The following is a 56157-nucleotide window of genomic DNA, read 5'->3' as shown; positions in this document are numbered from 1 at the left end:
AAGGCGTGAGCAGCAAACCTTGCGCGACGGCAAGGCGTTCGATGGTGGGTTCGCGAGAAATCATGACCTGGATTATTGCTCGCCCCCAGGCTGCGCGGCACTTCGTGTCCGCTTCGCCTTCCCCCTACCGGGGGCAACACCGGCGGCCGGGCGGAGCCCGTTCCGCGGTGTTTTGCGAAGGGAGACGCGCGGCACGCGCAGTGGTTTAACTCTGCATCAGGCGTCTGGCGCGTGCTATTGACATCAGGATGCCTAGCGCGAGGCCCAGCGTCACCATCGCGGTGCCGCCGTAGCTGATGAAGGGTAGCGGCACGCCGACGACGGGGAGGATGCCGCTGACCATGCCCATGTTCACGAAGGCATAGGTGAAGAAGATCATCGTCACCGCGCCGGCCAGGAGGCGGGAGAACAATGTGGGCGCGTCGAGGGCGATCTTCAGGCCGCGGAAGATCAGGAAGATGAAGGAAACGATCAGGAACAGGTTGCCGGCGAGGCCGAATTCTTCGGAATAGGCGGCGAAAATGAAGTCGGTGGTGCGCTCGGGGATGAATTCCAGGTGCGTCTGTGTGCCCTGCATGAAACCCTTGCCGCCGATGCCGCCGGAGCCGATCGCGATCATTCCCTGGATGATGTGGAAACCCTTGCCGAGCGGGTCCTTGGTCGGGTCGAGCAGCGTGCAGACGCGCTGCTTCTGGTAGTCGTGCAGCACGCGCCAGTCGACGCCGTCGGCGCACAGTTGCGACTCGAAACCGACGATCAGCGTCACCGCGACCAGCCCGATCAGCACCGGCGGCACGATCAGCTTCCAGCTCAGTCCGGCGAAGAAGATCACCGACAGCCCCGCAGCGAGCACCAGCAGCGAGGTGCCGAGATCGGGCTGCTTCATGATGAGACCGACCGGAATCACCAGCAGCACTGTCGCCGCAGCGAAATCGAGCGGCCTCAGCTGCCCTTCTCGGCGCTGGAACCACCATGCCAGCATCAGCGGGGTGGCGATCTTCAGGATTTCGCTGGGCTGGATCACCATGCCGACGTTGATCCAGCGCTTGGCGCCCTTCTTGGTGATGCCGAAGACGGCAACCGCGATCAGCAGTGCGACGCCGGTGATGTAAAGCGGCACGGCGAGCGACATGAGGCGCTGCGGCGGTATCTGCGCCACAACGAACATGATGAAGCCGGCGATCAGCATGTTGCGGCCGTGATCTACGAAGCGCGTGCCGTGCGCGAACCCCGACGAATACATCGTCAGCAATCCGGCGCAGACCAGCAGGAACACCGCGAACGCAAGGAATCCGTCGAAGCCCTGGAAAACAGGCGCGATGCGCCGGGCGAAGGAAGGTTGCTGGAAGACGGCCGACATGGACACGGATTATCGTCGGGACATACCATTCCGTCCCATGCCGATCACCCACCTTCTCTACCTGCACGGCTTTCGCTCGTCGCCGCAATCGCTCAAGGCCCGTCTGGTGGCTGCACGCATCGCCGAGCGCCATCCGGAGGTGCAGTGGTGGTGTCCGCAGCTGCCGCCCTCCCCGCGCGAAGCGATGGACATGGTGATGCGCGGCATCGCCGACTGGCCGCGGGAATCGATGGCGACGATAGGCTCGTCGCTCGGAGGCTACTACGCCACCTACGTGACCGGAATGACGCGCTGCCGCACGGTGCTTCTCAACCCGGCGGTCGATCCGGCCCGCGATCTGGCGCGCTACATCGGCGAGCAGACGGCCTGGCACGATCCGCAGGAGCACTTCTATTTCAAACCGCAGTTCATCGGCGAACTGCGGGCGCTGGAGACCGGCCCGCTGACACTGCCGGAGCGGGTCTTTGCGATCGTCGCGAAGGGCGACGAAGTGCTCGACTGGCGGGAGATGTCGGCGCGCTACCCCGGCAGCCCGATCCGGCTGCTGGAAGGCGGCGACCACGCCCTGTCGGATTTCGAGACACACCACCTCGACGACGTGATGGCGTTCCTCGACCTGCTCTGAGCCAAATCCAGCATGGGACAATCTCATCCATGTTTGTATTGTTCGAAGAAGCCGGCAAGTACCTCGGCGGCCGCGTGTTATCCGAAGCCGAAGCGTCGGCGCAGGTCGAGCTCGACACTGGAAAACGCCTCAAGGTCAAAAGTGCGCACATCGTCCTGCGTTTCGAGAAACCCGCACCTGCGGAGCTGATCGCCGAGGCGCGTGCGCTTGTGGCAACCATGGACCTGGACATGGCCTGGGAATTCGCTGCCGAAGGCGAGTTCGGCTTCGCGGATCTCGCGGTCGACTATTTCCAGGCCAGTCCGACTTTGGTGCAACAGGCTGCCGCGCTGTTCGCCCTGTTCGAGGCGCCGCATTATTTCCGCCGCGCCGGCAAGGGCCGATTCAAGAAGGCGCCGGCCGAAATCGTCCAGCAGGCGCTGGCCGCCATCGAGAAAAAGAAGCAGGTGCTCGCGCAGATCGCCGAATGGGCGGCGCAGCTGGTCGCCGGCGAATGCCCGGCGCCGGTGCGCGAACAGCTTTTCAAGATCCTGTTCAAGCCCGACAAGAACGCGCCCGAATACAAGGCGGTGGTCGAAGCTTCGCGCACGGCGCAGCGTCCGCCGCTCGAACTGCTCGAAAGCGCGGGCGCCATCGATTCCCCGTACCAGTTCCACTGGCGGCGTTTCCTGTTCGAGAACTTTCCGAAGGGCACGGGCTTTCCGGCGCTCAGTGCACCGGCCATCGCCGACGACCTGCCGCTCGCTGCGGGTGTCCAGGCGTTCTCGATCGACGATTCGCAGACCACCGAAATCGACGATGCGCTTTCGGTGCAGGGATTGGGCAGCGGCACGGTGACGATCGGCGTACACATTGCCGCGCCTGCGCTTGCGCTGGTGCCAGGGAGCGCGATCGACCAGGTGGCGCGTGCGCGCATGTCGACCGTCTACATGCCGGGCTACAAGATCACCATGCTGCCCGACGACGTCGTGCAGACGTACACGCTGCTCGAAGGCGGCGACCGCCCCGCCGTATCGCTCTACGCGCAGTTCGACGAGACCACGCTCGAGCTGAAAAGCACCGAGACGAAGCTCGAGCGCGTGCCGATCGTCGCCAACCTGCGCCACGACCAGCTCGACGAAATCATCACGCAGCCCTGGCTCGAAGACGCCGCGGTCGTGACAGCCGACACGCCGGATGCAGTGACTGCGCTGCGCGATCCGCTGAGCTTTCTTTTCCGCCTCGCGAAACAGCTCAAGGCACAGCGCGAAGTCGTGCGCGGCAAGCCGGAGAACTTCAACCGGCCCGACTACAACTTCCGGCTCGCCGGCAACGAAGGCGAACCGGTAGGAAACGAAACGGTCAGCATCACGACCCGCCAGCGCGGCGCGCCGCTCGACCTGATCGTCTCCGAAGCGATGATCCTGGCCAACAGCAGCTGGGGCGCGATGCTCGGCGAGATCGGCGTGCCGGGCCTGTACCGCAGCCAGGCCAGCCTGGCGCCGGGCGTCAAGGTGCGGATGGGCACGCGCTCGCTGCCGCATGCCGGCCTCGGCGTGAAAAGCTACGCGTGGAGTACGTCGCCGCTGCGCCGCTACACCGATCTGGTCAACCAATGGCAGATCATCGCAGCGGCGCGCCACGGCAAGACCGCCGCGCTGGCAGCGCCGTTCAAGCCGAAGGACGCCGACCTGTTCTCGATCCTCTCGGGCTTCGATGCCGCCTATGCAACCTACAACGCCTATCAGGGTGGCATGGAGCGCTTCTGGACGCTGAAGTACCTGCAGCAGCAGGGCATCACCGAACTGGAGGCGACCGTGATCAAGGACCTGCCGAACGGCGCGCTGGTCCGTGCGGACACGCTTCCGCTGGTGTTTCCGGTAGCCGGCCAGCAACAGCGCGGCGCGCGCCTTCGCGTGAAGCTGGGCGAGATTGACGAGATCGCACTCGACGTGCACGGCACGGTGCTCGAACGACTCGATCTGCCGACGGATGCCGCAGAAGCCGCACCGGACGACGGCGGCGAGGACGATGCAGAGGACGCGGCCGGCCCGATCGCCATCGCTGTCGACATGACCGACAGCGAGGCCGGTACCGAGAACGGCACGGAGCGCGCGCCAGCCTGAACGGCATGAAGTTCACGAACCTGAGCACGCTGCAGATTGCGCTGGGCCTGTCGGTTCTGGCGCATGCGGCGTTGCTGGCGGTGCGCTTCGTCGATCCGCAGTCGTTCGACCGGATGTTCCAGGAGACGCCGCTCGAGGTCATCCTGGTCAACGCGTCCACCAACGAGCGGCCGGACAAGGCGACCGCGGTGGCGCAGAAATCGATGGCCGGCGGCGGCGACCTCGATCGCGGCCGCGCGACCAGCCCGCTGCCGCCGTCCGCCTTCAATGCCATCGGCGATTCGAGCGAGGACGCGCAGCGTCAGGTCGAGGCGATGCAGGCGCAGCAGATGCTGCTGCTCTCGCAACTCAAGCGACAGCTCGCGACGCTGACCGTGCCCGATGCGCAGCAGCAGAACAGCCCGAGCCCGGTAGAGGCCAAGGCGCGCGAGGAGAAGCGCAAGCAGCTGGTGAATCTGCTCGCCGAGATCGAACGCCGCGTCAACGAAGAGAATGCCCGGCCGCGCAAGCTTTATGTCAGCCCGTCGACGCGCGAGGCTGCCTACGCGACCTATGTCGACGGCCTGCGCCGCCGGATCGAGGCGCGCGGCACCGAGAACTTTCCCGAGATCGCCGGCCGCAAGCTCTACGGCGAGTTGACGATGATGGTCACGGTGAACTACGACGGCCGGCTGATCGGGATGGAGATCGTCGCCTCGTCGGGCAACGTCGCGCTGGACCGTCGTGCGCAGGCGATCGTCGGCAGCATCGGCAACTTCGGCGCTTTTTCGCCAGCCATGCGCAAGCAGGCCGACCAGATCGTGCTGCCGTCGCGCTTCCGCTTCACGCGCGACGAGACGCTCGAGACGCAGCCGTCGGTATCGCAGTAACCCACAACCGAATTTAAACCGCAACATGGACCTCTACTGTGTGATGGGCAACCCGGTGGCGCACAGCCGCTCGCCGTGGATACACGCCCGCTTCGCCGAACTCACCGGCGAAGCGATTTCATATGAACGCAGGCTCGTGCCCATTGGCGGTTTTGCAGAAGCCGTGGTTGCCTTCCGCGCAGAAACGGCCGGCACCGCACGCGGTTGCAACGTGACCGTGCCCTTCAAGTTCGACGCCGGTACGCTGGCCGCGGAGCATCTCAGCCCGCGTGCCACGCTGGCAGGTGCGGTAAATACGCTGAGCTTCGCGGCCGACGGCGTGCACGGCGACAACACCGACGGCGCCGGACTCGTTGCAGACATCCGGCGCAATGCCGGCATTGCGCTGTCGGGGCGCGACGTGCTTCTGATCGGCGCCGGCGGCGCATCGGCCGGCGTGCTCGGCCCGCTGATCGAAGCCGGCGCGCGGCGCATCGCGGTCGCCAACCGGACGCTCGACAAAGCCGTCGCACTGGTGCAGCGGCATGCGGCACTGGCTTTCGAGCATGGCGTACGGATCGAGGCGCAGGCGCTGGATGCCGTCGACGGCAAATTCGACGTCGTCGTCAACGGCACGGCCTCCAGCCTTGCAGGCGCTGAGGTGCCGGTTGCAGGGGGCGTGCTCGAGCCAGGCGCTCTGGCGCTGGACATGATGTACGGCCCCGCTGCAGACGGCTTCATGGCCTGGGCACGTGCGCACGGTGCCATACCGCGCGATGGCCTCGGCATGCTGGTCGAGCAGGCGGCCGAAGCCTTCACGATCTGGCGTGGCGTGCGGCCGCCGGCTGCGCAGGTGCTGGCCGAGCTGCGGGCGCTGCTCGCCGCCGCCTGAGCGACATACCCCGGACATGCGTGCGCTGTTGCGTTGGCTGGCCTGCCTGATCGCCGCCGGTCTGGCGCTGCAGATCTTCTTCATCGCACGCATCGCCGCGATGGCCGTCGTCGATCCGCAATCGACCGCTTTCCAGCGTTCGGAAGCCTGGCAGATCGCGACACAAGGCCGCTCCGGCGACAAGCGCGAATGGGCGCAGCAATGGGTCCCGTACGACCGCATCGCCGACAACCTGAAGCGCGCGGTGATTGCCAGCGAAGACGCCGATTTCATCTGTCACCGCGGCATCGAATGGGAGGCCATCGAGCGGGCCCGCCAGCGCAATGCCAAAGCCGAGGAAATCGCCGCCCGTCGTGCGGCGCAGGCACGTGCGCGCGGCAAGGAGCCCTCGGCGCCGAAGATCCGCGGCGGCTCGACCATCACGCAGCAGCTTGCCAAGAACCTGCTGCTGTCGGGTGAACGCACGATGCTGCGCAAGGGGCAGGAACTGGTGCTGGCGACCGCGCTCGAACTGCTGCTGAGCAAGGAACGCATCCTGGAGATCTACCTCAACAACGTCGAGTGGGGAGAAGGCGTGTTCGGTGCCGAAGCGGCTTCGCAGTACTACTTCAGAAAACCGGCTGCGAAGCTTGGCGCCAACGAAGCGGCCCGGCTGGCCGTGATGCTGCCGAGCCCGAAGTTCTTTGAACGTCGCCCCGGCTCGCCCTACCTCATCGGTCGCGCAGGAACCATCACTGCGCGAATGCCGTCGGCCGACTTGCCCTGAACCTGAGGGCCGATGCTCGCAGCGAGGTCGGTTCTACCGATTGGTATGACTTGTCCTTAACGGATTGACGTCGGCCCTCCCATCCGGGAAATCGAGCACGAAACAACATGTTTCGGGACGCGCATATGCTCCTAAAGTCGTAGGTCCAAAAACAAGAGGAAACACTGTGACCTACACGAAGCCGTTGCTCGCCTGCACCCTCGTCGCCACGCTCACGCCCGCCGCCTGGGCACAGTCGAAGGTCGAGATGTACGGCATCGTGGATGCAGCCATCCGCCACACCACCAACGAGGGCCCGACCGGCAACGGCTCGCTCACGCAGATGATCGGAGGCGGCATGTCGCAGAGCCGCTTCGGCATCAATGTGACCGAGGATCTGGGTGGTGGGCTGCGCGCTGTCGCCAACCTGGAGAACCGCTTTCTCACCGATTCGGGGCAGGTGGCGGCGACCAGTTTCTTCCAGCAGTCGTGGGTCGGCTTGCAGAGCAGCACTTTCGGACGGATCACGATGGGCCGGCAGTACAACGTACTCTTCGACCTGGTGACAAGCACCTACGCGTCGTATCCCTATTCGCCTTATTTCGAAGCCTACAAGCCGGAGATCGGCTTCTCTCTCGGCGCGCGGTCCAGCAACATGCTCAAGTACACGGCCGAGTACGGCGCCTTCCGCGGCGGCCTCCAGTACTCGCCTTCGGAAGATTCGCCCACCGGCGGCCGGACGGCCGGAGGCTATCTGCGCTACGCAGCCAACGGCTTCGCGCTCGGTGCTGCTTATCAGACGCTGCAGTTCGGCTCCGGCCGCAAGATCGAAGCCTGGACCCTGGGCGGGTCCTACCGCATCGATAAGTGGTACTTCAACCTCGGCTACGGCCAGAACAAGCTCGACGGCGGCCCACTGACCGCGCCGCTCGACCTCGCGGTGCTGTCGGGCATCTGGAGCGGCAGCTCGATCACCAACGGCAACTTCGGCGGCCCGGCATTCCTCGCCGCCAACAAGCGCGACATCGCGAAGGTCGGCGTCGGCTACCAGCTCACGCCGCAGATCAATCTGGGCGCGCATTACTTCCGCACCAACCAGTCCGGTCCGACGCTGGCCGGAGACACGCGCGGCGACTTCTTCACGATGGCGCTCGACTACGCGTTTTCCAAGCGCACCGACGCATACATCGAAGCCGACCGCACCAGTCTCAAGGGCAACGCCAACCTGAACGGCGGTACCACCGCCGGCCCGAAGAGCCGCAACGGCTACACGATCGGGTTGCGCCACCGCTTCTAGACTACATTCGCGTGCATGCGAATTCTCGGTATCGACCCCGGCCTGCAGACCACCGGCTTCGGAGTGGTCGATGCCGAAGGCCACAAGCTGCATTACGTGGCCAGCGGCACTATCAGCACCAGGCACATGGTGCGCGGCAATCTGCCTGAACGACTCAAGGTGCTGTTCGACGGCATCGGCGAAATCGTGGCGCGCTACGAGCCTGTCTCGGCTGCCGTCGAGATCATCTTCGTCAACGTCAATCCGCAGTCGACCCTGCTGCTGGGCCAGGCACGCGGGGCGTGCATCACCGCCCTGGTGAACAAGGATCTGCAGGTCGCCGAGTACACAGCGCTGCAGATGAAGCGCGCGGTTGCCGGGCACGGCCAAGCGGCGAAGGCTCAGGTTCAGGAGATGGTGAGAAGGCTGCTCGATCTGCCCGGCTTGCCCGGCAGCGACGCAGCCGACGCGCTGGGGATCGCCATCACGCACGCGCATGTCGGCAGTTCGATGGCGCGGCTTGCCGATGCCTCGGGGCTTGCGCGCAGTACCAGCGGCATGTACCGGCAGGGCCGGACACGCTGAGAAACTGTTCAGGTCAGGCGACGCGCTCTGCGATCAACACCGCGAAGAAACCGAACGCCGCGAGCAACGTCCATTTCAGCGTGATCCAGCCGAAGCGCCGGTACTTCACCTGACCGGTACCCGCATAGAACGCAAAAGACACCGCGCACATCAGCAGCAGAAAAAGAATCGCCCAACGAAAAAGAAGCATCGGCGATGCCTACCAGGCGCGCGCGACTTCGGCGAAGCCACGCGGCGCGCGCTTGACGTCGTCGAACGTGACGATCTCGTAGGCGTCTTCATGCAGCAGCAGTTCGCGCAGCAGCTTGTTGTTCAGTGCGTGGCCCGAACGGAAAGCACTGTAGGCGGCCAGTAGCGGACGGCCGACCACGTAGAGGTCGCCCATCGCATCGAGGATCTTGTGCTTCACGAACTCATCGTCGTAACGCAATCCGCCGGCATTGAGTACCTTCGTGTCGTCCATGACGATCGCGTTGTCGAGCCCGCCGCCGAGCGCCAGACCCTTGCTGCGCATGTACTCGACTTCCTTGGTGAAGCCGAAGGTGCGCGCGCGCGCGATATCGCGACTGTAGGAGCCGCTGCCCAGATCGAACTCGACGCGTTGCCCGGTCGAATCGACCACGCGATGATCGAAGTCGATCTCGAAGCTCAACTTGAAGCCGTGGTACGGCTCCAGTCTTGCCCATTTCGCGTTCGGACCCGCGTCGCCCTCCCGGACTTCCACCGGCTTGACGACACGGATGAACCGCCTGGGCGCCTTCTGCAATTCGATGCCCGCGCTCTGCAGCAGGAAAACGAACGAAGAGGCGGAGCCGTCGAGGATCGGAACCTCGTCGGCAGTAATGTCGATGACCATGTTGTCGATACCGAGCCCCGCACAGGCCGACATCAGATGCTCGACGGTCTGGACCTTGGCGCCGCCGCTCGACACGGTGGATGCGAGACGCGTGTCGGTGACGGCTTCTGCCGTCATCGGAATCGACACCGGCTCGGGAAGATCGACGCGCCGGAACACGATGCCCGAATCGGGCGGTGCCGGCCGCAACGTGAGTTCCACGCGCTGGCCGCTGTGAAGCCCCACGCCGACCGCGCGCGTGATGGACTTGAGGGTTCGTTGTTGCAGCACGAACGTCATTTTATGAGCGCGAGGCGGACCGGGAAACGTCCGCCTCGCTATGGCCCCGATAGGCCATCGCCCGCTCAATCGGCCTGGCGGCGCAGGAAGGCAGGGATCTCGAAATCGTCCATGCCGCCCGAAGACAGCGCGTCGACCTTGGCTGCAGCCATCGTGCGGTTGGTGCGCCACACGCTCGGAACGGCCATGCCTTCGTAGTTCGGCTGGCCGTGCGCGCCATGGTGACCCATGCCGCCCATCGTGTTCTGCACGTTGAACGGAATGTTGTCGGTGCCGGTGCGGATCACTTCCAGGATCGGTGCCTGGCGGCGCGCTTCCGGACGCGAAAGGCCGGTCGCGACCACCGTCACGCGCATCTCGTCGCCGAGCGCTTCGTCGTAGGCGGCGCCGTAGATCACATGCGCTTCAGGCGATGCATAGGCGCGGATGGTGTTCATCGCGAGCTTGGATTCCGACAGCTTCAGCGAGCCCTTCGATGCCGTCACCAGCACCAGCACGCCCTTGGCACCGGAGAGGTCGATGCCTTCCAGCAGCGGGCAGGCCACGGCCTGCTCGGCTGCGATGCGCGCGCGATCCGGACCGCTGGCCGCTGCAGTGCCCATCATGGCCTTGCCCGGCTCGCCCATCACGGTGCGCACGTCTTCGAAGTCGACGTTCACGCCGCCGTACTCGTTGATGATTTCCGAGATACCGCCGACCGCGTTCTTCAGTACGTCGTTGGCATGCGCGAAGGCTTCGGCCTGCGTCACGTCTTCGCCGAGCACGTCGAGCAGCTTCTCGTTCAGGATCACGATCAGCGAGTCGACGTTGGCTTCGAGTTCGGCCAGGCCGTCGTCGGCATTGCTCATGCGCTTGCCGCCTTCCCAGTCGAAGGGCTTGGTCACGACGCCGACCGTCAGGATGCCCATCTCCTTGGCGATGCGCGCGATCACCGGTGCAGCGCCGGTGCCGGTGCCGCCGCCCATGCCTGCCGTGATGAACAGCATGTGTGCGCCTTCGATGGCGGTACGGATCTCGTCGACCGCCGCTTCGGCCGCTTCGCGACCCTTGGCCGGCTTGCCGCCCGCGCCCAGGCCGTTGCTGCCGAGCTGGATCAGCTTCGGTGCGTTGCTGCGCGACAGCGCCTGCGCGTCGGTGTTGGCGCAAGAGAACTGAACGCCCTGCACGCCGCGCTCGATCATGTGCGCAACCGCGTTGCCGCCGCCGCCGCCGACGCCGATCACCTTGATCTGCGTGCCTTGGTTGAACTCTTCCACTTCAATCATTTCGATGGCCATTTCTGACTCCTTAATTTGCTGCTGCCGTTGTTGGGAGGTGATGAATGTCTTGTCTGTCGCGTCTGCGTTCACGGTGGCGGCCCTGTGCGTCGCCATCGCTCGTTGAAATGTCGTGGCGGACCTTGTCGCGCCAGCCAAAGTGGGTGGTTGCGCATGGTCAGAAGTTCCCCACGATGAAGTCCTTGAAACGTCCGAATGCAGTCTTTACAGAACCGTTCTTCTGCGCGACCTTGTAGCCGCGCATCCGGGCCATCCGGGCCTCTTCGAGCAGGCCCATGACGGTCGCGGCGCGCGGCTGCGCGACCATGTCGGACAGCGCGCTCGAATACTTCGGGATGCCGCGTCGCACAGGCTTGAGGAAGATGTCCTCGCCCAGTTCGACCATGCCCGGCATCACCGCGCTGCCACCCGTCAGCACGATGCCCGACGACAGCACTTCCTCGTAGCCGGACTCGCGTATGACCTGCTGCACGAGCGAGAAGATCTCTTCGATGCGCGGCTCGATCACACCGGCCAGCGCCTGCTTGCTCAGCATGCGCGGACCACGATCGCCGAGCCCCGGCACCTCGACCTGCGTGTCCGGGTCGGCCAGCAGCTGCTTGGCATAGCCGTTCTCGACCTTGATGTCCTCAGCGTCCTTGGTCGGCGTGCGCAGCGCCATCGCGATGTCGCTGGTGATCAGGTCGCCGGCGATCGGAATCACGGCGGTGTGGCGGATCGCGCCGTTGGTGAAGATCGCGACGTCGGTCGTGCCGGCGCCGATGTCGACCAGGCACACGCCCAGTTCGCGCTCGTCCTCGGTCAGTACCGACAGGCTCGACGCCAGCGGATTCAGCATCAGCTGGTCGACCTCGAGGCCGCAGCGGCGCACGCACTTGATGATGTTCTCGGCCGCGCTCTGGGCGCCGGTCACGATGTGGACCTTGGCTTCGAGCCGCATGCCGCTCATGCCGATCGGCTCCTTCACGTCCTGGCCGTCGATCACGAATTCCTGCGGCTCGACCAGCAGCAGCCGCTGGTCGCTGGAGATGTTGATGGCGCGTGCGGTCTCGACCACCCGGGCCACGTCGGCCGGCGTGACTTCCTTGTCCTTGACGGCCACCATGCCGCTCGAATTGATGCCGCGTATGTGGCTGCCGGTGATGCCGGTGTAGACGCGGCCGATCTTGCAGTCGGCCATCAGTTCGGCTTCTTTGAGCGCCTGCTGGATGCTCTGGACCGTGGCGTCGATGTTCACCACCACGCCGCGCTTGAGCCCGTTGCTCGGAGCTACGCCGAGCCCGGCGAGCTTCAGAGCGCCATTGGCCAGCACCTCGGCCACGACCACCATCACCTTGGCGGTTCCGATGTCGAGGCCGACGACCAGGTCTTTGTATTCTTTGGACATGCAGATTCCTCGCTACTCGCTTATTTCTTCTTGGGGTCGGTGACGACCGTGGTGACGCCGCGCAGGCGCAGCGCATAACCCTCGTTGTGGCGCAGGTCGGCGCCCTCGATCGATGCGACCGTGCGGCCGTACTGCGCCGCGACCTGTTTCACCGTCTGCAGGAACTGCGTCGCACGCGCCGACACCTGCTCGCTGCGACCACGGCCCAGCTCGATCACCGCGCCGGTGTCCAGCAGCACATGCCAGCTGCCTCGGCTCGACAGGCCCAGCTCCTCGACGTTCAGGTCGTAGGGCGCGAAGATCGGCGCCATCACGCGGTACATGCCCAGCACCTGACTGGCCTGGTCGTCAGGACCTTCCAGGCGCGGTAGCTTGTCGTCGACCTCGGCCACGTTGGCATCGAAGACTTCGCCGTAGCCGTTCACCAGCTTCGAACCGGTCTCGTCACCCCAGTGCGCGACCGGCACCTGCTCGGTCAGCGTGGCGCGCAGCTTGTTCGGGAATTCACGTCGCACGACAGCCTTGCGCACCCACGGCACCGTCTCGAATGCGCTGCGCGCGCGTGCCAGATCGACGGTGAAGAAATTGCCGACCAGCTGCGGCGCGACATGCGCGCGCAGCGTGACGGCGGTGTTGTGCGTGACCTCGCCGTCGACCTTGATCGCGGCGATCGGGAAAAACGGCTGCCGCAGCACCCACCACGCGCCCGAAGCCAGCAGCATGACCGCGCACGCGGCGAAAGCCAGCGTCGCCGTGATGTTCATGAGCTTGACGTCGAAGGGCACGGGAATGCTGTCGGCTGCCATCAGACGATTCCCTTGATGTCGAGCGAAGCGGTGGCCAGCACGCGCAGGCAGAGTTCCTCGTAAGGAATGCCGAGCGCGCGCGCCGACATCGGCACCAGCGAATGCGTGGTCATGCCGGGCGACGTATTCATCTCCAGCAGGAACGGCTTGCGGTCGGTGGCGCGGATCATGATGTCGGCACGGCCCCAGCCTCTGCAGCCGAGCGTGAGGAACGCTGCCAGCGTGATGCGGCGGATTTCCGCTTCCTCCGCCTCGGGCAGTCCGCTCGGGCAGTGGTACTTCACATCGTCGGTGAAGTACTTGTGCTCGTAGTCATATGCGCCCTCGGGCGCGGCGATGCGCACCACCGGCATCGCTTCGGCATCCTGGCCGCTGCCGAGCACGGAGCAGGTGACTTCCTCTCCTTCGATGAATTGCTCGCACAGCACATCCGCGTCGTACTTCGCCGAGAGCGTCACCGCCTCCTGCATCTGCGAGTAGCCCTCGACCTTGGTCACGCCGATCGACGAGCCCTCGCGCGGCGGCTTGACGATCAGCGGCAGGCCGAGCACATCGGGCACCACGCGCACCTGCTCCGGCGTCTGCCGGTCGGGTGCGAGGCGCACGTACTTCGGCGTCGGCAGTCCTTCAGCCTCGAAGAGCCGCTTGGTCATGACCTTGTCCATCGCGATGCTGGATGCCATCACGCCGGAGCCGGTGTAGGGAATGCCGAGCAGCTCGAGCGCGCCCTGCACCGTGCCGTCTTCGCCATGGCGGCCATGCAGCGCGATGAAGCATCGGTCGAAGCCTTCGCGACGAAGTTCGACAAGATCGCGCTCCGCCGGATCGAACGCATGCGCATCGACGCCGCGAGCCCGCAGCGCCTCGAGCACGCCGGTGCCCGAGAGGATGGAAATCGCACGCTCCGCAGAGCTTCCTCCGAACAGGACGGCGACCTTGCCGAAGCTTTTCGGATCCACATTGAAAGCGATCACAGCGCCCTCCCTTCGCGAGTGAAGAGTCCGGGCTTGGCGGTCGTCAGCGAACCGCCGAGTTCGACCACCCGGCCCGGTACGGCGCCGATGGAGCCGGCGCCCATGCAGATGACGACATCGCCGCCGTGCACGTTGTTGAGGATGGCCTCCGCCATCTCGCCGATCTCGTCGACGAAGACCGGCTCGACCTTGCCGGCCACGCGCAGGGCACGCGTGAGTGCACGGCCGTCGGCCGCCACGATGGGCGCTTCGCCGGCTGCATAGACCTCGCTCAGCAATACCGCATCGGCGGTGCCCAGCACCTTGACGAAATCCTCGAAGCAGTCGCGCGTGCGGGTGAATCGGTGCGGCTGGAACGACAGCACCAGACGGCGACCGGGAAATGCCCCGCGCGCCGCTGCGATGGTGGCGGCCATCTCGACGGGATGGTGGCCGTAGTCCTCGATCAGCGTGAAGGTGTCCACAGACACACCCGGCCGCTTCACCGGCACGTCGCCGTAGCTCTGGAACCGGCGTCCGACCCCCTTGAAGTCGGCCAGGCCGCGCTGCACTGCCTCGTCCGGCACGCTGAGTTCGACCGCAACAGCGATCACCGACAGCGCATTCAGCACGTTGTGCTCGCCGGCCAGGTTCAGCACGATGTCCAGGTCGGGCAGCGTGACGCCGTTACGGCGCTGCGCGGTGAAGTGCATCTGCGAACCGACGGCGCGGACGTTGACGGCGCGCACCTGCGCGCCCTCGTTGAAGCCGTAGCTGGTCACCGGGCAGGTCACCTCGGGCACGATGTCGCGCACTGCGGCGTCGTCGGTGCAGAGGATGGCAACGCCGTAGAACGGCATGCGGTGCAGGAAGTCGACGAAGGCTTTCTTGAGCTTCGAGAAATCGTGCCCGTAGGTCTCCATGTGGTCCGCGTCGATGTTCGTGACCACCGCCATCACCGGCAGCAGGTTCAGGAACGAGGCGTCCGACTCGTCTGCCTCGACCACGATGTAGTCGCCGCTGCCCAGTTGCGCATTGGCGCCGGCGCTGTTGAGCCTGCCGCCGATCACGAAGGTCGGATCGAGACCGGCTGCGGCCAGCACGCTCGCCACCAGGCTGGTCGTCGTCGTCTTGCCGTGCGTGCCGGCGATCGCGATGCCCTGCTTCAGGCGCATCAGCTCGGCCAGCATCATGGCGCGCGGCACGATCGGAATGCGCTTCTCGCGTGCGGCAATGACTTCGGGGTTGTCGGCCTGTACCGCGGTCGAAGTGACGACCGCGTCGGCGCCGGCGATGTTGGCCGCATCGTGACCGACATAGGTGACGATGCCGAGGCCGGCCAGGCGACGCAGCGTTGCGCTGTCGCTCAGGTCGGAGCCGGAAATGCGGTAGCCCAGGTTGAGCAGCACCTCGGCGATGCCGCTCATGCCGGCGCCGCCGATGCCGACGAAATGGATCTGGCGAATGGCGTGCTTCATGCGCGCACCCCGTCGTTCTTCGCACTCTTGCGACGCTTCCTGTCGGCCAGCTCCTCGCAGGCGGCGACCATCAGGTCGACGGCTTCGGTCTTCTGCATCGCCTTGGCGCGCAGGGCTTTTTCCACCAGCGTGGATCGTTCTGTTTTCTGGAGCAAGTCGGACAGTAGTTCAGGCGTGAGATCGGTCTGCTGGACGAGCCAGCCGCCGCCCGCATCGACGAGGAAGCGCGCGTTGGTGGTCTGGTGATCGTCCACCGCCGATGGGAAAGGCACGAACAGCGCTGCTGCACCGACGGCCGCGATTTCCGTGACGGTGCTGGCGCCGGCACGAGCGACGATGATGTCGGCCGCCGCGTAGGCGCTGGCTGTGTCGTCGATGAAGGGAACGAGTTCGGCATCGACGCCGGCTGCGGCGTAGTTGGCGCGCAAAGCGTCGATCTGCTTGGCGCCGCTCTGGTGCAGCACGACCGGCCGCTCGGCCGGCGCGATGCGCGCGAGCGCCTTGGGCACGACCGCGTTCAGCGCCTGCGCGCCGAGACTGCCGCCGACGACCAGCAGTTTCAGCGGGCCGCTGCGACCCATGAAGCGCAAGACCGGATCGGTCTGCGCCAGGAAAGGCGCGCGCAGCGGATTGCCGATCCACTGGGCATCCTTGAGCACGTTCGGAAAAGCCGAGAAGACGCGGTTGGCGACGCTTGCCAGCACCTTGTTCGCCAGCCCCGCGACCGAATTCTGCTCGTGCAGCACCAGCGGCCGGCCGATCAGCACGCTCATCAGGCCACCCGGAAAGGTGATGTAGCCGCCCAGGCCGATCACCACGTCGGGCTTGACGCGGCGCAGCACGCCTACGCTTTGCGCGAACGCGCGCAGCAGCCGAACCGGCAGCAGCGCCAGCGTGAGCAGACCCTTGCCGCGCAACCCGCCGAACTGCACCGGCTCGAAGGCGAAGCCGCGCGGCGGCACCAGCTTTTCTTCCATGCTCGCTGGCGCGCCCAGCCAGTGCACGCGCCAGCCGCGCTCGCGCAACGCCTCGGCCACAGCCAGGCCCGGAAAGATGTGCCCACCGGTACCACCCGCCATGACGAGCGCCGTGTAGTTCATGGACTTGACGGGATTCGCTTCGCTCATACGCGACCGCCGCGCATCAGCACGCGGTTCTCGTAGTCGACGCGAAGCACCAGCGCCACCGCGATCAGGTTCAGCAGGATCGCCGAGCCGCCGAAACTCATCAGCGGCAGGCCCAGACCCTTCGTCGGCAAGGCGCCCAGGTTCACGCCCATGTTGATGAACGACTGGAAGCCGATCCAGATGCCGATGCCCTGCGCCACCAGCCCGGAGAAGACGCGGTCGAGCGCGATCGCCTGGCGGCCGATGTGCATGATCCGGCGCGTGAGCCAGAGGAACAGGCCCAGCACCAGCAGCACGCCGATCAGGCCGAATTCCTCGCCCAGCACAGCCATCAGGAAGTCGGTGTGCGCTTCGGGCAACCAGTGCAGTTTCTCGACGCTGCCGCCCAGTCCGACGCCGAAGATCTCCCCGCGCCCGATAGCGATCAGCGAATGCGACAGCTGGTAGCCCTTGCCGAGCGCATGCGCTTCGCTGAACGGATCGAGGTACGCGAAGAGCCGCTCGCGACGCCATTCGCTGGTCATCACCATCACGCCGAAGGCCACGACCATCAGCGTCGCGATCACGAAGAACATGCGCGCATTGACGCCGCCCAAGAACAGGATGCCCATCGCGATGATCGCGATCACCATGAAAGCACCCATGTCCGGCTCGGCCAGCAGCAGCATGCCGATGATCACGACCGCAGCGCCCATCGGCCAGACGGCACGGAAGAAGCGCTCCTTGATCTCCATCTTGCGCACCATGTAGCTGGCCGCGTAAAGCACCATTCCGAGCTTTGCCAGCTCCGACGGCTGGAAGTTCATGATGCCCAGCGGCAGCCACCGGCGAGCACCGTTGACCACGCGGCCGACGTGCGGGACAAGCACCAGCACGAGCAACAGGATCGACAGCACGAAGATCCACGGCGCCGCGCGCTCCCAAGTCTTCATCGGAATCTGGAAAGCCAGCAGCGCCGCCACGAAGGCAATGCAGATGAACAGGATGTGGCGCGTCAGGAAGAAGGCGGGTCCGTAGCCGGCACGGGCGAAACGCGGGTTGTCCGGCAGCGCGATCGATGCCGAATACACCATCACCATGCCCCAGGCCAGCAGCGCGAAAGTCACCCACAGCAGCGCCTGGTCGAAGCCGAGCACGCGCATCGGAGTCGCCTTGGTCTGCGCGACGTCGCCGCCGCCGCCCAGACGAACCGGCAGGTGCACCGGCAGCGCGTCGATACCGGTCTTCGCCGCACGGCTGAACCAGCCTCGGAAGCGCCCCGCGGATTCGGCGTTGGCGGTGTTGGCGGTGTTGGCAGCAGCGTTGCTCATGAATGCTCTCCCTGCAGCGTCTGTACGGCGTCGCAGAAAACGGCGGCGCGGTGCGCATAGTCCTTGAACATGTCGAAGCTCGCGCAAGCCGGCGACAGCAGCACTGCATCGCCGGACTCGGCATGCGTGGCGGCCACATGCACGGCTTCTTCCATCGACGCGGCATGCAGCAGCGGCACGCCGGCAGACGACAGCGCAGCCTCGATCAGCGGCGCATCGCGGCCGATCAGCACCACGGCGCGCGCGTACTGACGAACCGGCGCGGCCAGCGGCTCGAAGTCCTGGCCCTTTCCTTCGCCGCCGAGGATCACGACCAGACGGCGCTCGATGCCGAGCCCGCCCAGCGCCGCGACCGTTGCGCCGACGTTGGTGCCTTTGCTGTCGTCGAAATACTCGACCTCGTCGAAGATCGCGATCGACTCGACACGATGCGGCTCGCCGCGGTATTCGCGCAGGCCGTAGAGCATCGGTCCGAGCTGGCAACCGGCAGCAGTCGCGAGCGCGAGCGCGGCGAGTGCGTTCAGCGCGTTGTGCTGGCCGCGAATGCGCAGCGCATCGGCGGGCATCAGGCGCTGCAAATGGATTTCAGGCGCTTCGGCTGCGGCACCGCGCTTGCGCTTGAGGGTTTCATCGGCTTCCAGCGCGCGCACCAGCCAGCCCATGCCGTTGATCCGCTCGATGCCGAAGTCGCCCGGACGCAGCGGCATGCCGGCGCCGAACGTGATGTGCGCACGCACCACCGGACGCTGCAGCCGGGCGCGTACGGGCGGCGGCAGCATCTGCATCACGGCCGCGTCGTCGCGGTTGAGCACCAGCAGACCCTTCGCGCCGAAGATGCGTGCCTTGACCGCGATGTAGCTCGCCATGTCCCCATGCCAGTCGAGATGGTCCTGCGAGATGTTCAGCACGGCTGCAGCCGTCGGCTCGAAGCCCTGCACGCCATCGAGCTGGAAGCTGGAAAGCTCCAGAACCCAGACATCCGGCAGCGTGCCGGCGTCGATGTGCGCGGCCAGCGTGTCGAGCAGCGTGGGACCGATGTTGCCGGCGACGGCGACCGACTTGCCCGCGCGTTCGACCAGCTGGCCGGTGAGCGCGGTGACTGTCGTTTTTCCGTTGGTGCCGGTGATGGCGAGCACGGCGGGCGTGTAACCCTTGGGCTGCGCTGGCTCGGGTGCGGCGATCGGCAGCGGCTTGTCGTCTTCGGCGGGCGCCGGAGGTGCGGCGGCGGAGAGTTCGGCAATGCGGGCAACGAATTCTGCGGCTTCGCGCGCGGCGGTGTGCACCGAGGGCTTGGCCGGGACGGTTTCGATCGCTGTTTCGGCTGCAGGTTTGATCACCGGCTCGGGCTCGGGCTCGGGCTCTGGCTCTGGCATCTCGATCTCGGACTGCACCGGCGTCCCGGCGACCGGCTCGGCTTCGGCTTCGGCTTCGGGAACGACGACGATTTCTTCGGCCGGCACGTCGACTGTCCGCAGATCGGCCAGCGCCTGCGCGAACAGATCCAGCTCGCCACCCACCACCAGACCCGTCGCACGCGCTGCATCGACCACCGAAGCGATGCTCGCCGGCGACAGGCCGGGCGAGCGATACACCGCACGCACCGCCGTGCCCTCGACCAGCGCAGCCGACAACGGCCCGCCGATGAAGCTTGCATCCGGCACCTGCAGCCGCAGCGCGGCCAGCTGCGGCGGCGCCTCGCGCGTGTCGGCCACCGTCACCACCGCCCCGTGGCGCGCGCACCAGCGCGCCATCGCCAGGCCGGACGCACCGAGGCCCAGGATCAGCACGGGAAGGTTTTGCAGATGCTTCATCGGGTGTGGTCGATTCAGCGCAGCTTCAGCGTCGAGAGACCCACGAGGCAAAGCAGCATCGTGATGATCCAGAAGCGCACGACGACCTGCGTCTCGCGCCAGCCGCTCTTCTCGAAGTGATGGTGCAGCGGCGCCATCTTCAGGATGCGGCGTCCCTCGCCGAAGCGCTTCTTGGTGTACTTGAAGTACATCACCTGCGCCATCACCGAGACCGCCTCGACCACGAAGATGCCGCCCATGATGAAGAACACGATCTCCTGGCGCACGATGACCGCGATCGTGCCGAGAGCGCCGCCCAGCGCCAGCGCGCCGACGTCACCCATGAACACCTGTGCCGGGTGCGTGTTGAACCAGAGAAAGGCGAGGCCCGCGCCGGCCATCGCCGAACAGAAGACCAGCAGTTCGCCGGAGCCGGGGATATGCGGGAACAGCAGGTATTTCGAGAACACGACGCTGCCGGTCACGTAGGCGAAAACGCCCAATGCCGAACCGACCATCACCACCGGCATGATCGCCAGCCCGTCGAGCCCGTCCGTGAGATTCACGGCATTGCTCGATCCGACGATCACCAGATACGTCAGGATCACGAAACCGATCCCGCCGAGCGGATAGCTGATTTCCTTGAAGAACGGCACGATCAGGTTGATCTTCGGCGAGAACTCCAGCGCGAAGCCCGAGCGCACCCATGCTGCGAAGAGTTCCAGCACGCGCCAGTTCGAACTTTCGGAAATGCTGAACAGCAGATAGAAGCCTGCAACCAGGCCGACCAGCGACTGCCACATGTACTTCTCGCGCGAACGCATGCCTTCCGGGTCCTTGCGTACGACCTTGCGCCAGTCGTCGACCCAGCCGATGGCGCCGAAACCCAGCGTCACCCACAGCACGATCCAGACGAAGCGGTTGCTCAGGTCGAACCAGAGCACTGTCGAGAATGCGATCGAGAACAGCACCAGCACGCCGCCCATAGTCGGCGTCCCGCTCTTGCTCAGATGCGACTCCATGCCGTAGCCGCGCACCGGCTGGCCGATCTTGAGCGCCGTCAGGCGACGGATCGCGTACGGACCGACCGCGAGGCCGATGAGCAGCGCCGTGGTCGCGGCCATCAGCGCGCGAAAGGTGAGGTACTGGAAGACGCGCAGGAACCCGAACTCGGGCGAGAGCGTCTGCAGCCATTGAGCGAGGCTCAGCAGCATCAGGCCGTCGCGATGGCCTGCACCACCCGCTCCATGCGCATGAAACGCGAGCCCTTGACCAGCACGCTCGCAACTTGCGGCAGGCGTGCCAGCACGACGGTCTTGAGCAGTTCGACATCGTCGAAGTGCTGCACGTCGGTGCCGCCGGCCGCCTTGAACGCCTCGACGCCATGCGCGGAAGCCGCACCGAGCGCGAACAGCGTCTCGATGCCGCGTGCCTGCGCCAGCGCGCCGACTTCGGCATGGAACTGCGGACCCTGGTCGCCGACTTCACCCATGTCGCCCAGCACCAGCAGTCGCGGACCCGGAAGCGAGGCCAGCACCTCGATGGCGGCGCGCACCGAGTCCGGATTCGCGTTGTAGGTATCGTCGACGATCGTGAACGCGGTACCGTCGGCACGCACGACTTCACTGGCGCGCGAACGGCCCTTGACCGGCTCGAACGCGGCCAGTCCTTCGGCGATCTTCTCGACCGACACGCCGCTCGCCAGCGCGCAGGCGATCGCAGCCAGGGCATTCACGACGTTGTGGCGTCCGGCGATGCGCAACGTCGTGCGGACCGGACCAAGGGGCGTCCGTGCTTCGATGGCCCACGCTCCGGCTTTCCATTCGGCGCTGTGCAGCGAGATGTCTGCGGCAGCCTGTTCGCCGAAGGTCAGGCAACGGCGCGAAGCGCCTTCGTGCGCGATCTCGTTCCAGAGCGGCGACCAGGTGTCGCCGTAAGGGAATACGGCGGTACCGTTGTCGGGCAACGCCGAAAACACCGAACCGTTCTCCTGCGCCACCGCCTCGATGGTCGACATGAATTCCAGATGTTCGCGCTGGGCGTTGTTGACCAGCGCGATCGTCGGCTGCGCCATTGCGGCGAGCCGGGCGATCTCGCCCGGATGGTTCATGCCGAGTTCGACCACGGCCAGCTGATGCGCGGCGCGCAGGCGCAGAAGCGTCAGCGGCACGCCGATCTCGTTGTTGAAATTGCCGGCCGTCGCCAGCGAACGGTCGCTCGAAGCGGCACCCAGAATCGACGCGATCATCTGCGTGACCGTGGTCTTGCCGTTGCTGCCGGTGACGGCCACCAGCGGCAAGGTGTACTGCGCGCGCCAGTGCGACGCCAGTGCGCCTAGCGCGGCCAGCGTGTCGGGCACTTCGAGGCCCGAAAGACCGGCCGCTTCGAGCCCGCCGTGCGCGATGACCGCAACGGCGCCACGCTCCCGCGCATCGGCGAGAAAAGCGTTGGCGTCATAGGTGTCACCTTTGATTGCGACGAAAAGATCACCCGCAGCCAGCGTGCGGGTATCGGTATGGACGCGCGCGAACGGCGTGGCGGCATCGCCCACCAGCCGGGCGCCGGGGAGCCACTGCAGCACTTGGCCCAGCGTCGTCATGGTCGTCATCAATGCACTTTCGGGGTTCACGGAGCGCTCCGCGGTACGGGGGCGCCAAGGGCGGCGGCTGCGTGCAGCCGGTCAGAAAATTCGAAACGTTCGCCTGCGATTTCCTGCCAGGACTCGTGGCCCTTGCCGGCAATCAGAACAATGTCTTGCGGCGCGGCCTGGGCCAGCGTCTCCGCGATGGCACGGGCGCGGTCGGGCTCGACCTGCGCCGCGTCGGGATTCGACAGGCCCAGCAGGATCTGGCTGACGATCGTCGCCGGGTTCTCGCTGCGCGGGTTGTCACTGGTGACGACCACGCGGTCGGCGCATTTCTCGGCGATGGCGGCCATCATCGGGCGCTTGATCGCATCGCGGTCGCCGCCGCAGCCGAACACGCACCACAGCGCGCCGCCGCGCTGCGCAGCCAACGGACGCAGACCTGCGAGCGCCTTGTCGAGCGCATCCGGCGTGTGTGCGTAATCGATCACCGCCAGCGGCTTGCCGGGAACGTCGACGCGTTCCATGCGGCCGGGCACGCTGCCGAGACCGCGGCAGGCATCCACCGCATGCGCCAGGCCCAGGCCGAGCGCGCGAAGAGCGCCGATCACGCCGAGCAGGTTCGCCACGTTGTAGTCGCCCACCATCGCGGTATCGAGACGCTCGACGCTGTCGCCGTCGGGGCCGTGCTCGCAGACGGTGAAACCCAGACCGCGAGCGTCGTAGCCGATGTCGCGGGCCGTCAGGCGAGCTGCGGTGGCCGAAGCCGAAACTGTCCAGACGTCGAGCGCGCCGGTCGACGTTTCGATCAGGCCCGCGACCAGCGCCGCGCCGTGAACGTCGTCGATGTTCACGACTGCCGCCCGCAAGCCGGGCCAGCGGAACAGCTCGGCCTTGGCCTCCCAGTAGGCCTCCATGCTGCCGTGGTAGTCGAGGTGGTCCTGAGTGAAATTGGTGAACACGGCCACGGCGATGCGCATCCCGTCGAGACGGCGCTCGGCGATGCCGATCGACGACGCTTCGATCGCGCAGGCGCCGAAGCCGCGGTCGGCAAAGTCGCGCAGCGCGCATTGCAGCGTGACCGGATCCGGCGTCGTTAGGCCGGTGTAGACGAGCTCTGGCGGCACGCCGACGCCGAGCGTGCCGATCACGGCGCATGGCGAAGAAGTGATGCCGTCGACATGCGGCAGCGTGTTCAAAGCCTCGGCCAGCCACCAGGCGGTGGAGGTCTTGCCGTTGGTACCGGTCACGGCCAGCACGTCGAACTGACCCGATGGCTCGGCGTAGTAAGCGGCAGCGATGGGTCCGGTCGCGGACTTCAGGCCGGGATAGGTGGCGATGCGATCGTCCGCCGCATCGAAGCCATGAGCCTCGACACCTTCATGCTCGACCAGACAGGCGACAGCGCCTTGCGCGAGCGCTGCGGCGACATGGCGGCGGCCGTCGGTCGCAGCGCCGGGCCAGGCGATGAAGCCGTCGCCCGCAGTCACCGCACGGCTGTCGACGCGCAGCCTACCGCGCACGCGGTCCTGCAGCCAGCGGGCTGCATCCTGCGGGGTCTGGAGCGAACGGCGAGTGATGGGCAGCGTCACGTTCAGAAGCTCTCGTCCACGCCCTGCGTCATGACCAGCGGTTTCACCGCCAGGTCAGGCGCGACGTTCATCATGCGAAGCGTCTGCTGGACGACCTCGCTGAAAACGGGTGCGGCGGCTATGCCGCCGAAGTACTTGCCATCGCTCGGCTCGTCGATCATCACGCCGACGATGATGCGCGGCTTCTCGATCGGCGCCATGCCGGTGAACCAGGCGCGGTACTTGTTGCTCGCGTAGCCCTTGCCGACCTGCTTGTGTGCCGTGCCGGACTTGCCGCCGACCGAATAGCCGACCGTTTGCGCCAGTTGCCCCGTACCGCCGGGGCCGGCCGCCATCTGCAGCATCTTGCGCACCGCATGCGCGTTTTCGGGAGAGAACACCGGAACGCCGACCGCCGGCTCCGGACTTTTCAGGATCGTGACCGGAATCAGCCGTCCGTCGTGGGCGAACGAGGTGTACGAATGCGCCATCTGGAACAGCGACGCCGACAGGCCGTAGCCGTAGGCCATGGTGGCCTGTTCGACCGGCTTCCAGTTCTTCCACGGACGCAGCCGTCCGGTCACTGCGCCTGGGAACTGGATCTGCGGCTTCTGGCCGTAACCGAGCGCCGTGTACGTATCCCACATCTCCTGCGGCTGCATCCGCTGCGCGATCTTGAGCGCACCGACGTTGCTCGACTTCTGGATCACGCCCTCGACCGTCAGCACGCCGTAGTTGTGGGTGTCGCTGATGGTGAAACCGCCGAGCTGGAAGCGGCCCGGACCGGTGTCGATCAGCGTCGAAGGCTTCACGCGGCCGGCTTCGAGCGCCATCGCGACGGTGATCGGCTTCATCGTCGAACCTGGCTCGAAGGTGTCGGTCAGCGCACGGTTGCGCAACATTTCGCCCGTCAGGTTCTGACGCTTGTCGGGCACATAGCTCGGATAGTTGGCCAGCGCCAGCACTTCGCCGGTCACGGCGTCGAGCACCACCACGCTGCCGGCCTTCGCACGGCGTGCGATGACCGCGTCTCGCAGCTTCTGGTAGGCGAAGAACTGCACCTTGCTGTCGACGCTGAGCTGGATGTCCTTGCCGTCGAACGGTGGCACGGCGTCGCCGACGCCTTCGACCACACGACCCAGGCGGTCCTTGATCACGCGGCGCGATCCGGGCTTGCCGCCGAGTTCCTTGTCGAACTGCAGCTCGATGCCTTCCTGCCCGTGGTCCTCGACGTTGGTGAAGCCCACCACGTGCGCGGCGGCCTCGCCCTCGGGGTACTGGCGCTTGTATTCCTTGCGCTGGTACAGGCCCTTGATGTTCAGGTCGGCGATCTGCTTGGCGATCGGCGCATCGACCTGGCGCTTGATCCAGACGAAGGTCTTGTCTTCGTCCACCAGCTTCTTGTCGAAATCCTTCTGCGGCATCTCGAGCAGTTTCGCGACCAGCTTCAGCTTGGCCTTGACGTCCGGGTCGTCCCGCTCAATGTCTTCGGGGATCGCCCAGATGCTCGGCGCGATCACGCTCGACGCCAGCAGAAGGCCGTTGCGGTCGAGGATCCGGCCGCGGCTCGCGGGCAATTCCAGCGTCCGTGCGAAGCGGACTTCGCCCTGGCGCTGGAAGAAGGCGTTGTCGACCACCTGGACATAGGCGGCACGCGCGGCCAGCACCATGAAGCCCATGGCGATTGCGGCGACGATGAACTTGCTGCGCCACACCGGCGTCTTGCTCGCGAGCAAGGGGCTGGTCGTGTACTGCACGCTGCGGCTGCGACTGTTGCGAGGCATCAACCGGCCCTCCTCGGAGCGGACGCGACCGGCGCAGGCGCGACGATCGGCGGGATCACGGTACCGTCCGGACGCACGTACTGCGTGATGGCCGGCGTCGTGGTGCGCATCTTGAGCTGCTCCTTGGCCAGCTTCTCGACCCGCAGCGGCGTCGCCTGTGCGCGCTTCTCGACCTGCAGGCGGTCGCCGTCGACTTCGAGCCGGCGGGCTTCGGTGCTGACGCGGTCCAGCTCTGTGAACAGCAGCCGCGAACGGTATTGCGTATGCACCAGGAACAGCGCCGAGGCGAGCACGGCGAGCAGCAGCAGGACGTTGAGACGCGTCATGTCAGGCCTCCGTCCGTTCTGCGATGCGCAGGATCGCGCTGCGCGAGCGCGGGTTGGCGGCAACCTCTTCCGGCGTCGGACGGGTGCGACCGAGCGCGCGCAGCTTCATGACCTTCGGTGCCGCGAACGGCGCGCGACGGTCGTAGACCTCCTTCGAATGCGTCGCGATGAACTGCTTCACGATGCGGTCTTCCAGCGAATGGAATGCGATCACAGCCAGACGACCACCCGGCGCCAGTACCTTGAGGCTTGCCTCTAGCGCCTGTTGCAGCTCTTCAAGCTCGGCATTGATGAAAATCCGAAGAGCCTGAAATGTGCGCGTTGCAGGGTTCTGGCCCGGCTCGCGGGTTTTGACCGTGCCAGCCACGAGCTCGGCCAACTCGGTGGTGGTTGAAATTGGGCCCCGTTCTTGTCGGCGAGCATCAATCGCCTTTGCAATCTGAACAGCAAACCGTTCTTCGCCATAGTCACGGATCACCTCTGCAATCTGCTGTGTTTCGGCCGTCGCCAGCCATTCGGCCACGCTCTCGCCGCGCGTGGTGTCCATGCGCATGTCGAGCGGACCGTCGAAACGAAAAGAAAAACCCCGCGCGGGATCGTCGATCTGCGGGGAGCTGATGCCAAGGTCCATGAGCAACCCCGACACGCTCGCCAGCGGCAGGTCCCCGATGTCGCGGAAGCCCTGGTGCCGAATGGAAAAACGCGCATCGTGGATGCGCGTTGCTTCGGCGACCGCTTCTGCGTCCTTGTCGAACGCGATCAGCCGGCCACCCGGCCCCAGCCTTTCCAGCAGACGCCGGGCGTGTCCTCCACGACCGAAAGTGGCGTCGACATACGTGCCGCCCGCCGCGTCGGCACGGTCCGCGAAGAGCGCCTCGACAGCCTCTTCCAGCAACACGGTGGTGTGGGTCAGGGCCATCAGAACGTCAGATCCTGGACGGACGCGGACACCATGCCGATCGCCATCGATTCGGCTTCCTTGGCATCGTGCGTGGACCTGTCCCACAGCTCGAAATGACTCCCCATGCCCAGCAGCAGCGTTTCCTTGCCGATGTTGGCTGAAGCGCGCAACTCGGGCGAAACCAGCACGCGGCCGGTAGCGTCCATGTCGACGTCCATCGCATTGCCGAGGAACAGTCGCTTGAGCCATTGGTCCTTGAGGGGCATGCGCGCGATACCTTCGCGGAACTGCTCCCAGGCCGGGCGCGGAAAGATCATCAGGCAGCCGTGCGGGTGCCGCGTGATGGTCAGCTGACCGCCTGCCGTGGCCGCGAGCACGTCACGATGCCGGGTAGGCACGGAAAGCCTCCCCTTTGCATCCAGACTGAGCGATGAAGCGCCTTGAAACACGACCACGAAACCTTTGTGGTGGGATCTGGCGCGCATCTCGAAGAGACGCTGTCCGACACTTTTTCCCACTTAACTGCACTTTTTTGCACTGTAGCAGGAAACGATTCGCACACAACCTTGCAACAAGGTAATTTTTCTTAATGGAATCAACGACTTAGCGCCGTTATCGAATGCTCGGTAACAGCGAATTTCGTTGCAAATGAAGCACTTAGCTCACGCACTGAATGTGATGCGTGAACCGCCGGGCTCGAAGACCTCTTCAGAGGATGAATCGAGACAAATCTTCGTCCTGGCTCAACGCTATAAGCCGTTCGTTTACATATGCTGCATCAATGCAAATCGACTGGCCATTCAGCCTGGTCGCGTCGAAGCTGACTTCGTCCAACAAACGCTCCATCACCGTCGAAAGCCGACGTGCACCGATGTTCTCGGTGCGCTCGTTCACGTCGAAAGCGATGCCGGCCAATCGGGTGATGCCGTCCGGCGTGAAGTCGAGCGTCACGCCTTCGGTCGCCAGCAACGCCTGGTACTGCTTGACCAGCGATGCCTGCGTCTGCATCAGGATAGCCTCGAAATCCGCCACCGAAAGCGACTGCAGCTCGACGCGGATCGGAAAGCGGCCCTGCAGTTCGGGAATCAGGTCGCTGGGCTTGCTCAGATGGAACGCGCCGCTCGCGATGAAAAGGATGTGATCGGTCCGAATCACGCCATATTTGGTGGACACCGCAGTGCCCTCGACCAGCGGCAGCAGGTCGCGCTGGACCCCCTGACGCGAGATGTCGCTGCCCTGCGCCTCTGAGCGTGTCGCGACCTTGTCGATCTCGTCGATGAAGACGATGCCGTTCTGCTCGGCATTGTGGATCGCCTGGGTGCGGATGTCGTCTTCGTTCACCAGCTTGGCGGCTTCTTCGTCGATCAGCAGCTTCATGGCCTCGCCGATCTTCAGCTTGCGGGTCTTGCGCTTGTCCTGGCCCATCTGGCCGAACATGCCGCGCAACTGCTCGGTCATTTCCTCCATGCCGGCCGGACCCATGATCTCCAGCGGCGTGCGGTTCTCCGACAGGTCGATCTCGATCTCCTTGTCGTCCAGCACGTGTTCGCGCAACTTCTTGCGGAACGCCTGGCGCGTGGTGTTGCCGCCGTCGCCGATGGCGGGCACAGCGCCCTCCGGCGTGCGCGCGGGCGGCAGCAGCACGTCGAGAATGCGGTCTTCGGCGGCGTCTTCGGCACGCATCCGCACCTTGACGCTTTCCTTCTCGCGCGTCTGCTTGACCGCAATCTCGGCCAGATCGCGAATGATGGCATCGACATCCTTGCCGACGTAGCCGACTTCGGTGAATTTGGTCGCCTCGACCTTGATGAACGGCGCATCGGCCAGGCGCGCGAGCCGGCGCGCGATCTCGGTCTTGCCGACGCCGGTGGGACCGATCATGAGGATGTTCTTCGGCGTGATCTCGACGCGCAGCTTTTCCTCGACTTGCTGACGACGCCAGCGGTTGCGCAGTGCGATGGCGACCGCGCGCTTCGCCTGCGGCTGGCCGACGATGTGACGATCGAGTTCTGAGACGATTTCCTGGGGGGTCATTGACATGGTGGGCAGACTCAGAGCGTCTCTATCGTGTGGTGCATGTTGGTGTAGATGCAGAGATCGGCCGCGATTTCGAGCGACTTCTTGACGATCTCGGCAGCCGACAGGTCTGTGTTCTCGAGCAGCGCCTTGGCAGCGGACTGCGCATACGCACCGCCGGAACCGATCGCCACGATGCCGTCCTCGGGCTCCAGCACATCGCCGTTGCCGGTGATGATCAGCGACGTGGTGCCGTCGGCGACGGCCAGCATCGCTTCGAGGCGACGCAGGACGCGGTCGGTACGCCAGTCCTTGGTGAGTTCGACCGCGGCACGGGCCAGCTGGCCCTGGTGCTTGTCGAGCTTGGCCTCGAAGCGCTCGAAGAGCGTGAAGGCGTCCGCCGTGGCGCCGGCAAAGCCTGCGATGACCTTGCCGTGATGCAGTCGCCTGACTTTGCGCGCCGAGCCCTTGATGACGATGTTGCCGAGGGTCACCTGGCCGTCGCCGCCGATGGCGACCTGGTCGCCGTCCGGGGTCTTGCGACGCACGCTGATGATCGTGGTTCCGTGAAACTGTTCCATCGACGCCACTTGGGGATAGCGCCGGACGATTCAAGATCGGAAAGGTATCCGATGGCAACCGGAACGCTAGTGCTGCCGCAGGCCGACCGGTGCGTGTGTCGTGATGCCGACGATCTTGAAGAAAGCCGCCACCAAGCGCTGCACGTCGACGAAGTGCACGCGATGACCCTGGCTCTGGCGCATCGCGACCCAGTGCATCAGCGATTCGGCCGCCGCCAGGTCGATGCGGATCAACGCAGCGCACGATATTGCCGTCGGATCGGGTGCGGCGGCCAGTTCCCGCTCGGCGATCTCGGCTTCGAGCCGTCGCCAGGTGCCGGGCAATTCGCCCGTCAGTTCACCCACCAGCGCAGCGGGCGACTTGCCCGAACCTTCTGAAAGGGCCGTACCGCCGCCAGACACATTGCGGCTCGACGTCGACGGCCCGCTTCCTGCGGGCAAATCGAGCGCCGCAAACTGCCCGCAAGGATCTTCCCAAGCCGGCGGCGACACCTCGTAGGTGATGCAGTAGTTGAGCGCAGCCATCTCGAAAGGATCGGCCGCGTGCATGACGCGCAGGGCCGCCATGCGCAGCTGCCACCAGAGCTGCTCGACATCGCGCCCATTGACCGGCGTCGCCTTCTCGAGCACAGCCTCCAGGCGCGGCGCTCCGGCGAAGCGCAGATCGACCGGCGAATTTGCCCAGTGGTTGAAAAGCATCCGCAACGGCCCGGCCGCATCCGCGTCGATGACGGTCAGCCCGCGCCAGTCGAGCGTCCAGGTGCCGCCCGCTGCAGTGAGCGAGCGGGTGAGCTCTGCCAGATCGGCCCGACGAAGTTGCGGCGGGCTGCGCCAGTCGGCCGCGTGCGGATCGGCTGCAGCAGCCTGCATCGTCGCGATCGAGCCGGCCTGAAGCCTGTTCGAAGCCTCCTCCCGAAGCGAGAGCCAGTCCGGCCCGCTGCGTCCGAAACGCTGCATGTAGCGCACGCTGGCCGTTCCGAATTTCTCGGCGTCGCCGGTCGCGCGGTACAGATCGAGCAGCGCCAGCCATGTGTCGTCGTGCCCCGCCTGCGGACTGCCCGGCACCAGGGCCTGCAAGAGGATGGACTCGGCGCCGGCATCGTCGCCGTGAGCGAAGCGGATCGCGGCTTCGTCGAGTGCGCTATCGCCGGCCGGCAGCACCAGGCTGCCCGGCTCGGGCGGGCGCGAAGCCTGCATCTCGCCGCGGCCGGTGTCGGTGTCGGACGACCGGGCATGGTCGGGTCTCATGCCGGGCGTGGTGTCCGCATAGGCGCGCGAGCGTTGGGCGGCGAGCACATCGGGATGGATCGGCGCGCCTTCCGGACTGGCCGGATCGCCTTTCCACCACTGTCGCGACATCTGCGCCTCGATCTCGTCGATCTTGCGCAGCGTCAGCGCGCGACCTTCACTCCTCCCATGCGTACTGCTGTCGGCGTGCGAGGACTGCGATTCGGGCTCGCGGATGCCGGCGGCCTCGCGCTGCCGCATGCGGCGCAACACATCGAATTCGCGACGCCGCACGAAATCGTTTCGTTGGCGGCGTTCCAGCATCTCCCGAAGCATTTCGCGGCTGTAGCCGTTTTCGCCGGTAGCCGAATCCTGGGCGTCGAGTTCCGCCCAATCCTTCAGCGGATTGCGGACGAATTTCGCCATCTTGGAGAGCAGTCGGCCTGATTCCTCTTTCGACATCGTTCGCGCCCGGGTGAGTGAGTCGGATCAGTCCCCGAACATCTTCTGCTTGAGTTCGCGACGCTGCTGCGCTTCGAGCGACAGCGTGGCGGTCGGCCGGGCCAGCAGCCGGCCGACGCCGATCGGCTCGCCTGTCTCGTCGCAGTAGCCGTAGTCGCCGGCATCGATGCGCTGGATCGATTGCTCGATCTTCTTCAGCAGCTTGCGTTCGCGGTCGCGGGTACGGAGCTCGAGCGCATGCTCTTCCTCGATGGTCGCGCGATCGGCCGGATCGGGCACGACCACGGTGTCCTCGCGCAGATGCTCGGTGGTTTCGCCGGCGTTTTCCAGGATGCCGCGCTTGAGCTCGACCAGCTTCAGGCGAAAGAACGCCATCTGCTTGTCGTTCATGTACTCCGAATCGGGCATCGCGATGACTTCGGCGTCGACCAGTTCGGCCGCTTCCTTCGTCTTCCAGTTGTTCGCGAGCTTCGGGTCTTTCTTGACCGCGACGTGCGGCGGCGGCACGAGCGCCGTCGACACGATCTGGGTGAAGCTCGACTTGGCCGCGGTCGACGCAACCGACTGCGCCATCGAAGGCACCGTCAACTGCGACAACCGGGACACGCGGCCGCCGCGTGCAGCGGGTGCGGGCGGTGGCGTAGCGGAATTCGGCGCGTTGTTGGCGTGATTGGTGGCGGCGGAAGGTGTCGCCGGGGGCGTGGTGGTGGCGGCAGCCGTTTTTTTCATGGGGGACGATGTGGCGGGTGGCACGGCGCGTGCGCCGACGGGTTGGGTAGACACGACAGCTGCGGGAGCTGTCTTCGATTTGGCGACCGCAACCGGCGTTTTCTGCGCTGCAGCAATGGCCGGCTTCGCCACCTTCGCCGCAGAAACGGTCGGCTTGGTAGCGGGAGTGGCCTTTACGGCAGGCTTCTTCACGGTGGCAGGCTCCTTGGAAATGCTTCGAGGAACTGGACGTGGCCAGCGACGAACCCGGGGTTATACCCTTGAAAGTCGATCCGGTAACAAGCGATTTCCCGCGTCATGACCCGATCGCCACAACGCCCGGCCGCGAGGCTCGGAAGCAGGCGCGCGATTGTAGAGAACTCGGCACCGTCGCAGGTGACCTTTTTTCACAATTCAAACCAGCGACTGATCCAGCCCCTGCACCAGGATTTCCCGAGGCAAATCGATTCCGATGAACACCATGCGGCTCTGACGCACTTCGTCCGCACCCCATTCCGGGCCCAGGTCGCTGCCCATCAGCTGGTGAACGCCCTGGAAAATCACCTTGCGGTCGGTGCCCTGCATATGAAGAACACCCTTGTAGCGAAGCATGCGCGGCCCGTAGATGTTGACGATCGCACCCAGGAAGTCCTCCAGCTTGGCCGGATCGAAGGCGCGATCGGCCTTGTAGACGAAGCTCTTGACGTCGTCGTCATGGTGATGATGGTGGCCGTGCCCCTCGCCGGTGGCATGCGAAGGATGGTCGCAGTGCTCGCCCTCGGCATGGTCATGACCTTCGTGACCATGGTGGCCGTGATCGTGGGCCTCGTCCTTCAGGAAGTCCGGATCGATGTCCAGCTTGGCATTCAGGTTGAAGCCGCGCAGGTCGAAGACGCTCTTCAGCGGCACTTCGCCGAAATGCACCTTCTGCTGCGGCGCACGCGGATTCATGTGCTTCAGACGATGGATCAGCGCCTCGGTTTCTTCCTCGGACACCAGTTCGCTCTTGCTGATGAAGATTTGATCGGCGAAACCGACCTGGCGGCGCGCTTCCTGGCGGTCGTTGAGCTGTTGCGGCGCGTGCTTCGCATCGACCAGCGTCAGGATCGAGTCGAGCAGATAGCTCTCGGCAATCTCGTCGTCCATGAAGAAGGTCTGCGCAACGGGCCCCGGATCGGCCAGGCCGGTCGTTTCGATCACCACGCGGTCGAAATCGAGCAGCCCCTTGCGTTTCTTCGCGGCCAGCAACTGCAGCGCTTCACGCAGGTCTTCGCGAATCGTGCAGCAGACGCAGCCGTTGCTCATCTGCACGATCTGCTCCTTCGATTCGGTCACGAGGATGTCGCTGTCGATGTTTTCTTCGCCGAACTCGTTCTCGATCACCGCGATCTTCTGACCGTGGGCCTCGGTCAGGATGCGCTTCAGAAGCGTGGTTTTTCCTGAGCCGAGGAAGCCGGTGAGGATGGTGGCGGGGATGAGAGCCATTCGGAGCCTTAGAAACGTACTGAAGAAGAAAGAAGTTTATCGATTGCCGCACGAAACCGCGGAGACAGGGGAACTGGAAATAAGAGCAGTCCCACGAAGCGCTCATGCCGCGCAAACAAGAATGGCCGCCCGCACACGGCCCTTCTATTTTTCCCGGCAACCACAAACCAATGACCGCTCCAATTTCCCCAAAGAACTTTCAACATTCAAACGCCGCAAAATCAGCTCGTTCGACATCCGATGTTCCTGCGCCGTACAGAAAAGGCTCTGATACCGCCATCGAAAAGTCGAAGGCTATCGACGCGGAGAGCCGACGAGGATTTGTTCGCGCATCTGGCCGCGACAACAAGGATGCGAACTTCCTGGGCGTCATCCATCAGCGTGTGCAGGCGTCGTACGGGCAGGCTCGGATCCATCTGAACCCGAATCACAAGATCAGGTATGAGGCAAACCCCGGAAACCTTCGCTGGCCGGACCCGATAAGGCAATGGATCCATACACCGACCCACGTGGTCGCACCAACCGGCTCCGGATGGATTCCGATGGATCCTGAGCCGAGAGTTTCGAACCCGCTTCCTATGCCTGGAAACAATTCGATTCCCCAGGAAGTTCGACCTGCATATCTCGGCCTGCTCATGAACGAGAGCGTCGTGAGCAACGGTGGAGAAATACTTACGCGGCTGTGAAACTGGCCGATGACAGTTTGAAAATCTAATCAGTCGTTTCCAGATTCGCTTGTTCGGGTGCGCTGCGACCCGGAGTCCAGCGCCTTCGCCCGCGGATGCGCCGCGTCGTAAGCCTTCGCCAGATGCTGGAAATCCAGCCGCGTATAAACCTGCGTCGTCTTGATGCTGGCGTGACCGAGTAGTTCCTGCACACCGCGCAGGTCGCTGCTCGACTGCAGCAGATGGCTCGCAAACGAGTGCCGCAGCATGTGCGGGTGGACCGGCGTGGCGAGGCCGGCTTTCAAGCTGCGCGACTTGAGGCGGCTCCATATCGATTGCGCTGAAAAGCGGTTTCCGTTGCGGCCGATGAACAGCGCCGCAGCCCCTGCCGGATCGCGCAACTCGGCCGCATTCAGCGCCTTGCAGTCGTTGCGCACCTCCAGCCATGCGCGCAAGGCTTCGGCTGCCTTCGACCCTATCGGCACGCTGCGCCGCTTTCCGCCCTTGCCCAGAACATGGGCGTCGCCGGATTCCAGATCGATCCAGCCGGCCGCATCCTTGCCGGCCTGCGCATCGAGGCCGACCAGTTCGCTCACGCGCAATCCGCAGCCATAGAGCATTTCGACAATGGCACAGTCGCGCGTCTCGGTCCACGGATCGGCCTCGGCGTCGTGCATTTCGGCCAATCGAACGGCGTCGTCGACCGGCAGCGCCTTCGGCAGCGGGCGACCGGCTTTCGGTGCGCGCACGTCCTGCACCGGATTGGCGACCACGAGTTTCTGATGGCCGAGCCAGCGATAGAAACTGCGCCAGCACGACAGCACCAGCGCGATGCCGGAGGGCTCCCGCCCCGCCGAATGCATTCGCGCCATCCAGCGCCGGACATGCGCGGCCTGCACCCTGTCGAGCTGAAGTTCCGCTTCGGCAGCGCGTTCGGCGAGCGTTCCCAGATGCTCGGCGTACAGATCGACCGTGCGCACGGCGAGCCGTCGTTCGACGCGAACATACGCGAGATAGCGGTCGATCAGCGCACGATCGGCTTCGACGTCTGCCATGAACGCGTCAGTTCGACGATGCGGGACGCAGCCGCGACAGCGCGCCCGACGCCAGTTCGGCGATCCGCTCGAGGAAATCGGTGCCCATTTCGGCGTTGAAGCGCTGCGCATCGGGCGACGCCAGCACCAGTAGACCAAAAGCCGGCGCGTCAGCTGCCGAGCGCAACGGCACCAGCGCGATCGAAATGGCGGTGCGGTCGTCCGCCAGCCAGGTCGTCGCCTCGAATCCCGAGTTCGGCCCGCAATATGGTGCCGTGAGCGAGTTGGCGAACTCCTTCACGTCGTCGCCGACCCAGTGAGCGTACGGCTCCTTCCAGTAATCCTTGTCGCAATCCCACAGGCGGATGGCCGTCTGCGGCACCGAGAACAGCAGCTGTAGGTCGGACGTGATCTGCAGCGGCAGCATGCGCGGATCGCGCGTGGTGAGCAGATTGCACATCCAGCGATGCATGCGGTCGGTGGTGGCGACGTTCTCGGTGCCGTGTCGCATCATGTCCATGACACGATGCTCCAGCGCCTTGATCTTTTCGCGCAGCATGTCGGCCTGGCGTTCCTGCAGGCTCACCGCGCGGTTGCCGTGCGGGCTGGTCAGCTGCACCTGCGCGAGCAGTTGGGCATGGCGCTCGAAGAAGTCCGGCGTGTTCGCCAGGTAATCGGCGATGTCGTCCTCGGTGATGGGGTGCAGTGCGGCGGCGTCGTGGATGGATTTCATGGCAGTTTCATGGGAGATCGGGTACCTCGATGTCGCCTTCGAACACGGTGAGTGCGGGCCCGGTCATGAAGACCGGCTGGCCGAGGCCGGCCCACGCAATGGTGAGGATGCCGCCGCGCGTCTCGACGTCGACGCTCGCATCGAGCAGTCCGAGCCGGATGCCGGCCACGACCGCGGCGCACGCGCCGGTGCCGCAGGCCAGCGTTTCGCCGGCACCGCGCTCGTACACGCGCAGTCGGCCGTGCCTGCGGTCGACGATCTGAAGAAAACCGGCGTTGACCCGTTGCGGAAAGCGCGGATGGTGCTCGATCAGCGGACCCTGTATTTCGACCGGCGCGGTATCGACGTCGTCGACGATCTGCACCGCATGCGGATTCCCCATCGACAGGATCGCCAGCGGCACGATCGGGCCGCCCGCATGGGCCGATAACGCGAGGTTCCACTTTTCCCAGCCACCATCGGCCTGCGGATCGAGCCCGGCTCGGTCGAAAGGCACGCGCTGCGGTTCGAATACCGGCAGACCCATGTCGACGGTGATGCGGCCGTCCCCGGCCATGCGCGGCTCGATCACGCCCGAAAGTGTCTGGACGCGCACTGCGTCCTTGTCCGTCAGCTTGTGTTCGCGCACGTAGCGCAGGAAACATCGCGCGCCGTTGCCGCACTGCTCGACCTCGCCGCCGTCGCCGTTGTGGATCAGGTACTGGAAGTCGATGCCCTCGGCCGGCGACGGCCGCACGGTGAGGATCTGGTCGGCACCGACGCCGAAATGGCGGTCGGCGATGAACCGGTACTGGGCCTTGGTCAGGCCCAGCGGCGCTCGGGTTTCGTCGAGCACGACGAAGTCGTTGCCCGCGCCCTGCATCTTGGTGAATCGGATTCGCATCGCCAGATTATGGGTCGCGCATTCCGGCCACGGCGTTACGGGTAATCCAGCCTTGTCGCAAGGAAATCCAGGAAGCACGCGATCCGCGCCGCCAACTGGGTGTTGCGGTAATACACGGCGTTGATCGGCTGGCGCACGTCGACGGTTTCCTTCCCGAGCAACTGCACCAGATCGCCGCGTTCCCGGTCGGCGGCCGTCATGAAGTCCGACAGGCAGGCGATGCCCGATCCCTGCAGCGCGAGCTGGCGCAGCGTCTCGCCGCTGGACGCGGTGACGGTCGGCGCGATCGGCCATTCGTCACCGTGGGTGCCACGCAACGGCCAGCGGTTGAGCGATTCGGGCTGCGTGAAGCCGAGCAACGCATGCCCGGCGAGGTCGGCCGCGTTCCTGGGCCGGCCATGTGAGGCGATGTAGCCGGGACTGGCCAGTACGCGGATCCGGCTGGTCGCGAGCGGACGCGCGTGCAGCGTCGAATCGCGCAGTGCGCCGATGCGGATCGCGATATCGGTACTGCGCTCCAGCAGATCGATATTCAGCTCGTCGGTGTCGAGTTCCAGCGCGATCTGCGGATATGCCAGCCGGAATTCGGGTACCAGCGGCACGATGGCGTGCAGCATGAATGGCGTCGCGGCATTCACGCGCAAGCGCCCGGCCGGCCGCTCGCGACGCGCGGCCATCTGCGCTTCGGCATCGTCGATCGAAGCCAGGATCGATCGCGCATGCACGAGGAACGCCGCGCCCTCCTCGGTCAGCGCGATGCGGCGGGTGGTGCGGCGCATCAGTGTGGTGTCGAGCTTGCGTTCCAGCCGGCTGAGCGCGCGACTGATGCCGGAAACGGTCTGGCCGAGACGCTCGGCGGCGGCGGTGATGGAGCCGGCGTCAGCGACGGTGGTGAAGGCCTGGAGTTCGTCGAGGGTGGTTTTCATTGGCGCGGAAGCTTTTTTTCCTCCGCCTTGAGACGCCTCTGTAGCTTCTTCGTATCTTCCGCCGGAGGCAACTCTTCAGGCGCGATCTGGCGATCGGTCAGCAGCTTTCGCACGTCGCTGTTGTTCTTCACATGTTCCTGCGTGATGCTCTTCTCGCCCTTCAGATCCCGTTGCTTGACCTGCGTGTGGGTGATCTCGTTGGCGAAGTCCTTGGCCTTGATGGTGATCGTCGGTAGAAAGTCGGCGAGCGGACGAGTCTCGGGAACGGAGAGGCGCAGTTTCATGTTTTGCGTGCTCACGCCGCCGAAAAGCGCTGCATCGCCCTTGCTCAGAATGCGGCCGAATCCCTGGCTGTCGATGCCGCGTTCGTAAAGCACGCCTGACAGCTCTTTTTGCGACAGCGTGAGCTTGTCGCGAGCCTGCAACCGCTCCCACTCCGCCATGCGCGCCTCGATCAGCTCCTGCTTACGCGTCTGCACCGCGAAATAAGTCATCGCGAAAGCGATGGCCTCCTTGCGCGGGTCGCCATTCTGGGCAATGAGATAGCAGGCGTAGCGCGTGAGCGCGATGTCGTCTACTCCGCGTTCGGCACCCTTGCCCACCTCGATCATTTTGTTGACGTCAACAAAATGATCGACTACCGGTTGCCCAGCGTTCTGACAAGCAATCCGGGCCTTGTCGATCACCGTCACGAAGTTGCGCCACTCCTTGTAGCCGAGCAGCACCTGCAGCTCGCGCGCCAGCCAGTGCTCCACGCCGTCATTCTGATGCGCGCAGCCTTCAAAGCTCTTGTGCAACTTCTGGATCGAATCTTTTTTCATGCGGAATGTGATTTCTCAATGGCCGAGGCGGAAATCGCCCTTTAACTATTGATTATTGAGCAACTATGTATCGCTCAAATCTAGCTTTTTCTGCAATAGATATCGCTTCAGACTCGCGGCATTCACAACGATCACGGGAGTCCTCGATGCCCATTGCATTGCTCGCGCTGACCCTCAGCGCATTCGCCATCGGCACGACCGAGTTCGTGATCGTCGGCCTGCTGCCCACCGTCGCGGCCGACCTCGGCATCGGCCTGCCCTCCGCCGGCCTGCTGGTCAGCCTCTACGCGCTCGGCGTCGCCATCGGCGCGCCGGTGCTCACCGCACTGACCGGCAAAGTGCCGCGCAAGGCGTTGCTGCTCGGCCTGATGGCGCTGTTCACGGCAGGCAACCTGCTGGCCTGGAAAGCGCCGACCTACGAATCGCTGGTGGCCGCGCGCATCCTGACCGGGCTTGCGCACGGCGTGTTCTTCTCGATCGGCTCGACCATCGCGACCGGCCTCGTGCCGAAGGAAAAGGCGGCAAGCGCCATCGCGGTCATGTTCACCGGCCTCACGGTTGCACTGGTCACGGGTGTGCCGCTGGGCACCTTCATCGGTCAGCATTTCGGCTGGCGCGAGACTTTCCTGGCCGTGTCGGCGCTGGGCGTGATCGCCTTCATCGGCAGCGCCTTCTTCGTGCCGAAGGACATCCGCCACACCACGCCGGCTTCGCTGCTGCAGCAGGCCAGGGTGCTGGCCGAGCCCCGGCTGCTGCTGGTCTATGCGACCACCGCCATCGGCTACGGCGGATCGTTCATTCCATTCACGTTTCTGGCGTCCATCCTCACCGACGTGTCCGGCTTCGGCGCCGGCGCGGTCGGCTGGGTGATGCTGGTCTACGGCGTTTCAGTGGCGGCGGGCAACCTCTGGGGCGGCAGGCTGGCCGACCGGCTCGGGCCGATCCCGGCGCTGAAACTCATCTTCGCGCTGCTGGCCGCCGTGCTGCTGGTCCTGCAGTTCACTGCGCCGCACAAATGGCTGGCCGTTGCCACGGTGCTGGCCTGGGGCGCGGTTGCCTTCGGCAACGTGCCGGGACTGCAGGTCTACGTCGTGAAGCAGGCAGAACGCTTCGCTCCGCAGGCTGTCGACGTGGCCTCGGGACTGAACATCGCGGCATTCAACCTCGGCATCGCCGGCGCAGCCTGGGCGGGCGGGCTGATCGTCACGCACCTCGGGCTGATGCACACGCCGTGGATCGGCGCGCTCGTGGTGCTGGTCTCGCTGGCGCTGACGGCGCTGAGCGGAAAGCTCGACGGTCAGACACCACGCAGGGCCGCGCTTCTTCCCACGACTTCCCATTGATCGCCGATAGAAAGAACCACGCAACATGACTTCATCCATCCCCGCCTTCGGCCTCGGCACCTTCCGCCTGAAAGAACAGGTCGTCATCGACTCGGTCCGGACCGGCCTCGAACTCGGCTACCGGCTCGTCGACACAGCGCAGATCTACGGCAACGAAGCCGAAGTCGGCCAAGCCATCGCCGAGAGCGGCGTGCCGCGCAAGGACATCTTCATCACCACCAAGATCTGGACCGCCAACTACGGCCGCGATCAGCTGGTGCCCAGCCTGCGCGACAGCCTCGCCAAGCTGCGCACCGACCACGTCGACCTCGCGCTGATCCACTGGCCGTCACCGAACGACGCCGTGCCGGTAGCAGAGTTCATGGCGGCGCTGGCCGAAGCGAAGGCGCTCGGGCTGACGAAGCGGATCGGCGTCTCCAACTTCACCATCGCGTTGATGAAACAGGCCATCGGCGCGGTCGGCGCCGGCGAGATCGCGACCAACCAGATCGAGCTTTCTCCGTACCTGCAGAACCGCAAGGTGGCCGACTTCGCGCGCAACCAGGGCATCCGCATCACGTCGTACATGACGCTGGCTTACGGCAAGGTGCTGAAAGACCCGGTAATCGGCACGATCGCCAGGTCGCACGACGCGACGCCGGCGCAGGTCGTGCTGGCCTGGGCGATGCAGTTGGGTTACGCGGTGATTCCGTCGTCGACGAAGCGCGAGAACCTGGCGAGCAATCTGTTGGCGCAGCGCCTGCGATTGAGCGAAGCCGACGTGGCGCAGATCGCCGACCTCGACCGCGGCGACCGCCTCACCAGCCCGGCCGGACTAGCGCCGGCCTGGGACTGAGCCGGGCGCCTGCCGCACTCAGACCCAGCCTCAAACCCAGCCGGCCTTCCGAAACCGCCAGTACAGATAACCGCAAAGGCTCGCGATCAGGCTCAGCGCCGCAACATAGCCGTAGCGCCATTTCAGCTCCGGCATGTGCTCGAAGTTCATGCCCCAGATGCCGGCGAATGCGGTGCAGACCGCAAAGATCGCCGCCCAGGCCGCGAGCCGCTTGGTCACTTCGCCGTCTTCGATGGTCACCATCGAAAGATTGGCATGAATCGCCGTTCCGATGGTGTCGCGCACCGAATCGATGGTGCCGTTGATGCGGCTCAGGTGGTCCATCACGTCGCGGAAGTAGTCCTGCGACCCGACGCAGATCTGCGGCACCCGACCGCCATGCAGCTTGCCGGTCGCTTCGAGCAACGGGGCGACGGCGTGCTTGAACACCGTCAGGCGCTGCTTCATCGCATAGAGGCGCTGAAGGCTTTCGCGCGCCTTGCCCTTGGTGAAGATCTGTTCTTCGATCACTTCGAGCTCGTCCTCGAAGGCGTCGATGGCCGGAAAGTAGCGGTCGACCACCGCGTCCATCAGCGCGTACAGCACGAAGCCTGGGCCGTTGCGCAGCAGTTCGGGTTCGCGCTGGCAGCGTTCGCGCACCTCCACGAAGCCCTGTTCACTGCGATTGCGCACTGACACCACGTAGTTGCGGCCGACGAAGATGTCGAGCTCGCCGAGTTTCGCCTCGGCCCGACGACGCTCGGATTCGGGCGCGGCGTCGGTCGTCGGCCTTGCGGACGCATCCAGCAGATGCAGCACCACGAACAGCGAATCGCCGTATTCCTCGACCTTCGGGCGCTGATGGCCGTTCTGCGCATCTTCGACCGCCAGCGGATGCAGGCCGAATTCATCCTGCAGTTCGACCAGTTCCTCTTTCGTCGCATCGTGAAGCGCCACCCAGATGAAGCATCCGGGCATCGAGAGGTACTCGCTGATGTCGGCGACCGGTATGTCGGCGAGCTTGGAACCGTTTTCGTAGACGACGCAATTGACGAGCATCCGGCAATCTTGCCATGCTGCCGATAATCCCCCGATGGTCCGCCCCACCCAACAAAGCCATCCTCACCGCGAACCCGCGCCCCTTCGACCGGCCGCCACGGTGCTGCTGTTGCGCGACACGCCGCACGGTATCGAAGTGCTGATGACGCGCCGCTCCGCCGCCGCCAGCTTCGCGCCGGGTGCCTACGTCTTCCCCGGCGGACGCATCGACGACAGCGACGCGCAGGAAGCGCAGGCACCGCAGGTCGCAACACGGCGATTGACGCAGAGCCAATTGCAGCTGAAGCAGGCCGTCGCCGCACTGCGCGAAAGTTTCGAGGAACTTGGCGTTCTGCTGGCACACGATGCCGATGGCCGACCGGTCGATGCTGAAACCATCGCCGCGATGGACCGCAGCACGGCCGCCGGCACGACGCCCCTCGTCGCCCAATGCGCCGCGCACGGATTGCGCCTCGCGACCGACAGCGTCTTCACCTTTGCCCACTGGATCACCGACCGCGACCTGCCCAAGCGCTTCGACGTGCCCTTTCTCGTTGCGCGAATGCCTGAAGGCCAGACGCCGGTCGCCGACGAGACCGAGCAGTTCGAGCCGGTCTGGGTGCGCCCGGCCGAAGCGCTGGAGCGGCATGCGGCGGGCAGCTTCTTCATGATCTTCCCGACCGTGCGCACGCTGGAGCGCATGGCGACGTATGCGACGGTCGATGCCGTGCTCGACGCCTGCGCGACCGAGCAGCCGCTCTTCACAAGTTGTCCGCGCGCCGGCTTCCTGCGCGGACAGGAAGCGCGCTACATGGCGCACGAGCCGCCCTTCGGCGAACTGGCGCTGGTCTGCCCGGATGGTCAGATCCTGCATGCGCTCGACTGGCAGAGCGAAACCCCCGTCATGCTGCTGCGCAACATTCGCCGGCTCACCGCGCCGAATGCCGGTCCCATGACCGGCCCCGGCACCAACAGCTACATCGTCGGCGACGCTGCCACCGGCTACATCGTCATCGATCCCGGTCCGCGCAACGACGATCACACTGCGCGACTTTTCGAGGCCACCGCAGGCGACATCCGCGCCATCGTCTGCACGCATTCGCATGCCGACCATTCGCCGGGCGCGGCGCCGCTGCAGGCGCTGTGTGCGAACCGTCCGCCGATCCTCGGCCTGCCTTCCGCGCCGACCGCACGGCCGGCTTCGTACTTCGTGCCCGACCGTGCACTCGCCGATGGCGAGCGGCTGGTACTCGGCGATTCATCTTCAGGCAACAGCCACACATTGCGCGTCGTCCACACACCCGGCCACGCAGCCAACCATCTGTGTCTGGTGCTGGAAGAAGACGGCCTGCTGTTCTCCGGCGACCACATCCTCAACGGCAGCACCACGGTGGTCGATCCGCCGGACGGCGACATGTCCGACTACCTCGATTCGCTGACCCGGCTCGACGAGGTCTGCACCGATGGCGACATCGACTTCATCCTTCCTGCGCACGGCTACGTCATCGGCAGCGCGCGCGACGCCATCGCGGCGCTGCGCATGCACCGGCTGAAGCGCGAAGCACGCGTCCTCGCCGCCATGCGCGCACAGCCCGACGGCACGCCGCAGGACTGGCTGCCGGTCGCCTATGCCGACGTGCCCGAACGCATGTGGCCGATGGCCGCACGCTCGCTGGCCGCACACGTCGAGCGCATCCACAAGAAATTTCCAGGACATCCATGAGAGACAACCGAAGAGAAACCCAGGGCGACGAAGGTATTCGCCTGGCCAAGCGCGTCGCCGCCGACACCGGCTGCTCGCGCCGCGAAGCCGAACTGCTGATCGAGAACGGCGCCGTGCAGGTCGATGGCCGTCGCGTCGAGGTGCCTGAGTCCCGCGTGCTGCCCGGCCAGCAGGTCGAGATCGACAAGAATGCGCGGCCGGAGCCGGTGCAGGTCGTCACCATCGTTCTGAACAAGCCACCGAAGATCGCCTTCGACGCGCCGGTCGCCAGGTTGCTTTTCGCCGCGAAGCGCACCGCCGACGACACCTCGCAGCGCCCCACGCTGCAGCGCCACTTCGCCAACCAGCGCTGCCTCACGCCGCTGGAAACCGGCGCCAGCGGGCTGATTGTCTTCACGCAGGACCCGCGCATCGAGCGCAAGCTGATCGAAGACGCCGGACTGATGGAATACGAAGTGATGGTCGACGTGACCGGCGAAGTGAGTCCGCAGGCGCTGCACCGGCTGAATCAGTCGCCTGTGATCGACGGTCGCGCCATGCTGCCAGCGAAGGTCAGTATTGGCCGGCAGAGCGAAGACGGCACGCAGACCGGCCTGCGCTTCGCCATGAAAGGCGCCTGGCCGGGCCAGGTCGCGCAGATGTGCGACGGCGTGGACCTCCGCATCGTCGCGATGAAGCGGATTCGTGTCGGTCGCGTCCCACTCGCAGGACTGGCGCCTGGCGAATGGCGCTATCTGCTGCCGCATGAGAAGTTCTGATTCTTTTTACAGCCCGAACGAACCAACGCCATGCGCCTTCTGCTCGCCATCCTCCTGCCCTTCGTCGCCTTCTTCACCATCGGTCGACCGATTGCCGGAATCATCTGCCTGATCCTGCAGGTCACGCTGATCGGCTGGCTTCCGGCCGCGATCTGGGCCGTCTATGCACTGAGCCAGTACAAGACCGACAAGAAGATTTCCAAGGCGATGGGCTCGCAGCGCTTCTGAGCGTGCGAATCCTTGCTGGTGTGTGAATAGTGTGAAGCGCGCCTGTAAGCCGGATTCTGTGCACTGCCGCCTCTTGCGAGAACGGCAGCGTGACCGCCATTAATCTGGGCCGCCGGTCGCCCGGACGGCTCGATGCCACCTACCCGCCAACTCCGCGGAACCACGTCGACGTTGGCCTATTTGGTGTTGCTGCGCGCAGAGATTGCCCGTTTCACCCGGATCGGGGTTGCCCCTTCACCGACTCGTCTCTGTTGCTCTGATCCTCACCTCGCGGTGGAGAGTCGTTAACTCCTACGCTGTCCTGTGCAGTCCGGACGTTCCTCCAGTGCCTGGTTTCCCAGATTGCACCAGCGGCGGTCCGGCGCGCTTCACGGGGCGGATTATGTCGCCACAATGGACCTTCCCGTTTTTTCGCCGCCCAGGAGACCATCCATGAAAGCTCAGAACATCCTCGAAACCATCGGCCGCACGCCGCACGTGCGCATCCAGAAGCTTTTCGCCGGCACGGCCAAGGGCACGCAGCAGGTCTGGATCAAGTCCGAGCGATCCAATCCCGGCGGCTCGATCAAGGACCGTATTGCGCTGGCGATGGTCGAGGACGCGGAACGTTCCGGTGCCCTGAAACCCGGTGGCACGATCGTCGAGCCGACCTCCGGCAACACCGGCATCGGCCTGGCGATGGTCGCTGCCGTCAAGGGCTACAAGCTTGTGCTGGTGATGCCCGACAGCATGTCGGTCGAGCGCCGCCGCCTGATGCTGGCCTACGGCGCGAGCTTCGACCTGACGCCGCGCGCCGGCGGCATGAAGGCTTCGATCGCCCGCGCGACCGAAATCGTCTCCGCCACGCCCGGCGCCTGGATGCCGCAGCAGTTCGACAACCCGGCCAACGTCGATATTCACGTGCGGACGACCGCAGAGGAAATCGCAGCAGATTTCCCCGATGGAATCGACGCAATCATCACCGGCGTGGGCACCGGCGGCCACATCACCGGCATTGCTCGGGTATTGAAGGCGCGCTTTCCGAAACTCAAGGTGTTCGCGGTCGAACCGGTTGCATCGCCGGTGATTTCCGGCGGCGCGCCGGCACCGCATCCGATTCAGGGGATTGGCGCGGGCTTCATTCCGAAGAATCTGGATGTGGAATTGCTGGACGGCGTGATCCAGGTCGATGCGGAACCGGCGCGGGAAATGGCGCGGCGCTCGGCGCGCGAAGAAGGGATGCTTGTCGGGATTTCGTCGGGCGCGACGCTGGCGGCCATCGCGCAGAAGCTGCTAGAGCTGGCGGACGACGCGGTGGTGCTGGGGTTCAACTACGACACCGGTGAGCGCTATCTGTCGGTCGAGGGGTTCCTGCCGGCCTGATCCGGCGTGCGGAGGCGGACCGGATCGCCGATGCGGAGCGTGCCGCCCGTCACGACGCGCGCCGTCACGCCGCCGTGTCCGCGCATCGCGTTGTAGCCACCTTCGCCCAGTTCCGCCTCCATCAGCGAGCACGGCTCGCAGGTGCCGGTGATTTCGAGAAGCACTTCGTCGCCGAGCTGCCATTGCAACCGAACATCCGGGAAGAGCGACCGCATCGACAAAAGATTGATGCCGGAGACGACGAGGTTGCGGCGCAGACGGGATGGGTTTAGCGATGGCAGTCCCATCAGCGCTGCAACGACGGGCAGGTGTTCCGCCTGAAAGAGCGTGACTTCGCGCTTTTGCGCGAGGTCGCCGATTCGGAGCGTTGATGAGCGGCGGTCGCCGACGAGGCCTCGCCCGGGTTCGACGAGAACTTCGGTTGAGGACGACATCGGGGCCATGCGTGCGGGACGAAGAAGAATTGCTTCGATCCGGCCTGCGCCTGCAAAGCGTTGGGTCAGATCGCGAAGGGTGTGTGCGGGCATGACCCCGATTGGAACTCTCCAGACCGAAACCCTGGAATGTGACTGTTACTTCAATGCCGTCCCGCCATCGCCTGCCAAAGATTGCAACCGGCCTGACAAGGCGGCATCGCCTGCATCTGCCGCGACAACTCGGCCTGCGCCGACTGAGCCACCGGCGATCCTGTTCCCGACGATCCTGAATCCAGCGGAGAAACCACCGCCGGTCCACCCATTGCCAAGGCAGCGACGCCGCTCGCAATAATTACCTTCGTGACTATCAGCATGACCATCTCCAAAAAATGCAGAGGTGCGTTTTCAAGATAGTCCTCCACGCGGTGCAGTTCAACGGGTCTTACCCTCCTCTCCCCTGGCTGTTTCCTACAATGGCGCCCCGATCAAAGCCACCTGCCCGATAACCCCGGGCCGCACGCCATGCTCCGTCTTTCCGAACTCAAGCTTCCTCTCGACCCGCCGTCCGACGCGCTTTCCCGCGCCGTTCAGGGCCTGCTCGGCATCGACGCCTCAGCCATCACCGACCTCCATGTGCACAAGCGCAGCTTCGACGCCCGCAAGATCGAGCTGCTGCAGGTCTACATCGTCGACGTGACGCTGGCCGATCCGTCGACCGAAGACGCACTGCTCACCAAACTGGCCGGCAATCCGCGCGTGCAGCGCGCGCCCGACACGCGCTACACGCCGCCTGCCAAGGCGTCAAGCGATGCGGCGCTGCGCCCGGTCGTCGTCGGCTTCGGTCCGTGCGGCATCTTCGCCGCGCTGCTGCTGGCGCAGATGGGCTTCCGGCCGATCGTTCTGGAGCGCGGAAAGTCGGTGCGTGAACGCACGAAGGACACCTGGGGCCTGTGGCGAAAGGGCGTGCTGGACCCGGAGTCGAACGTGCAGTTCGGCGAAGGCGGTGCCGGCACTTTTTCGGACGGCAAGCTCTACAGCCAGATCAAGGACCCGCGCTTTCTCGGTCGCAAGGTGATGGCGGAGTTCGTCGAGGCCGGCGCGCCGCCCGAAATCCTCTACGTCGCGCATCCGCACATCGGCACCTTCAAGCTGGTGAAGGTGGTGGAGAACATGCGCGCGCAGATCGTGGCGCTGGGCGGCGAGATCCGCTTCGAGCAGCATGTGACCGATGTAATGATCGAGGATGGACCGGAAGGTCGCCATCTGCGCGGCCTGACGGTGCGCGACCAGAAGACCGGCGCATCGAGCGAACTGCGTTGCGACCACGTCGTGATGGCGCTCGGCCACAGCGCGCGCGACACCTTCGAGATGCTGCACTCGCGCGGCGTGCAGATCGACGCCAAACCGTTCTCGATCGGCTTCCGCATCGAGCATCCGCAGGGGCTGATCGACCGTGCGCGCTGGGGTCGCCATGCCGGCCATCCGCTGCTGGGCGCGGCCGACTACAAGCTGGTGCATCACGCGGCCAACGACCGCTCGGTCTACAGCTTCTGCATGTGCCCGGGCGGAACGGTGGTGGCCGCGACCAGCGAGCCGGGGCGCGTCGTCACCAACGGCATGAGCCAGTATTCGCGCAACGAGCGCAATGCGAATGCCGGCATCGTCGTCGGCATCGACCCTAGCGATTTTCCCGGCTGGGAGAACAGCAAGACGAGCGGAAAAGCCGGTTCGCCGCTGGCCGGCATGGTGCTGCAGCGCGAACTCGAATCGAACGCCTTCGTGCTCGGCGGCAGCGATTACCGCGCACCGGCGCAGCTGGTGGGCGACTTCATCGCCGGTACGCCGTCGATAGCCATCGGAAGCGTCGAGCCGTCGTACAAACCCGGCGTGACACCGACCGATCTGCATGCCGCACTGCCTGCCTACGCGATCGCGGCGATGCGCGAGGCGCTGCCTGTGTTCGGACGCAAGATCAAGGGCTTCGACATGCACGACGCGGTGCTCACCGGCGTCGAGACGCGCACCTCGTCGCCCATCCGCATGACGCGCGGCGACGACTACCAGAGCGTCAACACGCGCGGCCTGTATCCGGCCGGCGAAGGCGCGAGCTACGCCGGCGGCATCCTGTCGGCGGGCGTGGACGGCATCAAGGTGGCCGAGGCCGTGGCTCAGGCGATGCTGGCTGGGCAGGCTATACACGCTTCAACGCGACCGGCACTTTCGACAATCTGAATCAGGACAAGGACTCTTCATGGCCGATACAAACGCACCGAACGACTTCCACTTCTACGAACCCGCGAAAGGCCACGGCCTGCCGCACGACCCGTTCAACGCGATGGTCGGGCCGCGCCCCATCGGCTGGATCTCGTCGCACGACGCCGACGGCCGACTCAACCTCGCGCCCTACAGTTTCTTCAACGCCTTCAACTACACGCCGCCGATCGTCGGTTTCTGCAGCATCGGCGCGAAAGACAGCCTGCGCAATATCCGCGAGACGCGCGAGTTCGGCTGGAACCTGGCGACGCGTCCGCTGGCCGAGCGCATGAATGCCACATGCGCCGCCGTGCCGCCCGAAGTCGACGAGTTCGAACTTGCCGGGCTGACGCCGACCGCATCGCACCGCATCGCCGTGCCGCGCGTGGCGGAAAGCCCGGTGTCGTTCGAATGCAGGCTGACGCAGATCGTGCAGCTTCAGGGCGTCGATGAAGTGCCGGTGCAGAGCTGGCTGGTGCTGGGCGAAGTGGTCGGCGTGCACATCGCGCGCCATCTGCTGAAGGACGGCATCTACGACACCGCCGCCGCCGAGCCGATCCTGCGCGCGGGCGGCCCTGCGGACTACTTCACGGTGACGCCCGACAATCTCTTCAAGATGTTCCGCCCGCGCTGACCTTCGCGCCTAAGGTGGCAGACCATTTCCGCTTTCCCAACGCCGCGCCTGCCGCGGCCCACCAGAACCGATTTCCCGATGACTGACGCACCCCAAATCACCGAACACCAAGCGCCGCAAGCTGAGACATCGCTGCCGCCCGTGACGACCATCGCATCGGCGCATGTCGACGGCGCAGAGAACACCGAAAGCACCGGCGATGCCGGCAATGAAGGCGGCACTCAAGGCGGCGATCGTCCGCCCCGCACTCGTCGTTCGCGCGGAGGACGCGGCAAGCGCCGCAACGGGCCATCGGCGCCGATCGGCGAAACCGCCGAAGCCGCCGGAGTGGCCGAATCCGAAGAAGGTGCCGAGCAGGCGGACGGTGCGCAAGTCGCAGTTCCCGCAGTTCCTGCCAACGCGCCGCGCCAGCAGAACGGCCGTCACGGGCAGCAGCAGCGCAAGCCGCAGCAGCCAACGGCCGGCGATGCGCGTCAGGCGCGTGAGCCACGTGAAGGTCGCAACAACAGCGGCCAAGGCCAGCAGGCAGCGCGCAACAAGGCGCATCCGGTGCTCGAACGCCTGTTCGCGCTCTATCCGAAGATGTTCGGCGCACGCTTTCTTCCGCTGAAGCTGGGCGTCTACCAGGACCTGGTCGAACGGCACGGCGAGGAATTCAAGACCGAGGACCTGAAGCTCGCGCTCGGCCTGCATGCCCGGTCCACGCGTTATCTCGACGCCGTCGCCGCCGGCCACCAGCGCCACAACCTCGAAGCCGAGCCGGTCGAGCCCGTCGCGCCGGAACACGTGCACCACGCGATCCTCGAAACCTTTCGCCGCCGCCAGGCGCGCACGAAGGACGACCTCGGCGAGCAGCTGCGCGAACGCATCATCGCGGCCATCGAGTCGTCGAACATCGGTCGCGAAGCCTATGCCGAACGCGTCCGCGCACGCGATCCGCAAAGCAATGCCGCGCTCGACGATGCGCTCACCGAACTCGGACGGCAGGCGGCCAAACGCGAAGCCCTGCTGCGCGCGTTCGAGGCCAGCGGCAAGAGCGAAGCAGAGTTCGCCGACATGTACGGCATGGACTCGAAAGAGGTGACGCGCACGCTGCAGCGGGCGCGCAAGGACAAGAAGGCGGATGCGGAAGCTGCGGCGGCGAAGGCGGCCGAGGCAGCCAAGGCCGAAACCGAGGCACCAGAAATCGAAGTTCCCGAAGCCGGCGCCGGCGACGAAATGCAGGCCGAGTCGCACGAGACGCCCGCGGCCTGAACGAGCGACACGAACGGGCCGTCGAAAGGAAGACTTCAGTTGGCCCGCCTGAATCCTCGCAACACGTCGCGCTACTGGTGTGCGTTCGGCCTGCCGGGAGTCGACATGCTGCAGGCCGACTTCACCACGCATGACTACGCACCGCACGTACACGATGCCCTGGTCGTCGCGGTGACCGAGACAGGCGGCTCCGAATTCAGGAGTCGCGGTCGCGCAGACGTCGCCCGTCCGCAGGCGCTGCTGGTCTTCAACCCGTCGGAGCCGCACTCGGGCCGGATGGGCGGCAGCGCGCGATGGCGGTATCGATCGTTCTACCTGGCCGAGCCGGCCATCAGGGACATCCTCTGCGCCGTTGGAATCGATCAGCCTGGCTATTTCACGTCCAACGTGCTGCAGGACCCGGAGCTCGTCGCGCGGTTCCTGTCGCTCCATCACATGCTCGACGGCGAGCCTCGTGACGCACTGCTTCGACGCGAGGGGTTCATTCGCACCTTCGGCGACCTGCTCCAGCGGCACGGACAGGCTTCGCGTCGCATTCCGAAGTCACCGCGGGAGGCAGCCGCACTCGCTCCGGCGCTCGAACTCCTGCGCGACAGCTATGCGACCCCGTTGACGCTCGAACGCATGGGCGCCGTGGCGGGCCTGACGCCGTTCCAGCTGATCGTGGCTTTCAAACGAGTGCTGGGCCTGACGCCACATGCCTACCTGACGCAGTTGCGCCTCGAGGCTGCTCTGCGTCGGTTGCAGGCCGGACAATCCGTCGTCGATGCGGCGCTGGCTGCGGGCTTCTACGACCAGAGCGCGCTGAACAAGCACTTCAAGCGCACGTTCGGCGTGACGCCGCTTCAGTACGTCCGCGCGCGGGCATCCTGACCTGCCGGTCACGGCGCCGCGCCGCGCCGGCCGGGCCGCGGGCCGCGCAGCTCTCAATTTCGACCAATCGCATTTCGAGCCAGCCTGCGATGCTGGCGCCATGCTTTCGATACGCAATGCGCTTCTCGCCCTCTGGGCCCGTCCCGTCTGGCTGCTGTGGCTGCCGCCTGCGTTCTGGGCCGGCAATCTGGTACTCGGCCGGGCGCTCGGGCCTGTATTCCCACCCGTCTCGCTGGCGGTCGGCCGCTGGGTGGTCGCACTCGCCGTCCTGATGCCCTTCGTCTGGCGACAGGCCTGGCGGGAGCGCGATCTTCTGGCGAAGCACTGGGCACTCATCGCCGCCTGTGGTGCTTTCGGCATCGCCGGCTACAACGCGCTGGGCTACGTCGCCCTGCAGACCGTGCCGGCCGCAAACGTCGCATTTCTCAATTCGACGTTGCCGCTCATGGTGCCGCTCGCCGCGGTGATCCTTGGCGTCGAGCCCATCACCTGGAGAGCGCTGGTCGGCATCGGCATCTCATTTCTGGGTGTCGCATGGATCGTGGCTCGCGGCGAAACGGCCAATCTTGCGGCGCTGCGATTCGATGGGGCCGAACTGCTGGTGCTCCTGGCCGTCGCCAACTACGCGGTGTATTCGGTGCTGCTGCGTCGCAAGCCGGCTGCCATCAACCCTCTCGTATTTCTGGCAGCGACGGTGGCGGCAGGCTTGCTGGTGCTGACACCCTTCTGGGCTTTCGAGCTGGCGCGCGGGGCACGCATCCCAATGAACCCCGCCTCGATCGGGGCGGTCTTCTACATCGGCGTCTTCGCATCGCTGTTCGCCTTCATCCTCTGGAGCCGCTGCGTCGCGACGCTCGGCGCGACGGTGACGGGCGTCTCGTTTCACCTCGTCGCACTGTTCACTGCGCTGCTGGCTTTTTGGGTATTGAAGGAGCCGGTGCGCGATTTCCATCTTGTGGGCATCGCGCTCATCCTGCTTGGGTTCTTCGTCACGACGCTTCGGCGACCGTGATCGGGCCGCACGAAGCGACAGCTGGTCTTCAGCCCTGACGAGCCTGCAGCGCAGCGATCCGCTCCTCGATCGGCGGATGCGTGGCAAACAGCTTGCCCACGGCACCCGTGATGCCCATCGCCTCGACCGACTTCGGCAGTTCGCCGGGCGGCAATCCGCCCAGACGGGCCAGCGCGTTCATCATCGGCTGCTTGCGGCCCATGAGTTGCGCGGCGCCGGCATCGGCACGGAATTCACGCTGACGCGAGAACCAGGCGACGACGATGGCGGCAGCAAAGCCGAGCACGATGTCCAGCACGATCGTGCTGACGTAGTAGCCGATACCCGGGCCGGAGTTGCTGTTTTCGCTGCCACGACGCAGGAAGCTGTCGACCGCATAGCCGATCACGCGCGACAGGAACACAACGAAGGTGTTCATCACGCCCTGGATCAGCGCCATCGTGACCATGTCGCCGTTGGCGATGTGCGCGACTTCGTGGCCGATGACGGCCTCGACCTCTTCGCGCGTCATGCCCTGCAGCAGACCGGTCGACACCGCGACCAGCGACGAGTTCTTAAATGCGCCGGTGGCGAATGCATTGGGCTCGCCGTCGAAGATCGCGACTTCGGGCATGCCGATGCCGGCGGTGTTGGCGAACTTGCGCACGGTCTCGACGATCCACGCTTCGTCGGCGTTCTGCGGGTTGTCGATCATGCGCAGGCCGGCCGTCCACTTGGCCATCGGCTTGCTGATGAGCAGCGAGATGAAAGCGCCGCCGAAACCCATGATCAGCGCGAAGCCGAGCAGCGCGGTGAGGTTGAGTCCGTTGGCCGTGAGGAAGCGGTTGACGCCGAGCAGGCTGGCGACGATGCCCAGCACGGCGACCACCATCACGTTGGTCAGGACGAACAGAATAATGCGTTTCAAGTTGATTTCTCCGTGGGGAAACTGAGCGACTGCGGATCAGGTGGGGGCCGCGCGGCGCGCTTCAAGTTGGCCGTCGGCATCTGCTCGGGACGCATGAGCGCGCCGGAGATTCTGCAGACCGGGCGGGCGAAACACGCCGGAATCATCATAGAAAGCAGGGTCTTCGTTCTCCGGCCACCAGCCCGGAATGCCGAGCACCGGCAGCGGAACGAACGGTTTGGTCGCAAGATGCGCTGCGTTCAGTGCAGCAGCGATGGCGTCATCGTCCGGCGCAATCGATACCAGGCCGGTCGGCGCCATCAGCACGTGCGCAGTCGCAGGCTTGCGCGGCGCAACGAGCTTTTCCATCAACGCGTGGCCGAAGACCAGCAGACGTGCCTGATGCCATCTGGCGCGCTCAGTAACGAAGAGCCGATGCCAATCGCGCGCGATCAGCGCTTCCCGGATTTCGGGCGGCGCGTCGAGCACAGCGCCGTTTTCATCGAACAGCGTCAGCGCATCGCGCAGCGGACCGCGCGTGGCGCCGATGCCGTGGCGGGCGATCTCGGTCGCCTGCAATGCGTTCAGCCGGCGCTTGGCCTCCGGAAAGCGCAGCCACACCAGGCCATTGAAGAAGTCGTGCAGGTTGTCGCGGGTCGGGACGCTGCCGGTGTCGAAGATGAAACGCTCGTAAGCCTCGCCGGGCGAAAGTGCGTCATGCGGGACGAAACGCGGAACGGCAGTTCGCCCGCCCATTCCCGTTCGGGCTGAGCCTGTCGAAGCCTCGCGTCCCCGCCCCGCCGCATCGTCGAGCGCCCCAGCCGTCGATCCGCCGATCGCCTCGCGCTCGACCACCTCGCCATCCGCCCGATACGGCGCCAGCCACGGACGCGACCAGTCGACCGTCGTCATTCCTCAGGCTTCGCCGGCGCCGATCCAGCGGATGCGGTCGGGGTGCTGCATCACTGCGAACTCGGCCGGCAGCTTTTCGAACAGCTTGATCGAGCTCGCATGTTTGCCGAGCAGCTTGGCCGCGCGCAGGGCCTGCGCCACGTCTTTCAGTTCGATTTCACCGCCGTTGCGCAGCGAAGGCACGGCTTGCAGGATGAACTCGGCCGCCTCGGAAGCAGCGGACTTGGCCGGCGCCGCCTTCTTGCGCGCGGCCTTGGCCGGGGCCTTCTTGGCTGCCGGTTCGGCGACAGGCTTCGCCTTCTTCGCGGCCGGCGTGCGGGTGGACGGCGTCTTGGCGGCGGACTTGCGTGCCGGCTTCGCTGCAGGCACGGAGGCCTGCACGGATTCGTCGCGCGCACTGTTGTGCCGCAGATCGATGAAATCGTCGTACGCGATGGTCGTCTCTTCACCTGTCTTGCCTTGCTGCCCGATGCCGCAGACGCGGCAACCCTTCTCGCGCAGGCGCAACACCAGCGGCGCGAAGTCGGAGTCCGACGACACCAGGTAAATGACCTGCGGGCGCTCGGAAATCGCAAGATCCATCGCATCGACGGCCAGCGCGATGTCGGTGCTGTTCTTGCCGGCGGCCAGATTGACCATCGGCCGGATCGACAGCCGCTTGAACAGCGCCTGGTGCCGCAACGCAACCTCTGGCGTTCCGTACGCGCGGCGCACGTGCAGATGGCCGTGTGCGGCGAGTACGCGGTGCATGGCTTGCTCCATCACGTCGACGGAGACGTTGTCGGCGTCGATCAGCAGCATGACCTTGGCATCGTTATTCATATGAGTTCTCTAGAAACGGTCATCACGGATTCAACCGCGGTATCTGACGGAGTTGGGTTGCTCTTTGGGGGTCAGCTCGAATTGCGCCGGGTGTCGGCGGAACAACAGTACGGAGCTGCCGGTTTTGGAAAGAGCGCCGGCATCGCGGAGCTTCTTGGCTGCGAGGCTCAAGTGAACCGGAACCTTGGTCTTCAGTTCCGGCAGGATAGCGAGGATCTGCGTCACCGACGGGCCAGCGACGACAGTTGCCTTCACCACGGGGATGGCCTTCCCAGAAGTGCCAGATTCACCTGCAATCACGTCAATTGCCGTTTGCGATGGCACGGCGATCTGCGCAACCATCGGCACTTGTTTTTCTTGCTCGATCGAGCTCGACGGTTCAATCACTTCTAGAACCACAACGTCGTCGTAGAAACTGTCTGGATTGGCAAACAATTTGTTTGCCAGGCTGTAGCAAACGACTCGACAGCCCTTCTCGCGCAGCCATATCGCAAGCGGCACGAAGTCGGCATCGCCCGAGCAGATCGCGACGGTGTCGATGTCGTTCGTACAGACGGCCTCGACAGCATCGATCACCAATGCGCTGTCAGTGGTTGTCTTGTCCACTATCAGGTTGGCAACCGGTCGAACGCCGTGCTTCCATAGAACGGCATGGATACCTTTCAGGCTTTCGGGGCGGCCGTATGCGCGACGGTAGATGACGCGATCGGCTTGGGAGCGGAGCGAAGTTAGTACGTGGTCGAGGGCAGTCGCATCGTTGAGATTGTCTGCATCGATGAACACCGCCATGTTTCTTGCAGTGGTGGTCGCCCCCTTTCCACCGCTCATCAAACCAGTTTCCAGTTCAGCGTCTCGCCGCCGCGCAACGGCTTCAGCGTCGCTTCGCCGTACGGCACGGTTTCCGGCACGGTCCAGGTTTCGCGCTTCAGCGTGACGGTGTCGGTGTTGCGCGGCAGGCCGTAGAAATCGGCGCCGTGGAAGCTGGCGAAGCCTTCGAGCTTGTCGAGCGCGCCGGCGTTGTCGAATGCTTCGGCATACAGCTCGATGGCGGTCATGGCGGTGTAGCAGCCGGCGCAACCGAAGGCATGTTCTTTGAGATGAGCGGCATGCGGCGCGCTGTCGGTGCCGAAGAAGAAGCGGTCGCTGCCGCTGGTGACGGCGTCGACCAGCGCAACGCGGTGCGTCTCGCGCTTGAGCACTGGCAGGCAGTAGTAATGCGGGCGGATGCCGCCGGTGAAGATGGCGTTGCGGTTGTAGAGCAGATGGTGCGCGGTGACGGTGGCTGCGGTGAAGCGGTCGGCATCGCGCACGTACTCGGCGCCCTCTTTGGTCGTCAGGTGCTCGAAGACGATCTTGAGTTCCGGGAAGTCGCGGCGCAGGGGGATCAGCACGCGGTCGATGAAGACAGCTTCGCGGTCGAACA

56 protein-coding genes and 1 other RNA gene (2 of these 57 cut by a window edge) are annotated in these 56157 nt (G+C 65.3%); 19 read left to right on the top strand and 38 right to left on the bottom strand.

Annotated features, from left to right (window positions below; translation table 11 throughout):
• Together tldD and rodA are read right to left on the bottom strand one after the other, a co-directional pair.
• Nucleotides 1-64, bottom strand: partial view of a metalloprotease TldD gene (gene tldD, locus ACSFA3_RS20115; protein ID WP_435507258.1) — the start only. Its footprint begins 1409 nt before the window's first position; only the first 64 of its 1473 coding nucleotides appear in the window; its start codon is at nt 62-64; the stop codon falls past the left edge of the window.
• Between the two features lie 141 nt (nt 65-205).
• Nucleotides 206-1360 (bottom strand): rod shape-determining protein RodA, encoded by a 1155-nt coding sequence (gene rodA / locus ACSFA3_RS20110; RefSeq protein ID WP_435507257.1) that lies wholly within the window; start codon nt 1358-1360, stop codon nt 206-208.
• Nucleotides 1361-1397: 37 nt separating this feature from the next.
• Between rodA and ACSFA3_RS20105 the strand changes: the two genes are divergently transcribed.
• The 7 genes from ACSFA3_RS20105 to ruvC all read left to right on the top strand — a co-directional run bounded on the left by ACSFA3_RS20105 (nt 1398) and on the right by ruvC (nt 8436).
• Complete coding sequence (locus ACSFA3_RS20105) at nt 1398-1985, top strand: YqiA/YcfP family alpha/beta fold hydrolase (protein WP_435507256.1); 588 nt, start codon at nt 1398-1400, stop codon at nt 1983-1985.
• Nucleotides 1986-2014: 29 nt separating this feature from the next.
• Nucleotides 2015-4090, top strand: coding sequence for a ribonuclease catalytic domain-containing protein (locus ACSFA3_RS20100; RefSeq protein WP_435507255.1), 2076 nt, complete (start codon nt 2015-2017; stop codon nt 4088-4090).
• A gap of 5 nt (nt 4091-4095) precedes the next feature.
• A complete protein-coding gene (locus ACSFA3_RS20095; RefSeq protein ID WP_435507254.1) occupies nt 4096-4959 on the top strand; it encodes an energy transducer TonB in 864 nt (287 codons plus the stop codon).
• A gap of 25 nt (nt 4960-4984) precedes the next feature.
• A complete protein-coding gene (gene aroE, locus ACSFA3_RS20090; protein WP_435507253.1) occupies nt 4985-5830 on the top strand; it encodes a shikimate dehydrogenase in 846 nt (281 codons plus the stop codon).
• A gap of 16 nt (nt 5831-5846) precedes the next feature.
• On the top strand, nt 5847-6596 hold the full coding sequence (locus ACSFA3_RS20085; protein ID WP_435507252.1) for a transglycosylase domain-containing protein: 750 nt from the start codon (nt 5847-5849) through the stop codon (nt 6594-6596).
• 166 nt (nt 6597-6762) lie between these two features.
• On the top strand, nt 6763-7872 hold the full coding sequence (locus ACSFA3_RS20080) for a porin (protein ID WP_435507251.1): 1110 nt from the start codon (nt 6763-6765) through the stop codon (nt 7870-7872).
• A 15-nt stretch (nt 7873-7887) separates the two neighbouring features.
• A complete protein-coding gene (gene ruvC / locus ACSFA3_RS20075; protein ID WP_435507250.1) occupies nt 7888-8436 on the top strand; it encodes a crossover junction endodeoxyribonuclease RuvC in 549 nt (182 codons plus the stop codon).
• A gap of 13 nt (nt 8437-8449) precedes the next feature.
• Here ruvC and ACSFA3_RS20070 read toward each other — a convergent pair whose 3' ends face one another.
• The 22 genes from ACSFA3_RS20070 to ACSFA3_RS19965 all read right to left on the bottom strand — a co-directional run bounded on the left by ACSFA3_RS20070 (nt 8450) and on the right by ACSFA3_RS19965 (nt 33344).
• A complete protein-coding gene (locus ACSFA3_RS20070; RefSeq protein ID WP_435507249.1) occupies nt 8450-8626 on the bottom strand; it encodes a hypothetical protein in 177 nt (58 codons plus the stop codon).
• Nucleotides 8627-8635: 9 nt separating this feature from the next.
• Entirely contained in the window at nt 8636-9562 is a 927-nt protein-coding gene (gene lpxC / locus ACSFA3_RS20065) for a UDP-3-O-acyl-N-acetylglucosamine deacetylase (protein WP_435507248.1), read from the bottom strand.
• 74 nt (nt 9563-9636) lie between these two features.
• Nucleotides 9637-10848 (bottom strand): cell division protein FtsZ, encoded by a 1212-nt coding sequence (ftsZ, locus tag ACSFA3_RS20060; RefSeq protein ID WP_435507247.1) that lies wholly within the window; start codon nt 10846-10848, stop codon nt 9637-9639.
• Between the two features lie 157 nt (nt 10849-11005).
• Nucleotides 11006-12235, bottom strand: a complete 1230-nt coding sequence (ftsA, locus tag ACSFA3_RS20055; RefSeq protein ID WP_435507246.1) for a cell division protein FtsA — start codon at nt 12233-12235, stop codon at nt 11006-11008.
• 20 nt (nt 12236-12255) lie between these two features.
• A complete protein-coding gene (locus ACSFA3_RS20050) occupies nt 12256-13041 on the bottom strand; it encodes a cell division protein FtsQ/DivIB (protein ID WP_435507245.1) in 786 nt (261 codons plus the stop codon).
• The gene (locus ACSFA3_RS20045; protein ID WP_435507397.1) at nt 13041-14012 is read right to left on the bottom strand and encodes a D-alanine--D-alanine ligase; all 972 of its coding nucleotides are present in this window, start codon (nt 14010-14012) and stop codon (nt 13041-13043) included. The genes ACSFA3_RS20050 and ACSFA3_RS20045 overlap by 1 nt, the downstream gene beginning before the upstream one ends.
• Entirely contained in the window at nt 14012-15472 is a 1461-nt protein-coding gene (gene murC / locus ACSFA3_RS20040) for a UDP-N-acetylmuramate--L-alanine ligase (RefSeq protein WP_435507244.1), read from the bottom strand. The genes ACSFA3_RS20045 and murC overlap by 1 nt, the downstream gene beginning before the upstream one ends.
• Entirely contained in the window at nt 15469-16599 is a 1131-nt protein-coding gene (gene murG / locus ACSFA3_RS20035) for an undecaprenyldiphospho-muramoylpentapeptide beta-N-acetylglucosaminyltransferase (protein ID WP_435507243.1), read from the bottom strand. Before murG ends, murC begins: the two co-directional genes overlap by 4 nt.
• A complete protein-coding gene (gene ftsW / locus ACSFA3_RS20030; RefSeq protein ID WP_435507242.1) occupies nt 16596-17909 on the bottom strand; it encodes a putative lipid II flippase FtsW in 1314 nt (437 codons plus the stop codon). The genes murG and ftsW overlap by 4 nt, the downstream gene beginning before the upstream one ends.
• The gene (gene murD, locus ACSFA3_RS20025) at nt 17906-19720 is read right to left on the bottom strand and encodes a UDP-N-acetylmuramoyl-L-alanine--D-glutamate ligase (RefSeq protein ID WP_435507241.1); all 1815 of its coding nucleotides are present in this window, start codon (nt 19718-19720) and stop codon (nt 17906-17908) included. The genes ftsW and murD overlap by 4 nt, the downstream gene beginning before the upstream one ends.
• Before the next feature lie 14 nt (nt 19721-19734).
• The gene (gene mraY / locus ACSFA3_RS20020) at nt 19735-20913 is read right to left on the bottom strand and encodes a phospho-N-acetylmuramoyl-pentapeptide-transferase (protein WP_435507240.1); all 1179 of its coding nucleotides are present in this window, start codon (nt 20911-20913) and stop codon (nt 19735-19737) included.
• Nucleotides 20913-22307: a UDP-N-acetylmuramoyl-tripeptide--D-alanyl-D-alanine ligase gene (locus ACSFA3_RS20015; RefSeq protein WP_435507396.1), complete on the bottom strand. Its 1395-nt coding sequence runs from the start codon at nt 22305-22307 to the stop codon at nt 20913-20915. Before ACSFA3_RS20015 ends, mraY begins: the two co-directional genes overlap by 1 nt.
• Before the next feature lie 17 nt (nt 22308-22324).
• Complete coding sequence (locus ACSFA3_RS20010; RefSeq protein WP_435507239.1) at nt 22325-23875, bottom strand: UDP-N-acetylmuramoyl-L-alanyl-D-glutamate--2,6-diaminopimelate ligase; 1551 nt, start codon at nt 23873-23875, stop codon at nt 22325-22327.
• Nucleotides 23876-23877: 2 nt separating this feature from the next.
• Complete coding sequence (locus ACSFA3_RS20005) at nt 23878-25638, bottom strand: peptidoglycan D,D-transpeptidase FtsI family protein (RefSeq protein WP_435507238.1); 1761 nt, start codon at nt 25636-25638, stop codon at nt 23878-23880.
• Nucleotides 25638-25964 (bottom strand): cell division protein FtsL, encoded by a 327-nt coding sequence (gene ftsL, locus ACSFA3_RS20000; protein ID WP_435507237.1) that lies wholly within the window; start codon nt 25962-25964, stop codon nt 25638-25640. Before ftsL ends, ACSFA3_RS20005 begins: the two co-directional genes overlap by 1 nt.
• A 1-nt stretch (nt 25965) precedes the next feature.
• The gene (rsmH, locus tag ACSFA3_RS19995) at nt 25966-26883 is read right to left on the bottom strand and encodes a 16S rRNA (cytosine(1402)-N(4))-methyltransferase RsmH (RefSeq protein ID WP_435507236.1); all 918 of its coding nucleotides are present in this window, start codon (nt 26881-26883) and stop codon (nt 25966-25968) included.
• Nucleotides 26883-27314, bottom strand: coding sequence for a division/cell wall cluster transcriptional repressor MraZ (gene mraZ / locus ACSFA3_RS19990; RefSeq protein WP_435507395.1), 432 nt, complete (start codon nt 27312-27314; stop codon nt 26883-26885). The genes rsmH and mraZ overlap by 1 nt, the downstream gene beginning before the upstream one ends.
• 259 nt (nt 27315-27573) lie before the next feature.
• Entirely contained in the window at nt 27574-28905 is a 1332-nt protein-coding gene (gene hslU, locus ACSFA3_RS19985) for an ATP-dependent protease ATPase subunit HslU (protein ID WP_435507235.1), read from the bottom strand.
• An 11-nt stretch (nt 28906-28916) separates the two neighbouring features.
• Complete coding sequence (gene hslV / locus ACSFA3_RS19980) at nt 28917-29462, bottom strand: ATP-dependent protease subunit HslV (RefSeq protein ID WP_435507234.1); 546 nt, start codon at nt 29460-29462, stop codon at nt 28917-28919.
• A gap of 66 nt (nt 29463-29528) precedes the next feature.
• Nucleotides 29529-31115 carry an STAS domain-containing protein gene (locus tag ACSFA3_RS19975; protein WP_435507233.1) on the bottom strand — a complete coding sequence of 529 codons (1587 nt, stop codon included), beginning with the start codon at nt 31113-31115 and terminating at the stop codon, nt 29529-29531.
• Between the two features lie 63 nt (nt 31116-31178).
• Nucleotides 31179-32072, bottom strand: coding sequence for an RNA polymerase-binding protein DksA (dksA, locus tag ACSFA3_RS19970; protein WP_435507232.1), 894 nt, complete (start codon nt 32070-32072; stop codon nt 31179-31181).
• Nucleotides 32073-32273: 201 nt separating this feature from the next.
• Entirely contained in the window at nt 32274-33344 is a 1071-nt protein-coding gene (locus ACSFA3_RS19965) for a CobW family GTP-binding protein (protein WP_435507231.1), read from the bottom strand.
• A 104-nt stretch (nt 33345-33448) separates the two neighbouring features.
• On the opposite strand from ACSFA3_RS19965, the gene ACSFA3_RS19960 reads away from it, so the two are divergent.
• On the top strand, nt 33449-34030 hold the full coding sequence (locus ACSFA3_RS19960; RefSeq protein ID WP_435507230.1) for a hypothetical protein: 582 nt from the start codon (nt 33449-33451) through the stop codon (nt 34028-34030).
• Between the two features lie 29 nt (nt 34031-34059).
• Here the strand turns inward: ACSFA3_RS19960 and ACSFA3_RS19955 are convergent, their stop codons facing one another.
• From ACSFA3_RS19955 to dinD, 5 genes are read right to left on the bottom strand one after another with little or no spacing between them, the layout of a single operon-like run.
• Nucleotides 34060-35064 (bottom strand): tyrosine recombinase XerC, encoded by a 1005-nt coding sequence (locus tag ACSFA3_RS19955; protein WP_435507229.1) that lies wholly within the window; start codon nt 35062-35064, stop codon nt 34060-34062.
• Between the two features lie 7 nt (nt 35065-35071).
• On the bottom strand, nt 35072-35776 hold the full coding sequence (locus ACSFA3_RS19950) for a DUF484 family protein (RefSeq protein WP_435507228.1): 705 nt from the start codon (nt 35774-35776) through the stop codon (nt 35072-35074).
• A gap of 7 nt (nt 35777-35783) precedes the next feature.
• Nucleotides 35784-36659, bottom strand: coding sequence for a diaminopimelate epimerase (dapF, locus tag ACSFA3_RS19945; RefSeq protein WP_435507227.1), 876 nt, complete (start codon nt 36657-36659; stop codon nt 35784-35786).
• A gap of 35 nt (nt 36660-36694) precedes the next feature.
• Complete coding sequence (locus ACSFA3_RS19940) at nt 36695-37585, bottom strand: LysR substrate-binding domain-containing protein (RefSeq protein ID WP_435507226.1); 891 nt, start codon at nt 37583-37585, stop codon at nt 36695-36697.
• A complete protein-coding gene (gene dinD, locus ACSFA3_RS19935) occupies nt 37582-38406 on the bottom strand; it encodes a DNA damage-inducible protein D (protein WP_435507225.1) in 825 nt (274 codons plus the stop codon). The genes ACSFA3_RS19940 and dinD overlap by 4 nt, the downstream gene beginning before the upstream one ends.
• A gap of 146 nt (nt 38407-38552) precedes the next feature.
• Between dinD and ACSFA3_RS19930 the strand changes: the two genes are divergently transcribed.
• Together ACSFA3_RS19930 and dkgB are read left to right on the top strand one after the other, a co-directional pair.
• Nucleotides 38553-39749: an MFS transporter gene (locus ACSFA3_RS19930; protein WP_435507224.1), complete on the top strand. Its 1197-nt coding sequence runs from the start codon at nt 38553-38555 to the stop codon at nt 39747-39749.
• A 25-nt stretch (nt 39750-39774) separates the two neighbouring features.
• A complete protein-coding gene (gene dkgB, locus ACSFA3_RS19925; protein ID WP_435507223.1) occupies nt 39775-40584 on the top strand; it encodes a 2,5-didehydrogluconate reductase DkgB in 810 nt (269 codons plus the stop codon).
• Between the two features lie 30 nt (nt 40585-40614).
• Here dkgB and ACSFA3_RS19920 read toward each other — a convergent pair whose 3' ends face one another.
• A complete protein-coding gene (locus ACSFA3_RS19920) occupies nt 40615-41622 on the bottom strand; it encodes a magnesium and cobalt transport protein CorA (protein ID WP_435507222.1) in 1008 nt (335 codons plus the stop codon).
• A gap of 34 nt (nt 41623-41656) precedes the next feature.
• On the opposite strand from ACSFA3_RS19920, the gene ACSFA3_RS19915 reads away from it, so the two are divergent.
• Genes ACSFA3_RS19915 through ACSFA3_RS19905 form a run of 3 tightly spaced genes read left to right on the top strand, consistent with a single transcriptional unit; the run spans nt 41657 to nt 44310 of the window.
• Nucleotides 41657-43324: an MBL fold metallo-hydrolase gene (locus tag ACSFA3_RS19915; protein WP_435507221.1), complete on the top strand. Its 1668-nt coding sequence runs from the start codon at nt 41657-41659 to the stop codon at nt 43322-43324.
• A complete protein-coding gene (locus ACSFA3_RS19910; RefSeq protein ID WP_435507220.1) occupies nt 43321-44082 on the top strand; it encodes an RNA pseudouridine synthase in 762 nt (253 codons plus the stop codon). The genes ACSFA3_RS19915 and ACSFA3_RS19910 overlap by 4 nt, the downstream gene beginning before the upstream one ends.
• 30 nt (nt 44083-44112) lie before the next feature.
• Nucleotides 44113-44310 carry a YqaE/Pmp3 family membrane protein gene (locus tag ACSFA3_RS19905; protein WP_435507219.1) on the top strand — a complete coding sequence of 66 codons (198 nt, stop codon included), beginning with the start codon at nt 44113-44115 and terminating at the stop codon, nt 44308-44310.
• Nucleotides 44311-44339: 29 nt separating this feature from the next.
• On the opposite strand, the gene rnpB is transcribed toward ACSFA3_RS19905, so the two are convergent.
• Nucleotides 44340-44680: RNase P RNA component class A (gene rnpB / locus ACSFA3_RS19900), an RNA gene on the bottom strand.
• A gap of 62 nt (nt 44681-44742) precedes the next feature.
• Here rnpB and cysK point away from each other — a divergent pair.
• Nucleotides 44743-45672, top strand: a complete 930-nt coding sequence (gene cysK / locus ACSFA3_RS19895) for a cysteine synthase A (protein WP_435507218.1) — start codon at nt 44743-44745, stop codon at nt 45670-45672.
• Here the strand turns inward: cysK and ACSFA3_RS19890 are convergent.
• Both ACSFA3_RS19890 and ACSFA3_RS19885 read right to left on the bottom strand, forming a co-directional pair.
• The gene (locus tag ACSFA3_RS19890) at nt 45639-46106 is read right to left on the bottom strand and encodes an MOSC domain-containing protein (protein WP_435507217.1); all 468 of its coding nucleotides are present in this window, start codon (nt 46104-46106) and stop codon (nt 45639-45641) included. The genes cysK and ACSFA3_RS19890 overlap by 34 nt on opposite strands.
• Before the next feature lie 143 nt (nt 46107-46249).
• Entirely contained in the window at nt 46250-46510 is a 261-nt protein-coding gene (locus ACSFA3_RS19885) for a hypothetical protein (protein WP_435507216.1), read from the bottom strand.
• Between the two features lie 100 nt (nt 46511-46610).
• Between ACSFA3_RS19885 and ACSFA3_RS19880 the strand changes: the two genes are divergently transcribed.
• The 5 genes from ACSFA3_RS19880 (at nt 46611) to ACSFA3_RS19860 (ending at nt 52114) form a co-directional block, all read left to right on the top strand.
• Nucleotides 46611-48320: an NAD(P)/FAD-dependent oxidoreductase gene (locus ACSFA3_RS19880; protein WP_435507215.1), complete on the top strand. Its 1710-nt coding sequence runs from the start codon at nt 46611-46613 to the stop codon at nt 48318-48320.
• Between the two features lie 19 nt (nt 48321-48339).
• Nucleotides 48340-48975 (top strand): flavin reductase family protein, encoded by a 636-nt coding sequence (locus ACSFA3_RS19875; RefSeq protein ID WP_435507214.1) that lies wholly within the window; start codon nt 48340-48342, stop codon nt 48973-48975.
• 78 nt (nt 48976-49053) lie between these two features.
• Nucleotides 49054-50229 carry a ProQ/FINO family protein gene (locus tag ACSFA3_RS19870; protein ID WP_435507213.1) on the top strand — a complete coding sequence of 392 codons (1176 nt, stop codon included), beginning with the start codon at nt 49054-49056 and terminating at the stop codon, nt 50227-50229.
• Nucleotides 50230-50268: 39 nt separating this feature from the next.
• Nucleotides 50269-51102: a helix-turn-helix transcriptional regulator gene (locus ACSFA3_RS19865; RefSeq protein WP_435507212.1), complete on the top strand. Its 834-nt coding sequence runs from the start codon at nt 50269-50271 to the stop codon at nt 51100-51102.
• A gap of 100 nt (nt 51103-51202) precedes the next feature.
• Complete coding sequence (locus tag ACSFA3_RS19860; RefSeq protein ID WP_435507211.1) at nt 51203-52114, top strand: DMT family transporter; 912 nt, start codon at nt 51203-51205, stop codon at nt 52112-52114.
• 28 nt (nt 52115-52142) lie between these two features.
• Here ACSFA3_RS19860 and htpX read toward each other — a convergent pair whose 3' ends face one another.
• The 5 genes in view from htpX to pyrC are tightly spaced (at most 38 nt apart) and all read right to left on the bottom strand, a layout consistent with a single transcriptional unit that may run on beyond the window.
• Complete coding sequence (htpX, locus tag ACSFA3_RS19855; RefSeq protein ID WP_435507210.1) at nt 52143-53021, bottom strand: protease HtpX; 879 nt, start codon at nt 53019-53021, stop codon at nt 52143-52145.
• A 36-nt stretch (nt 53022-53057) separates the two neighbouring features.
• Entirely contained in the window at nt 53058-53912 is an 855-nt protein-coding gene (locus ACSFA3_RS19850; RefSeq protein ID WP_435507209.1) for a DUF3025 domain-containing protein, read from the bottom strand.
• 3 nt (nt 53913-53915) lie between these two features.
• A complete protein-coding gene (locus ACSFA3_RS19845; RefSeq protein ID WP_435507208.1) occupies nt 53916-54734 on the bottom strand; it encodes an NYN domain-containing protein in 819 nt (272 codons plus the stop codon).
• 30 nt (nt 54735-54764) lie between these two features.
• Nucleotides 54765-55523: an NYN domain-containing protein gene (locus ACSFA3_RS19840; protein ID WP_435507207.1), complete on the bottom strand. Its 759-nt coding sequence runs from the start codon at nt 55521-55523 to the stop codon at nt 54765-54767.
• Between the two features lie 38 nt (nt 55524-55561).
• Nucleotides 55562-56157 carry the 3' portion of a dihydroorotase gene (pyrC, locus tag ACSFA3_RS19835; RefSeq protein WP_435507206.1) on the bottom strand. Its footprint extends 439 nt past the window's final position, so the window shows 596 of its 1035 coding nt (coding positions 440-1035); the start codon falls outside the window, past its right edge; it ends in the stop codon at nt 55562-55564.

The sequence above is a fragment of the Variovorax glucosi genome (genome assembly GCF_051216695.1).
GTDB lineage: Bacteria > Pseudomonadota > Gammaproteobacteria > Burkholderiales > Burkholderiaceae_C > Variovorax.
The sequence above is the reverse complement of the archived record's forward strand: the minus strand, read 5'-3'. Positions and strand labels throughout refer to the sequence as shown.

What these genes read in the sequence shown, in the direction of transcription:
- ACSFA3_RS19880 (WP_435507215.1), top strand. Translation starts at nt 46,611, where the DNA reads ATGCTCCGTCTTTCCGAACTCAAGCTTCCTCTCGACCCGCCGTCCGAC.
- rsmH (WP_435507236.1), bottom strand. Translation starts at nt 26,883, where the DNA reads ATGGCCCTGACCCACACCACCGTGTTGCTGGAAGAGGCTGTCGAGGCG.
- dapF (WP_435507227.1), bottom strand. Translation starts at nt 36,659, where the DNA reads ATGCGAATCCGATTCACCAAGATGCAGGGCGCGGGCAACGACTTCGTC.
- ftsW (WP_435507242.1), bottom strand. Translation starts at nt 17,909, where the DNA reads ATGAGCAACGCTGCTGCCAACACCGCCAACACCGCCAACGCCGAATCC.
- ACSFA3_RS19965 (WP_435507231.1), bottom strand. Translation starts at nt 33,344, where the DNA reads ATGGCTCTCATCCCCGCCACCATCCTCACCGGCTTCCTCGGCTCAGGA.
- ACSFA3_RS19960 (WP_435507230.1), top strand. Translation starts at nt 33,449, where the DNA reads ATGCCGCGCAAACAAGAATGGCCGCCCGCACACGGCCCTTCTATTTTT.
- ftsL (WP_435507237.1), bottom strand. Translation starts at nt 25,964, where the DNA reads ATGACGCGTCTCAACGTCCTGCTGCTGCTCGCCGTGCTCGCCTCGGCG.
- aroE (WP_435507253.1), top strand. Translation starts at nt 4,985, where the DNA reads ATGGACCTCTACTGTGTGATGGGCAACCCGGTGGCGCACAGCCGCTCG.
- ACSFA3_RS19955 (WP_435507229.1), bottom strand. Translation starts at nt 35,064, where the DNA reads ATGGCAGACGTCGAAGCCGATCGTGCGCTGATCGACCGCTATCTCGCG.
- ACSFA3_RS20050 (WP_435507245.1), bottom strand. Translation starts at nt 13,041, where the DNA reads ATGGCAGCCGACAGCATTCCCGTGCCCTTCGACGTCAAGCTCATGAAC.
- hslU (WP_435507235.1), bottom strand. Translation starts at nt 28,905, where the DNA reads ATGTCAATGACCCCCCAGGAAATCGTCTCAGAACTCGATCGTCACATC.
- dkgB (WP_435507223.1), top strand. Translation starts at nt 39,775, where the DNA reads ATGACTTCATCCATCCCCGCCTTCGGCCTCGGCACCTTCCGCCTGAAA.
- ACSFA3_RS19910 (WP_435507220.1), top strand. Translation starts at nt 43,321, where the DNA reads ATGAGAGACAACCGAAGAGAAACCCAGGGCGACGAAGGTATTCGCCTG.
- ACSFA3_RS20105 (WP_435507256.1), top strand. Translation starts at nt 1,398, where the DNA reads ATGCCGATCACCCACCTTCTCTACCTGCACGGCTTTCGCTCGTCGCCG.
- ACSFA3_RS19875 (WP_435507214.1), top strand. Translation starts at nt 48,340, where the DNA reads ATGGCCGATACAAACGCACCGAACGACTTCCACTTCTACGAACCCGCG.
- ACSFA3_RS20095 (WP_435507254.1), top strand. Translation starts at nt 4,096, where the DNA reads ATGAAGTTCACGAACCTGAGCACGCTGCAGATTGCGCTGGGCCTGTCG.
- ACSFA3_RS19950 (WP_435507228.1), bottom strand. Translation starts at nt 35,776, where the DNA reads ATGAAATCCATCCACGACGCCGCCGCACTGCACCCCATCACCGAGGAC.
- ruvC (WP_435507250.1), top strand. Translation starts at nt 7,888, where the DNA reads ATGCGAATTCTCGGTATCGACCCCGGCCTGCAGACCACCGGCTTCGGA.
- ACSFA3_RS19850 (WP_435507209.1), bottom strand. Translation starts at nt 53,912, where the DNA reads ATGACGACGGTCGACTGGTCGCGTCCGTGGCTGGCGCCGTATCGGGCG.
- murG (WP_435507243.1), bottom strand. Translation starts at nt 16,599, where the DNA reads ATGAGCGAAGCGAATCCCGTCAAGTCCATGAACTACACGGCGCTCGTC.
- rodA (WP_435507257.1), bottom strand. Translation starts at nt 1,360, where the DNA reads ATGTCGGCCGTCTTCCAGCAACCTTCCTTCGCCCGGCGCATCGCGCCT.
- ACSFA3_RS20070 (WP_435507249.1), bottom strand. Translation starts at nt 8,626, where the DNA reads ATGCTTCTTTTTCGTTGGGCGATTCTTTTTCTGCTGCTGATGTGCGCG.
- ACSFA3_RS19940 (WP_435507226.1), bottom strand. Translation starts at nt 37,585, where the DNA reads ATGAAAACCACCCTCGACGAACTCCAGGCCTTCACCACCGTCGCTGAC.
- ACSFA3_RS20100 (WP_435507255.1), top strand. Translation starts at nt 2,015, where the DNA reads ATGTTTGTATTGTTCGAAGAAGCCGGCAAGTACCTCGGCGGCCGCGTG.
- mraY (WP_435507240.1), bottom strand. Translation starts at nt 20,913, where the DNA reads ATGCTGCTGAGCCTCGCTCAATGGCTGCAGACGCTCTCGCCCGAGTTC.
- dinD (WP_435507225.1), bottom strand. Translation starts at nt 38,406, where the DNA reads ATGAAAAAAGATTCGATCCAGAAGTTGCACAAGAGCTTTGAAGGCTGC.
- ACSFA3_RS19975 (WP_435507233.1), bottom strand. Translation starts at nt 31,115, where the DNA reads ATGGCGAAATTCGTCCGCAATCCGCTGAAGGATTGGGCGGAACTCGAC.
- ACSFA3_RS19930 (WP_435507224.1), top strand. Translation starts at nt 38,553, where the DNA reads ATGCCCATTGCATTGCTCGCGCTGACCCTCAGCGCATTCGCCATCGGC.
- hslV (WP_435507234.1), bottom strand. Translation starts at nt 29,462, where the DNA reads ATGGAACAGTTTCACGGAACCACGATCATCAGCGTGCGTCGCAAGACC.
- ACSFA3_RS20005 (WP_435507238.1), bottom strand. Translation starts at nt 25,638, where the DNA reads ATGCCTCGCAACAGTCGCAGCCGCAGCGTGCAGTACACGACCAGCCCC.
- ACSFA3_RS19915 (WP_435507221.1), top strand. Translation starts at nt 41,657, where the DNA reads ATGGTCCGCCCCACCCAACAAAGCCATCCTCACCGCGAACCCGCGCCC.
- ACSFA3_RS19870 (WP_435507213.1), top strand. Translation starts at nt 49,054, where the DNA reads ATGACTGACGCACCCCAAATCACCGAACACCAAGCGCCGCAAGCTGAG.
- ACSFA3_RS19845 (WP_435507208.1), bottom strand. Translation starts at nt 54,734, where the DNA reads ATGAATAACGATGCCAAGGTCATGCTGCTGATCGACGCCGACAACGTC.
- ACSFA3_RS19840 (WP_435507207.1), bottom strand. Translation starts at nt 55,523, where the DNA reads ATGGCGGTGTTCATCGATGCAGACAATCTCAACGATGCGACTGCCCTC.
- ACSFA3_RS19860 (WP_435507211.1), top strand. Translation starts at nt 51,203, where the DNA reads ATGCTTTCGATACGCAATGCGCTTCTCGCCCTCTGGGCCCGTCCCGTC.
- ACSFA3_RS19920 (WP_435507222.1), bottom strand. Translation starts at nt 41,622, where the DNA reads ATGCTCGTCAATTGCGTCGTCTACGAAAACGGTTCCAAGCTCGCCGAC.
- ftsA (WP_435507246.1), bottom strand. Translation starts at nt 12,235, where the DNA reads ATGTCCAAAGAATACAAAGACCTGGTCGTCGGCCTCGACATCGGAACC.
- murD (WP_435507241.1), bottom strand. Translation starts at nt 19,720, where the DNA reads ATGAAGCATCTGCAAAACCTTCCCGTGCTGATCCTGGGCCTCGGTGCG.
- cysK (WP_435507218.1), top strand. Translation starts at nt 44,743, where the DNA reads ATGAAAGCTCAGAACATCCTCGAAACCATCGGCCGCACGCCGCACGTG.
- ACSFA3_RS20085 (WP_435507252.1), top strand. Translation starts at nt 5,847, where the DNA reads ATGCGTGCGCTGTTGCGTTGGCTGGCCTGCCTGATCGCCGCCGGTCTG.
- ACSFA3_RS19890 (WP_435507217.1), bottom strand. Translation starts at nt 46,106, where the DNA reads ATGTCGTCCTCAACCGAAGTTCTCGTCGAACCCGGGCGAGGCCTCGTC.
- murC (WP_435507244.1), bottom strand. Translation starts at nt 15,472, where the DNA reads ATGAAGCACGCCATTCGCCAGATCCATTTCGTCGGCATCGGCGGCGCC.
- ACSFA3_RS20015 (WP_435507396.1), bottom strand. Translation starts at nt 22,307, where the DNA reads ATGACGACCATGACGACGCTGGGCCAAGTGCTGCAGTGGCTCCCCGGC.
- ftsZ (WP_435507247.1), bottom strand. Translation starts at nt 10,848, where the DNA reads ATGGCCATCGAAATGATTGAAGTGGAAGAGTTCAACCAAGGCACGCAG.
- ACSFA3_RS19905 (WP_435507219.1), top strand. Translation starts at nt 44,113, where the DNA reads ATGCGCCTTCTGCTCGCCATCCTCCTGCCCTTCGTCGCCTTCTTCACC.